We start from the raw sequence: 56,240 nt of genomic DNA, 5'->3' as shown, positions 1-56,240 counted from the left end.
ACGGACGGTAGAACCGCACGCCGCCGGAGAACACGGCGACGGTGTCCTTCCCGCAGTACCGGGAGGCGCAGACGTACGCGGCCTCATCGATCCACTTCATAACGATTCCGCCGTGGACCTTGCCGCCCCAGTTCACGTCCGTGGGCGCCGCCATGAACCGCAGCACCACGCGTTCGGCCGTGCCGGCATCGGTGTATTCCTGCTCGCTCATGGCTTGGACGATCTCTTCGCGGACCTTGATCCGGGCCAGCGCGTCGTCCCGCTGCTCGATTTCTGCCGGCGTCGCGGGTTCAAACTGCGGCACCGGTATGGGCTTGCCGTCTGCGCCCACGGCCACGAAGATCACGATGCACTGACTCCGCATGGTGGCGGGTCCGCCCTTGGGATCGCTCGAGGACACCACGGTGCGGATGTGCATAGAGGACCGCCCTGTGTAGACGATCGTGGCCTCGACCTCCACCATGTCACCGCTGTTGACCGGATCTGCGAAGTGGATGTTTCCCACGTAGGCCGTTACGCAATAGGACTTTGCCCAGCCGACGGCGGCCGCGTAGGCCGCCTTGTCCACCCACTCCAGCACGGTGCCGGCGTCGACCGAACCGCTGTGGCCGACGTCGGTGGGGGCCGCCAGGAAGCGCAGGGTCACGGAATTGGGCGCGTTCTCGCTCATGCTGTGAGTTTACTGAAGGGCCGGCCGGGAGCCGTGGGCCGGCGACACAATCGCTGTCCGGGACGCCATAAGCCGCGGCATGCGAACCGCCGGCATACGAAGCCGGTGACATGCGACGGCGGGCGGCCACCGTGAGGTGACCGCCCGCCGGGAGCGCTGAAAGGTGCCGGGAAAAACGCCTTAGGCGAGGACGCGGAGCCGGGATCCGCTACGGCCAAAGAGCGCCTTGTCCACAGAGACCGTGCCGGCGCCAACGAGGGCCACGGCCAGAGCGGCGGCCGCCAGGATCAGCACCAGCTCGTAGCCGCCGGTGGCGACGAAAACGCCGGCGGAGGCGTGGACCAGGAAGAGGGCGCCGAGCATGTCCAGTGCGAGGAGGGCGGCGAACACGCGGGTGAGCACGCCCAGGATCAGTGCGACGCCGCCGACGAGTTCGAGGGTCGCGACGACGGGGGCCACCGCCTGGGCCGCCGGGACGCCCATCTGGGTGAAGGCAGCCTGGGTGCCGGCGATGGTGAATTCGTTGAATTTCTGCCAGCCGTGGGCCGCGAACAGGAATCCCGTAATAACGCGCAGGACGGTTCGTGCGGAGGTGGTCAGTGCGGGCTGGTTCATGGGGGCCTTTTCTCGTGTGGGCCGCCGCGTCGGCCGGGGCGAAATGATGGGATCCGCAAAAAGCGGAGTCTCCAAACTGCGGAACGGGCCGAAGCAGCGAGGAAGTTGTACTTTCAACTTAAGGGTTCCCCAATTTAGTTGAAATGTCAACTAAATGACGCCGGGCGACGTCGCGTGCACCCCGCTAGGGTTAAGCCGTGCCTGCCTCCCCTTCCCTGCCCAAGACCCTGCCTCCGTCCACGGGGCACCGCCGGGAAATCCTCCGCCTGGCGGTGCCGGCCTTCGGCGCCCTCATTGCCGAACCGCTGTTCCTGCTCGCGGATTCGGCAATCGTGGGCCACCTCGGAGTGGCCGAACTGGCCGGCGTCGGGCTCGCATCGGCGGTCCTCCACACGGCCGTGGGACTCATGGTGTTCCTCGCGTACTCCACGACGCCGGCGGTCGCGCGGGCCATCGGCAACGGCCAGCTCGCAAAAGCCCTCGCTGCCGGACGGGACGGCATCTGGCTGGCGCTCCTGCTGGGCATCGTCCTGGCGACCGTCGGATTCCTGGCCGCCGGGCCCCTCCTGGACCTGATGGGTGCCCGCGGCGAGGTGCACGGGTATGCCATGGACTACCTGCGCGGGTCCATGCCGGGCCTGGTGGCGATGCTGCTCATCTTCGCGGGCACCGGCGTGCTGCGCGGGCTTCAGGACACCCGGACCCCCTTGGCCGTCGCCGCTGCCGGATTCACGCTGAACATCGTGCTGAACCTGTTCCTCGTCTACGGGCTGGGCTGGTCCGTGACAGGTTCCGCCGTGGGCACGAGCATCGCGCAATGGGCCATGGCGGCCGTGTACGTGCTGATCGTCCGGCGCAACGCCCGCAACCACGGGGTGTCCCTGCTGCCGGACTGGCGCGGGATCCGGGCCCTGACCAAGGTCGGCTCCTGGCTCATGCTGCGCACGCTCAGCCTGCGCATCGCGATTCTTGCCACGGTAGTGGTGGTGACGGCCCAGGGTCCCGTCAATCTTGCCGCGCACCAGCTGGCAATGACCATCTTCACGTTCTTCGCCTTCGCCCTGGACGCCCTGGCGATCGCGGCCCAGGCCCTGATCGGCAAGGAACTCGGGGCGGCCCGGCCCGGCGCCGTCCGGGCGCTGACGCGCACGATGACGCGGTGGGGACTCGGCTTTGGTGCCCTGACCGGGATCCTCCTCGCGGCGGCCGCGCCGTGGGCGGGCGCCCTCTTCACGTCCGACGCCGAGGTCCGGGCGGCGCTTACGCTCGCCCTGTGGGTCCTCGCCGCGGGCCAGCCGGTCGCCGGCTACGTCTTCGTCCTCGACGGCGTCCTCATCGGAGCGGGCGACGCCCGCTATCTCGCGATCGCCGGCGTCGTGAATCTCGCGGCCTATCTTCCCCTGCTGCTGGCGGTGTGGCACTCCGGCGCGGGCGGCGGCGCGGCGCTGCTGTGGCTCTGGGCTGCCTTCTCCCTGGGCTACATGGCGGCGCGGGCGCTGACACTGGGCCTTCGGGCGCGGACGGACCGCTGGATGGTCCTCGGCGCGCGGTGAGCCGGACCGGCCGGGAACCGCCGGCCGACGCCGCCCGCCGCCGGACCTCCGCCGGCTGGCGTCCTGGTCCCGGCGCGCGCAGTGCCGGCTTCGCACTAAACTGGACGGGTGACTCTTCCCGCAGCGCCTGACGCGACCCCTGCCATCCGCGCCGCGGCCGACCTCTGGAAGCCCGTGCTGGTCAGGGCTGCCGTTGCGCTCGTGTTTGGCGCGGTGACCGTGTTCTGGGCCGCGCCATCCGAGGCGGGTATGGGCTGGGCTGGCGGCCTGTACCTGCTGGCCACCGGTGTGGTGCTGATCTGGACGGTGACGAAGTCCGGGTACCGTCCGCGGGAACGTGCGGGCAGGATCCTCTCCGCCGGCGGGGCCGTCCTGGCCGGGGCCGGTGCAGCCGTGGCCATGATCCCCGGCTCCCTCGTCTTCGGAACGATCGCCGCAATCGGTCTCGGCGTTGCCGGTGTTGCGGAGCTGCTCGCGGGCGTTCCGGGCCGCGGACGTTCCGTCCTGGCCCGGGACTGGATCGCCTCCGGCGTGATCGGGCTGGGCACGGCGATCGCGCTGCCGTTCTTCATCGGCCTTGGTGCGCACGCGCTCCTCGGCGTGGCCGGCGGCGGGGCCATCATCAGTGGCGTCCTGTGGATGTTGTCCGGGCTGACCCTGCGGCATGATGCTCGGGGCGATTCCGCGGAGGCCGTAAACTAGTACCGACAGGTTCTACCCGGCGTAGAACAATTGCGGTAACAAGACAGCCACGCTTCCCGCGCAGGCTGCAGGAGGAAAACACCTTGGCACAGCAGAAATCCGGAGCGTCCCGCAACGTGCGGACCTCGGTCAAGGGAACGCTCATGTTCTCCGCGTTCTGGGCCGTCGTGGTGTTCTTCGGCGTCCTGATCTTCGCCTCGGGCGGCAGCGCCCGTTCGCCCCGCTTTGACCTGGCCTTCATCGGCGCCGGGATCGCCTTCATTGTGATCCTCGTGGTGGCCGCCATGCTCTCGATGAGCTACAAGGACAACGCCGAGCACCTGGGGAAGGGCTCCGGCGTCAACCTCAGCTCCAAGAGGTCCCCTTCCGGCCACGGCGGCCCGTCTGTGCAGCCCGGGCCCGAAACCGGTGGCCCCGTCGATTCGGCCGATTCCGGCGACAACGGACCGCGCGCCTGACGCCGCAGGCCTAAGCACCCAACACCGGGGCCCCGCAGGTCAGGACACCGCCTTGCGGGCCCGATATGCGGCCACATGCGCGCGGTTGGCGCAGTTTCCCGTATCGCAGTAGCGCTTCGAGCGGTTGCGGCTCAGATCGAGCACGACGGCGTCGCAGTCTTCCGCCGCGCACACCAGCAGGCGGTCCATTTCCTTGCTGCGGATCACGTCCACGATGGCCATGGCCGCTTCCGTGCTCATGCGGTCAGCCAGCGGGGCCTCGGGCGTGGTGGCGTGCAAGTGCCAGTCCCACGGATGGTGCTTGACCAACTGGGGGAGTGCCCGGGCCTCGCGGAGCAACCGGTTCACGGTCTCCGCGGCAGCGGCCTCCTCCGCCACCCAGAGCTCGGCGAGTTCGCCGCGGAGCCGCCGTATGCTTTCCAGCTCGGCCTGGTCCCATGTCCGGGAACCGGTGAAGCCCTCAGCCGCCAGGAAGCCGTCCAGGTCCTTGACCGTGGCCAGATGTTCCTGGCCGTTCGCGGCGGTGTTGATGAGGTTGACCACGGAACGCAGGGCAACTTCTGTGTCAGGGGCAAAGACCATCTTGACTCCTTACCTTGCGGGGGCGTAATGTCATGACCATAACCCCACTTTACTCCTGACAGGAGAATGCCGTGTCTGCCCCCCGCCGCACCGTCGCCGCCCCGGTCCAAGACCTTGCCGCCCTGCGGCCTGCCTCGGAACCGGCCGGCAGCGCAATGGGGGAGACAACGGGCACGGCGCGGGGCGCCACGGCCGGCACCAGGCGGTCCGGTGTCGCGTCCAGCTTCATGGCCTCGGGCCTGGGCATCGCGTTGTTCTCCTCGGCGGTCTTCGGCATCTCCGGATCGTTCGCGAAGGCCCTCCTCGAAACGGGCTGGACGCCCGGGGCCGCCGTTACGGGCCGTCTCACCGGCGCCGCGCTGATCCTCGCGGTTCCCGCCATCCCGGCGCTGCGCGGCCGCTGGCACCAATTCAAGGACAACTGGCTGACCATCCTGCTTTTCGGCGTCATTGGGGTCGCCGCGTGCCAGCTGTTCTATTTCAATGCGGTGTCCCGGCTGTCGGTGGGCGTCGCCCTCCTGCTGGAGTACCTCGCGCCCGTCATCATCGTGTTGTGGCTGTGGGCCGCGAGCCGGAAGCGTCCCCGCCCGCTGACCATCGCCGGCACCCTGCTGTCGCTGGGCGGACTGGTGCTGGTCCTGGACCTGACGGGTGCCGTGAAGATCGACCTGATCGGCGTGCTGTGGGGAATAGCGGCCGCGGTCTGCCTCGCGATCTACTTCTTCATCACGGCCAGGGAAAACGACACCCTCCCGCCGATTGTCCTGGCTTCCGGCGGCCTGATGGTCGGAGCCGTCGTGATGTGGCTCGCGGCCGCCACCGGTCTGGTGCCGATGGCCTTCGGCACGGCCGATACGCGGCTGGGACCTTGGATCACCCCTTGGTGGGTCGCCCTCGGCGGCCTCGTGGTCCTGGCCACGGTCCTGGCGTACGTGTCCGGAATTGTCGCCGCGCGGGCCCTCGGATCCAAGGTGGCGTCCTTCGTGTCGCTGACCGAAGTCCTCTTCGCCGTCATCTGGGCCTGGCTGTTGCTCGGCGAACTGCCCGGCACCATTCAGCTGCTCGGCGGTCTCCTGATCGTCGGCGGTGTGGTCCTGGTCCGGCTGGACGAACTGCGCGCCGCCCCGCTGCCGGCCCCGTTGGACCACGCGAACGACGTCGAACCCGTACCGTAGGCGCGTTCCGCCGGCGCCGGCCCCAATGCGGGTCCGGCGTCGTGTAGCGGTGCTCTCGTTCCCGTGCCTCGGGACACCTAGCATGGAGCTATGTGCCGAAATATCCGGACCCTCCATAATTTTGAACCCCATGCGACCACCGCCGAGGTGGAAGCCGCCGCGCTGCAGTACGTGCGCAAGATCAGTGGCAGCACCAGGCCGTCCAAGGCGAACGAAGAGGCCTTCAACCGGGCCGTGCACGAGATTGCCCACGCCACCCAGCACCTGCTCGACTCCCTCGTGACCCACGCGCCGGCAAAGGACCGCGGAGAGGAAGCTGCCAAGGCCAAAGCCAAAGCTGCCGCCCGCTTTGGCGCGGCCTGAGGGAGGGACCCGGGCGAAGGCCGGCCTACCTGCCGAAGCTGCGCAGCCGCAGCGAATTGGCCACCACCAGCACGGAACTCGCGGCCATGGCGCCCCCTGCGATCATCGGATTCAGGAGTCCCAGGGCCGCTATGGGAATGCCGATGGCGTTGTAGAAAAAGGCCCAGAAGAGGTTCGTTTTGATGGTCGCCAGGGTCCGGCGGGAGAGCTCGATGGCCTGGGCGACCTGCCCCAGATCGTTGCCCATGACCGTCAGGTCGGCGGCCTCGATTGCAACATCCGTGCCGGAGCCCATCGCGATGCCCAGATCCGACTGGGCCAGCGCGGCCGCGTCATTGACGCCGTCACCGGCCATGGCGACAATGGCGCCGTCGGACTGCAGCTTCCGCACCGCCTCGACCTTGCCCTCCGGCAGCACCCCTGCGAACACATCCTCCGGAGCTATGCCGACGGCGGCTGCCACCTGCGCGGCAACGGCGGCGTTGTCCCCGGTCAGGAGGATCGGCCGGAGACCCAGCCCGCGCAGCCGCGAGATCCCGGCTGCAGAGCCCGGCTTGAGCGTGTCCCGCAGGCTGATAATGCCGGCGGGCTCCCCGTCCACGGCGAGCCAGATCGCTGTGGCGCCGGAGGCTTCGGCGGTGCTGAGGGCCTCCAGCTGCGCGGCGGCGGGCGCGATGCCGTTCTGCTCCAGCCAGCCCGTACGGCCTGCCGTCAGGAGCCGGCCCTCCACGGTGCCCTGGACGCCGCCGCCGGGCGCGGAGCGGAAACCGGCGACGCCGGCCAGGCCGGCGCCGCCGTTCGCGACCTCGCGGTTCCCTGCAGCCGGCGCCCCGGCCGCGGCGTCCGGTGACGTACCCGGTGCCGTAACCAGTGCCGCGTCCCGTGCCGCGGCAGCGATGGCGCGGGCGATCGGGTGTTCCGACGCGGCCTCCAGGGCTCCGGCCAGACGCAGAACCTCCGCAGAGGTGAACGCTCCGAAGGCCTCCGTGCCGTCGACGGCGAGGTGGCCGGTGGTCACGGTGCCGGTCTTGTCCAGCAGGATGGTGTCAACGGTCCGGGTGTCCTCGAGGACCTGGGGGCCCCGGATCAGGATGCCCAGCTGGGCGCCCCGGCCGGTTCCGGTGAGCAGCCCCACCGGGGTGGCCAGGCCCAGGGCGCAGGGGCAGGCAATGACGAGTACGGCGACGGCGGCCGTAAACGCTGCCCGGAGCCCGGCGTCGCTGATCTCCGGGCCGGCCGCGAGCAGCCAGGCGCCAAAGGTCACCACGGCGATGGCGAGGACCACCGGCACGAAGACGGCGCTGATCCGGTCCGCGAGGCGCGCGATCTGCGCCTTGCCGGTCTGCGCCTCGGAGACCAACCGGCCCATCTGGGCCAAGGTGGTTTCGGCGCCGACGCGCGTGGCGCGGACAAGCAGCCGGCCGGAGGTGTTGATGGTGGCACCCGTGACCGGGCTGTCCGGGCCGACTTCCACCGGCACCGATTCACCCGTGACCAGCGACGCGTCGACCGCGGAGGACCCTTCGACGACGATGCCGTCAGTCGCAATCTTCTCGCCGGGGCGGACCACAATGAGGTCGCCTACCCCCAGCCGATCGGCGGGAATCTGCTGCTCCTGGCCGTCGCGGAGCACTGTGGCATCCTTGGCACCCAGATTCAGCAGTGCCTTGAGGGCGTCTCCGGCTTTTTGCTTGGCATTGGCCTCCAGATACCGGCCCAGCAGCAGGAACGTGGTGACTACCGAGGCAACCTCGAAGTAGAGTCCGCCGGAGTCCATCCCCGTTCCGTCCATCTCCGGGTGGGCGGTCATTAGCGGGTCCGCGAAGAGCTGCCAGGCCGAGAAGACGTAGGCCGCCGTCACGCCAATGGAGACGAGCGTGTCCATCGTGGAGGACAGGTGCCGGGCGTTGACGGCGGCTGCCCGGTGGAATGGCCACGCCGCCCAGGTAACCACGGGCAGGGCGAGGAGGGCTGCTGCCCAGCCCCAGTTGGCGAAGTGGAAGGCCGGGAACATCGAAATGAGAAACACCGGGATGGTGAGGACCGCTGCCCCGACGAGCCGGGGGCCGAGCTTGGGGCTTTCGGCGGGGCCACTCGCGTCAGTCGGGTGCTTGGGGGGCCGGATCGTGGCCTTGTAGCCTGCCGCGGCGACGGTGGCGGTGATTTGTTCGTCTGTGATGGCCGCCGGGACGGTGACGTGGGCGGTCTCTAGGGGCAGATTGACGGAGGCTTCGACGCCGTCGAGCTTTCCGAGCTTGCGTTCGATCCGGTTGACGCAGGAGGCGCACGTCATGCCCTCGATATCGAGGTCAATGACACGGCTTCCGGATTGGTGCAGCAGCTGCTCGTTACGCACGGCGCCCTTCTGTTCTCATCGCTCGGTCCGTTCTGTGCCGACCGCCGGCCCGCAAGGGCGCTCAGGCTTCGGTGGCGACCACGAGGTAGCCCGCTTCCGCGACCGCCTCGCCGATCTCGGCAAACGACAATGCTTCGCTGGAGGTGATCGTGACGGTGGAAATGCCGCCGGCCTTGAGGTCGACGTCGACCTTTTCGACGCCTGAGAGCGCCTCAAGTTCTTCGCTGACGGAGGACACACAGTGGCCGCAGGTCATTCCGGAAACGTTGACGGTAGTGGAAACGGTGCCCATGGCGTGCTCCTTGTCGCTGGGCAGGGAATGGTTCCCCGGCCCGGTGGTGGGGTGGGTGGTGCAGTTCTTAGCGCAGGAGGCGGCCGATGGCATCGGCGGCCTCTTTGACTTTGAAATCGATGGCTTCGGCCCGCAGTTCCGGATCCGGCTCCGAGGCAGCGCCGACGACGCAGTGGCCGATGTGCTCTTCCACGAGCCCCAGGCTCACCGCGTGCAGGGCTTTGGTGACGGCAGCAACCTGGGTGAGGATGTCGATGCAGTATTTGTCCTCATCAACCATGCGGGCGATGCCTCGCACCTGGCCTTCGATCCGCTTGAGCCGGCGCAGGTAGGCCTCCTTATTGGAGGTGTAGCCGCGCTCCTCGGGGGGCGCCAGGGGGGCCGTGACGGGAACTTCGGACTCGCTCATGCCCTCAACATATACCCCCTAGGGGTATGTTTTCAAGCGTCCGGGGCGGCCCGGCGGTGAATTCGGCGCATGGCGGAAATTAAAGAGCTCCGGAGTGCGTTATTGGGGGATACGCACTCCGGAGCAGCTATTGGGTAGGCGGTTCATCCGGCCTACGTATCGAGCTTACTCGGCGGTAGTGGGATAGCGCCAGCACCCCGAATAACTACTTTCGCTTTATTTTCCTGCCGCCGGAACGATCAGGATTGGATGCTCCTGATGGTGGCTCAGCCATGCCGCCACGGAGCCATTGAGCGCCGCCGAAATGCGGTGGCCGAGTCCGGGTTCCGGGGTCCCCACCACGATCATGAGCGCGTTCGTCTCGGTGGCCAGCCTGCCGATCGCCCGGGCCGGGTCGCCAGCCAGGGTGCGCAGGGACCAGTCGATGCCCAGGCCGCCGCAGCTTGCCTCAATGGTGGAGCGCAGCTCCTGAGTTGTCGCCCGGATCTCGTCGTTGTCCGTGTCCGGATGCAGCGACAGTCGGTGCGCGGACCGCTCAGGATCCCACTCCACGAGGTAGCTGGCCTCGTCCACATACGCGCAGACCAGAGGCGCGGCGAGGCGCTTGGCAAGCGCTCCCGCGGTCTGCAGCACCTCGGGATGCTGTCCCGGAAGCACGGCCACCACGACGGGCGAGGGCCCGGCGGCGGACTCGGCGGACTCGGCGGACATACTTCATTCTTGCCCGGCGGTGTCACCCTGAACAGGGACTTACTTCCCGGTCCCGCCGCCGGACCCGTTGCGGTGCCGGTCCCGGCGCATCCCTTGTACACCCCGGGGGCGGGGCCTACGGTTGAAGAACACAGGAGGAGGTGGCTGCCGTGGAGATCTACATGTGGTGGCTGGATCTGGATTTGGCGAGTAAGGAATGGCTCCGGGAAAACCTCCGGACCATCGAGCTGCCCGAGACCGTCAAGCGGGGGATCTTCGACGCCGGCGGCGCCGGATCATTGACGGACGCGGACTGGGACTTTATCGAGACGCAGTCGGAGTTCGTCGACTGACGGCGGGGCCAGGCACGCCGGCGCACCGTCCCGGGACCACGGCGGCATCGCAAGAAAACCGTTGCGGCCTTCCGGCGCGGGTGGTTGCATGGGGGGCATGGCTACTGCAGAGAGTTATGTCCTGGCGATCGGCACCAAGAAGGGTCTGTGGCTGGCGACCAGCCCGGACCGGAGGGAATGGTCCCTGTCCGGGCCGCATTTTCTGATGAGTGAAGTGCCCAGCATCGGCATCGACAGCCGCGGCGGGCGGACCCGGATCCTGGTGGGGGTCCGCTCCGAGCACTGGGGCCCCACCGTCTTTCACTCGGATGACCTGGGCGGGACATGGGAGGAGCCCGAAAACGGCGCCATCACGTTCCCCGACGGCACGGACGCCGCCTTGGAGCGAATCTGGCAAATCCACCCCGATGCCGAGTCCCGGCCCGGCGTCGTCTGGGCAGGGTGCGAGCCGATCTCCGTCTGGAAATCGACCGATGGCGGCGAGCACTTCGAGCTCAACCGCGGCCTCTGGGACCATCCGCACCGCAGCGAATGGGGTGCCGGCTATGGCGGCGCCGCGGCCCATTCGATCGTCGTTGACCCCACGGGCGAGAAAGTCCACGTCGCCATGAGCACAGGCGGGGTCTACCGCTCGCTCGACGGCGGAGCTTCCTGGGAACCCCGCAACAGGGGGATTTCCGCCTACTTCATGCCGGACCCCAACCCGGAATTCGGCCAGTGCGTCCACAAGATCGCGGCGGACGCCGCCGTCGACGGCCGCCTGTATGCGCAGAACCACCACGGCGTGTACCGCAGCGACGACGACGCCGAATCGTGGGAATCGATCGCCGAAGGGCTCCCGGCGGACTTCGGCTTTGTGATGCTGACGCACCCGCGCCGCGCCGGTACGGCCTGGGTGATCCCGCTGAAGGCCGACGGCGAGCGGATTCCGCCGGACGGCAAGCTGGCGGTGCACCGGACGGACGACGCCGGTGCCAGCTGGAAGCGGCTCGACTCCGGTCTGCCGGACCCCGAGTACAACGCCGTGCTGCGCGATGCTGCGTGCGTCGACGCGGCTGAGCCCGCCGGCGTCTACTTCGGAACGCGGGGCGGCAGCGTCTATGCCAGTGCCGACGAGGGGGAGCACTTCAGCGAAGTGGCCTCGCACCTGCCGGACGTGCTGTGCGTGCGGGCTGCTGCGGTTTCCGCTGCCCTGCTCCCGATGCAGCTGTGAGCCAGTGCAGCCGTGAAGGGCTGGAAACGCATGAACGGCGTCGTGACTGACGGCGTGCCCGTGCCGGCGGATTCCGCGATCAGTGTGGTGCTGCCGAGCGTCCTCCAACCGCTGGCCGGCGGGCAGTCCATCCTGACTGCGCCCGCGGAGGAAGCGGTGACGGTGGAGTGGGTGCTCGATACGGTGACCGGGGATTATCCGGCGCTGTCGCGGCGGTTGCGGGATGAAACCGGAACCGTTCGCCGTTACGTGAATATATACGTCAACGGGAATGAGATCCGGCTGCTGCAGGGCTTGGTGACGACGGTGGCACCGGGCCAGGAAGTCCTGATCATCCAGTCCGTGGCGGGAGGCTGACGCCTCAGGCGACCCGCCAGACGGTGCATTCGTCCGCGTTGATGGCCTTCCGCATGCCGGAATGGCGGTCCATGATCCAGACGACGCCGATTCCGGGCGCCGTCTCCTGGACGCGGCCGCGGCGGATCACGACATCGTCGTAGTTCGGGCCGACGCGCAAACGGGCCTCGATCTCGTCGCCGCGGTGCAGCTGGTCGAGGGCACGGATGCGGGTTACATGGGCTTTCGCTTCCTTCAACATGACGGGGCCTCCTGGACTGGAGTTGGTGCCTGCTCTTGCCGGCCCTTCCAGTGTCCTGCGCCAATGTTGCGTCCGCGTTTCAGTGCGGTAAGGGGACGGTTAGTTTTCGGCGGCAGCCCGATTTCCGGCCCCGGCTCGGGTCCGATTCTTGCTCCGATGGCCGCCTGCGCACGTTCTTTGACCGCCTGCACCCACGACGGCGGCCCGCCCCCGAAGGGACGGGCCGCCGTCGTAGGTGCGGAACTTCCGGTTGAGCGGGGTGCCCGGTCAGGAGCGCCGCGGCCGGACTACTTGACGCCGAGCTGCTTGGTGGGCACCTTGAAGGTTTCCTTGGCCGTCAGGGCCGCGATGGTGGCGATCAGGCAAATGACTGCGGTGAAAATGCTGATCTGGACCCAGCCGCCGGGCTGGATACCGCCCATGGCCGCCACGATCGCGGGGGCGAAACCCGCCATGAGGAAGCCCAGCTGGGTGCCGATTGCGAGGCCGGAGAAGCGGACGTTGGTGCTGAACATCTCGGCGTAGAAGGAGGGCCAGACCGCGTTGGCGGCGGCGTAGCCGAAGGAGAAGAACGCGATTGCCGTAAGGAACATGAGCGGGACGTTGCCGGACTCGAGGCTCAGCAGGAAGACCGGGGTCAGGGCTGCGCTGGACAGTGCGCCGTAGATGAAGACCGGCTTCCGGCCTATCTTGTCGGCGAGCATGCCGAAGAGCGGCTGGGTGCCCAGGGCCATGAAGTTGGCGCCGACGACGAGCCAGAGGGTGGTGGTGCCGTCCACGCCGGCAACGTTCTTGGCGTAGCTGATGGCCAGGGTCCCGAAGACCGTGGACACGGCGGCGATGAAGGCGCAGGCGATGACGCGGAGGACATCGCGCCAGTGGCCCTTGAGGAGGTCGGCCACCGGGAGCTTGGAGATCTGCGCGGTCTTCCGGGCTTCCTCGAATGCCGGCGGTTCGTGCAGGGTGCGGCGGATGAAGAACGCGACCAGCACAACCACGGCGCTGAGCCAGAACGGGATGCGCCAGCCGATGCTGTACTTGATGTCATCGGGCAGCGCCAGGACGGGGATGAAGACGAGGGCCGCGAGGATCTGGCCGCCCTGGGTGCCCGTGAGCGTCCAGGAGGTGAAGAACGAGCGACGGTTGTCCGGGGCGTGCTCCAGCGTCATCGAAGACGCACCGGCCTGCTCACCGGCCGCGGAGAAGCCCTGGCAGAGACGTGCCAGCACCAGCAGGACAGGGGCCCACCAGCCCACCGTCTTGAAGTCCGGAAGGCACCCGATGACGAAGGTGGAGGCCCCCATCAGCAGGAGCGTGAACATGAGGACCTTCCGGCGGCCGATCCTGTCGCCGAAGTGGCCCAGGACGACGGCGCCGATCGGGCGGGCAATGTAGGCGAAGCCGAAAGTGGCGAAAGACATGATCGCCGCGTTGGTGTCGGCATCGGGGAAGAAAACATGCGGGAAGATCAGTGCCGCTGCCGAACCGAAGATGAAGAAGTCGTAGTACTCGACGGCGCTGCCCAGGAAGCTGGCAAGGGCCGCCTTCTTCGGCGTCCCTCCCGTGGTGGTGCCCGTCGCGGACGGGAGAGTCTGGCTCATGGTGTTCCTTTTGTGTGACGACGTTGTCGCGGATGGATCAGGAATGTCTCGACTGCCGCTTGCTTAAGTTTGGTGCAGCCGGAGGTCCGTGGAAAGACCCGGACTAGTAGCCACATGGTGGAAGCTACTTGTGCGATGTAGCAATCATGACTGTGAGCGCAGTCACCTGTCAAGAAAAATAATCACCATCTAGAAATAGCTCTCACGATGTGGGAGCATTACTGTATGAGTGTGAATCAAGCCACAGAAGCGTCCGCCGACCTCGCCGCCCCGGAGGAAGCCCTGGGGAAGCCCGCCAAGGCCGCAAAGGAGGACTCGCGGACAGATATGGTGGGGAAGGCGCTGGGCCTGCTGGTCCTCCTGGGCGACGAGCCGCGCGGCGCCAGCGCCGCGGAGATCTCCCGCCGGGCCGATCTGCCGTTCAGCACCACGTACCGCCTGCTCGGCTCGCTGACGCGGGACGGCTTCGTGGACTACGAGCCCGACGGGCGCCGTTACCACCTGGGCCTGCGCGTCTTCCAGCTCGGCCAGCGGGTTTCCAATCATCACGGCTTCGCAGGCACGGCGCTTCCCATCCTGCGCCGCGTGACCGAGGAAACGGGCGAGGCCACCATTCTTTCTGTGCGTGACGGCATCCACCACCTGACGGTGAACAAGGTGGACGGCCCGCGGACCTTCCGCGTCACAAGCGATCCCGGTCATCTTGGGGCGCTGCACACCACCTCGGTGGGCAAGGCGCTGGTGGCGTTCGCCGATGACGCCACCCGCGCGCAGCTTCTCGATGAACTGCCCCTCGATCCGCTGACGGAGCATTCCATTACAGATCGCGACGCGTTCCGGGCGGAGATCGAACTCGTCCGCCGCCGTGGCTACGCCACGATGGACGAGGAAAACGAGGCCGGCATGCGCGCCGTCGCGGTTCCGGTGTTCAACGCCCAAGGTCACGCGTTTGCCTCCCTCGCCACGGCCGTGCCGGTGTTCCGGCTCAGCATGGAGGACCTGGTGGCCTGCGTGCCCCTGCTCCAGTCGGCCGCAGCTGAGCTCTCGGCCCGGCTGCCCCAGCGGTGACGTGCTCCGCCCGCCGCCCGGGGGTGCCTCGGGATGGCAGGCGCCGTCGTAACAATATGTTCGTCATTCGAACAAGTGTGCAACATGTGAACAAAGTCTGTAGTGTAATCCCCATCACCCGGCCCGCCGCGGGCGCCTCAAGCGCCACGGCTCGCCGAGTGCAGTTGTCAAAGGAGCTAACCGGATGAGCAATCGAGCAGAATCCTTCCTCGTGGGACTCGTGGGAGACGGTGTCATGCCGTCCCTCACGCCCTACATGCATGAACGCGAAGGTGACGTCCAGGGCCTCCGGTACCTCTACCGCCCCATCGACCTGATCGAACTTGGCCTGCCCGGTCAGGCCGTGGGGGAGCTGCTGTCCGGTGCTCGGAGCCTCGGGTTCAACGGACTGAACATCACCCACCCCTGCAAGCAGCTCGTGCTCGACTACCTTGACGAGGTCTCCGCCGACGCCCGGCGACTCGGCGCCGTCAATACCGTGGTCATCCGGGACGGCCGCTTCATCGGGCATAACACCGACTTTTCCGGCTTCGCGTCGGCCCTGGCCTCCGGCCTCCCCGGGGCCGCCCTGGACCGCGTGGTCCAGCTGGGAGCCGGCGGTGCCGGATCCGCCGTCGCCTACGCCCTGCTCACGGCGGGTGTCCGGGAACTGGACCTCGTGGACACGGATGCGGCGCGCTGCGCCGACCGGGCTGCCGAACTCGCCGGATTCTTCCCGGACCGGACGGTCACGGCCCGCACGACGGCGGAGCTGCCGCAGCTCATGCCCCGGGCCGACGGCCTGGTGCACTGCACCCCGGTGGGCATGGCCGCCCATCCGGGCGTTCCGCTGGACATGTCCCTCGTGGAGTCCCGGCACTGGGTGGCCGACATCGTGTACCGGCCGATCGAAACCGAGCTCGTACGCGCGGCCCGGGCCAAGGGCTGCGAGGTCCTTGACGGCGGCCGGATGGCCGTGGGGCAGGCCGCGGACGCGTTCCGGATTTTCACCGGGCGTGAGCCCGACGCGGACCGCATGCGCTCCCACTTCCTGGAACTCGTGGCCGCGGAAGAGGTGGCAGCCTGATGCGCACCGGAATCGCGACCGTCTGCCTCTCCGGCACCCTGCGGGAAAAAATGCAGGCCTGTGCGGTTGCCGGCTTTGACGGCATTGAAATCTTCGAACAGGACCTCGTCACGTCATCGCTGAGCCCGGAGGATGTCCGGAAGCTGGCCGCCGACCTCGGACTCACGCTGGACCTCTACCAGCCGTTCCGCGACTTCGACAGCGTTCCCGAGGACTTGCTCGCCGCCAATCTGCGCCGCGCGGACGCCAAGTTCCGGCTCATGTCCCGGCTGGGCACGGACACCATGCTGCTGTGCTCCAACGTGGGCACGGCCACGATCGACGACGACGAACTCCGGGCCGCCCAGCTCTCCCGCCTCGCGGACCTCGCGGGCGAACACGGTGTCAAGGTCGCCTACGAGGCCCTGGCCTGGGGCAAATACGTCAGCGACTACGAGCACGCCCACCGGCTGGTTGACATGGTGGACCACCCCCATCTGGGCACCTGCCTGGACTCCTTCCACATCCTCTCCCGCGGCTGGGACACCGCGCCGATTGAGGCTTTCAACCCGGCGAAAATCTTCTTCGTCCAAGTGGCCGATGCCCCCAAGCTGACGATGGACGTGCTGTCCTGGAGCCGGCACTACCGGGTGTTCCCAGGCGAGGGCCAGTTCGACCTTCCCAAGTTCATGGGCCACGTGGTCCGCGCCGGCTATACCGGACCGGTATCGCTGGAAGTGTTCAACGACGTGTTCCGCCAGTCCGACGTCGAACGCACGGCTGTCGATGCCATGCGGTCGCTGATCTGGCTCGAAGAGCAGAGCGCCCGATGGCTCGAGGCCAACCCGGCCGCGGCTGAAAGCGGTGCGGCCGGCACTGCGGCCCGGCGCCGTTACCCGATGGAGCTTGCCACGCTTCCCCGGGTGGCCGAGCCCGCCGGCTTCAACTTCGCCGAAGTCCGGGCCGGGGACACCGCCGGCCTGGAAACGCTGCTCAGCCAGCTGGGATTTGCGTTCAACGGGCGCCATCGCACCAAGAACGTGCAATTGTGGACCATGGGCCGCGCCCGCTTGATCATCAACGAAGAACCCGCCGCCGGTCAGCAGGCGGCCGCCGCCGCTGCCATTTCCACTGCTATTTCGGCCGTGGGGTTCGACGTCGACTCTCCCGTCATCGCCGCCGCCCGCGCCCAGCAGCTCAAGGCCCCCGCGGTGCCGCGCAAGAGCCAGGCCAACGAGGAAGTCTTCCAGGGTTTCGCAGCGCCGGACTCCACCGAGATCTTCCTCTGCCAGGGTAGCCCGGACGGCACGGCAGCCTGGGTCGGCGAATTCGGGGAGCCTCACGAACCCGGCGACGGACTGCATCACGTTGTTCCAGCCGGCGGCACCGCTCCCGTCGCGGGCCCCGCAGCCGGTGCCGTGATTGACCACGTGAACCTCGCCCAGCCGTGGCAGCACTTCGACGAGGCCGTGCTGTTCTACACGAGCGCCCTCGCGCTGGAACCGCAGCCGTACGCCGAGGTGGCGAGCCCCACCGGGCTGGTCCGGTCCCAAGTGATGCTCACCGAGGACCGGGGCGTCCGCCTGGTGCTGAACCTGGCACCGCTGCTGCAGCAGGAGGGCTCCGCCGGAACAAAAGAACCCGGCGAGTCCGGGACCGGCCACCGCCGCACCTACCAGGAGCACGTGGCCTTCGCCGTAACTGACCTCGTGGCCACCGCCCGCGCCGCCCGGGACCGCGGCCTGGACTTCCTGCAGATTCCGGCGAACTACTACGAGGACCTCGACGCCCGGTTCGCCCTGGACCCGGACTTCCTGGCCACGCTCCGCGAGCTCAACCTGCTCTATGACCGTGATGCCGACGGCGAATTCCTGCATTTCTACACGGCCACCGTAGGCAGCGTGTTTTTCGAAATGGTGGAACGCCGCGGCGCCTACGACGGCTACGGCGCTCCGAACGCACCCGTACGGCACGCCGTCCAGTACGACCACCTGCACCAGCTGACCCGCAGTTCCTGATCCCCACCCGAACAACAATCACACCCAGGAAAGGAGGCTGCTGTGCCTGACGAATTGAACCTCGAGATCTTCAACGCCGACCCGATCACCGAAGACGTGTCCGACGAAGCCATGAAGGCCGCACCAAAGACGTACGCGCCGCTCGATGCCGCCGCAGAGTCGCAGGCGGACCTTAGCGCCGAGATGAAGGCGATCGGCGAGGCCTACGCCCGGGCCCTCAAGAACGGCGCCCCGGCCGAAACCCAGCCGCGGCTCGACTACGCGCCCTACCGCAGCAGCGTCCTGCGCCACCCCACCAAGGACCTGCACCACGCGGACCCGGAAACCATCGAGCTCTACTCTCCGGCGTTCGGGCACATGGACGTGCACGCGCTGGAGGCGGACCTGACGATCCAGCACAACGGTGAACCGCTGGGCGAACGCATCGTGGTCGCCGGCCGCGTGCTCGACGGCGACGGCCGTCCGGTCGCCGGCCAGCTCGTGGAGATCTGGCAGGCGAACTCCGCCGGCCGCTACATCCACAAACGGGACCAGCACCCGGCACCGCTGGACCCCAACTTCACCGGCGTCGGACGCTGCATCACGGGCGCCGACGGCTCCTACAGCTTCACCACCATCAAGCCCGGCGCCTACCCCTGGAAGAACCACCTCAATGCCTGGCGACCGGCCCACATCCACTTCTCCCTGTTCGGGCAGGAGTTCACCCAGCGGATCGTCACCCAGATGTACTTCCCCGGTGACCAGCTCTTCCCGCTGGACCCGATCTACCAGTCGATCGTGGACCAGGACGCCCGCGACCGGCTCGTGGCCAGCTACAACCACGAGCAGACCAGGCCTGAATGGGCGCTGGCGTACAACTGGGACATTGTCCTGACCGGGCCCAAGCGCACCTGGACCGAAAACGAAGCCCTGGGAGCAGAAGGAGATGACCATGAGTAAACTCACGCCGACACCGGGCCAGACCGTGGGCCCGTTCTTCGGCTACGCGCTGCCCTACGCCAAGGACCGCGAGCTGCTCGCCCCGGGGTCCCCGGGCTCCATCCGGCTCCAAGGCACCGTGTATGACGGCGCCGGCCACCCGATTCCGGACGCCATCGTGGAAATCTGGCAGGCCGACGCGGACGGCAAGGTTCCGCACCACACAGGCTCCCTGGTCCGTGACGGCTATACCTTCACCGGGTTCGGCCGCAGCGCGGTGGGCAACACCGGCGCCTTCACGTTCACGACCGTGAATCCGGGACCCACCGAAGAGGGCGCGGCGCCGTTCATCGCTGTTGCGGTCTTCGCCCGCGGCCTCATGAACCGCCTGTTCACCCGGATCTACCTGCCGGAGAACGAGGAGGCCCTGGCCCAGGATCCGCTGCTGTCCTCCCTGAAGCCGGACCGCCGCGAGACCCTGATCGCGCGCCGGGATCCCGACGGCGGCCTGACCTGGGACATCCGCCTCCAAGGCGACGGCGAGACCGTGTTCCTGGATTTCAGCGACGTCGAGGGTGCCTCGAAGTGACCTCCTTCGAGACCGGCGGCGCGGGCCTGCACGGCGACTTTGGCCTGCTGAACCCCGTGTCGGCGTCACCCCTCGTGGCGGCGCTGACCGGGGACCGTGCAGTGCTCGCCGCCATCCTGGAGGTCGAGGCGGCCTGGGCGGCGGTCCTGGATGAGGCGGGCCTCGCCCCGGCCGGGTCCGCAGCGGTGGTGGCCACCGCCGCGCAGGTGCAGCGCTACGACGTCGCAGACATCGCCGTGCGCGCTCAGGGCGGGGGAAACCCGGTCATCCCGCTGCTCGCTGACCTCCGTGAACAGGTCAGGGCCCTGGACGGCGCTGGCCTTGGCGCGGTACGGGCCGTCCACACGTCGCTGACCAGCCAGGACGTCCTCGACTCGGCCCTGATGGTGCTCGCCGCCGGGGCCGTGCGCGAGCTGCTCACCGAGCTCACGGCGGCGACGTCGGCCCTCGCCGGCCTGGCCGAAGCCCATGCCCGGACGCTCTGTGTGGGCCGCAGCCTGACTCAGCACTCGCTGCCCTTCAGCTTCGGGCTCCGGGCAGCGCAGTGGTTTGCCGGGCTGGCTGCCGCCGGCCGCCGGCTCGAAGCCCTCGAACTGCCGGTCCAGACCGGCGGTGCCGCCGGGACCCTGGCCGCCGGCACTGTACTGACGTCCGGCGCTGCACTGACGTCCGGCACCGGGCAGGCGGCCGGATCCCTGTCACCCTTCGATCTCTCCGACCGGCTGGCCGCCCGCCTGGGTCTCGCCACCGTTCCGGCGCCCTGGCACACCAACCGCGTTGCCGTGACCTCGCTCGGCGACGCCCTGGCCACCGTGACGGACGCCGCCGGAAAGATCGCCGCCGACGTCCTGTTCCTGAGCCGGCCGGAAGTGGCCGAGCTCGCCGAACCGCGCGCCGCGGGCCGTGGCGTGTCCTCGGCCATGCCGCAGAAGCAGAACCCCGTGCTGTCCGTGCTGATCCGCAGCGCCGCCCTGCAGGCGCCGGCCCTGGCCGCCCAACTGCACCTTGCCGCCGCCAATTTCAACGACGAACGACCCGACGGAGCCTGGCACAGCGAATGGGCGGCCCTGCGCCAGCTGCTGCGCCTGGCCCTCGGCGCCGCGGGACAGCTCCGCGAACTGGCCGAAGGGCTGCAGGTGTTCCCCGGTCCCATGCGACGCAACCTCGACCTCGCCGGCCCGCTGCTTCTCTCCGAAGCCGTCAACTCCGCCGTCGCGCCGCTTCTGGACGCCCGCAGCGCCGGGGCGGGACCCGGCCGTGCCGGCAAGCAACTTCTGCAGGAGGTCGTCGACCAGACCCTCCAGGCCCCGGCCTCGGAGCAGCCGGCCATCTACCGGAAACTGCTCCGCGCTGCCGTCCCTGAGGAACTGCTCGCGGACAGCCGGCTTGAGGAGCTCCTGGACCCGGCCAACTACCTCGGCCAGGCCGTTGAGATCACCCGCCGCATCCTCGCTGCGTACCCGGAATACGCCGCCGGCCCGGCCGCACCCGAATATGACCGTGCCACCGCCCACCAACTCCAGAACGGAGCCTCCCGTGGCTAGACCTACCGTCAAAGCAGTCCTGCTCTCGCCCCAGCGCGCGCTCGGCGACAAGCCCCTTCTGATCGTGGGGCCCTCGCTCGGGACGTCCTCGCTGCTGTGGAGCCAGGCCGGCACCCTGCTGGGGTCCGACGTCGACGTCGTCGCCTGGGACCTGCCCGGCCACGGCGTCTCGCCCGCGGCGCAAGAGACGTTCACTGTCGCTGAACTGGCCGACGCCGTGATCGGCCTGGTCGATTCGATCGCCCCCGGCGCACGCTTCCACTACGCCGGGGTGTCGCTCGGCGGGGCCACCGGCCTGCAACTGGGCATTAAGCACGGTGACCGGCTCAAGAGCCTCTCCGTGCAGTGCTCCGGCGCGAAGCTCGGCACTCCCGAGGGCTGGCTGGAACGGGCCGGGACTGTGCGCACCCAGGGAACCCCGGTGATGATCCAGGGCTCCGCTCAGCGCTGGTTCGCCCCGGGGTTCATGGACCGTCAGCCGGAGCTCAGCGGCCGGCTCCTGCACACCCTCCGTGACGCCGACCGCTTCAGCTACGCCTTCTGCTGCGAGGCCCTGGCGGGCTTTGACGTCCGGGACCAGCTCGGCACCATCCGCGTCCCCACCCAGGTGATCGCCGGCGCCCTGGACTCCGTGGCTCCGCCCTCGATGGCCGAGGAAGTGGCCGCGGGCATCACCGCCGGCGGCGGCACCGCCACGGCCGTCAGTCTGGAGGGCGTGGCACACCTGGCCCCGTTCGAGGCGCCTGCCCACGTTGCCGATCTACTCAAGAGCCTCATCACCTGGACCGAGACCCAAGGAGCCGGCGAATGACCGGCCCCGAGCTCGACGGACCCCAGCGAAACGGCGTAGTCCAGCCCGGCGCGACAAGCCAGGAGATCTACGACGGCGGCATGAAAGTCCGCCGTGAAGTCCTCGGCGCCGCGCACGTGGACCGTGCCAACGCCAACAAGGATTCCTTCACCGAGGACTTCCAGGACATGATCACCAGGATCGCCTGGGGCGGCATCTGGACCCGGCCCGGGATCAGCCGGCAGATGCGTTCCGCCGTCACCATTACCGCCATGGTGGCGCACGGGCACTGGGAAGAACTGGCCATGCATATCCGCGCCGCCATCACCAACGGCCTGAGCCGGGATGAGATCAAGGAAATCCTGCTCCAGACCGCCATCTACTGCGGAGTCCCCTCCGCCAACACCGCCTTCAAGACCGCCCAGCAGGTGTTCCATTCCATGGACAACGAAGCAATGGAAACTGCAGAAATGGACAACGAATCATGAATCAGGCTTTTGTTTACGATGCTGTGCGGACGCCGTTCGGGAAGTTCGGCGGCGGGCTCGCGGGCGTGCGTCCGGATGATCTTGCCGCGCACGTGATCCGGGAGGCGGTGAAGCGTGCCCCGAAGCTCGACGTCGAGCGGATTGACGAGGTGGTGTTCGGCAACGCGAACGGCGCGGGCGAGGAAAACCGCAACGTGGCCCGGATGGGCACCCTGCTGGCCGGCCTGCCGGTCTCAATCCCGGGCACCTCGGTCAACCGTTTGTGCGGATCCTCGCTGGACGCGGCGATCATCGCCTCCCGGCAGATCAACACCGGTGACGCCGAGCTCATGCTGGTCGGCGGCGTCGAGTCGATGTCCCGCGCTCCTTGGGTGCTGCCCAAGACCGAGAAGCCGTACCCGGCCGGGGACCTGAACCTGGCCTCAACGACGCTGGGCTGGCGCCTGGTGAACCAGGCCATGCCGGCGGACTGGACCATCTCCCTGGGCGAGGCCACCGAACGGCTGGCCGAGAAGTACGGGATCACCCGCGCGGCGCAGGACGAGTTCTCCGCGGCCTCCCACAACCTTGCCGCCGCGGCGTGGGACGAGGGCTTCTATGACCGCCTGGTCACCCCGGTTCCGGGCACGGACCTGGTCCGGGACGAGGGGATCCGTCCGGGGTCCTCGGCGGAGAAGCTCGCCGGGCTCAAGACCGTGTTCCGGACCGTGAACGGCACCGTGACCGCCGGGAACGCCTCGCCGCTCTCCGATGGCGCGTCGGCGGCGTGGCTGGGATCCGAGCGGGCCGCAGGGCTGCTGGGGATGGACCCGCTGGCCCGCATCGCGGGGCGCGGCGCGCACGCCAACGATCCCCAGTTCTTCGGCTACGCCCCGGTTGAGGCCGCGAACAAGGCCCTCGCGAAGGCCGGGATCGGCTGGGACGAGGTCGGCGCCGTCGAACTGAACGAGGCGTTCGCCGCGCAGTCCCTGGCGTGCATCAACGCCTGGGGCATCGACCCGTCCATGGTGAACCGGCACGGCGGCGCGATCGCGATGGGCCACCCGCTGGGCGCCTCGGGCGGCCGGATCCTGGGCACCCTGGCCCGCACCCTGCAGGCCACCGGGGAACGCTGGGGCGTCGCCGCGATCTGCATCGGCGTCGGCCAGGGCCTGGCCGTCGTCCTCGAAAACGTCACCACCGCCGCATCGGCATAACCCGCCGGCCCAAGGAGAACACAGCCATGCTGAATTTCATTGACACTGTCGGCGAGGCCGTCGCCGGAATCAAGGACGGCGCCACCGTCATGATCGGCGGCTTCGGCAACGCCGGCCAGCCGTTCGAACTCATCGACGCGCTGCTGGAGTGCGGCGCCACCGACCTCACCGTGGTGAACAACAACGCCGGCCAGGGCGACCAGGGCCTGGCCCTGCTGATCAAGGAGGGCCGGGTGAAGAAAATGATCTGCTCCTTCCCCCGCCAGTCTGACTCCTGGCACTTCGACGCCAAATACAAGGCCGGGCAGATCGAGCTCGAACTTGTCCCGCAGGGGAACCTCGCCGAGCGGATCCGCGCCGCCGGCGCCGGGATCGGCGGCTTCTTCACGCCCACCGGCTACGGCACCATGCTCGCCGAGGGCAAGGAAACCCGCTTCCTGGACGGCAAGTGGCAGGTATTCGAGACCCCGATCCACGCCGACGTCGCCCTCATCAAGGCGCTCACGGCCGACGGCAAGGGCAACCTCGTCTACCGCAAGACGGCCCGGAACTTCGGCCCCATTATGGCCGCCGCGGCCAAACACAGCATTGTCCAGGTCTCCGAGATCGTGCCCACGGGCGGCCTGGACCCGGAGGTCGTCGTGACCCCCGGAATCTACGTCAACAGCATTGTGAAGGTGGCCTGAGATGAGCATCCCGACAAATGACCAGGCAAGTGTCCGGACCATCCAGACGTCCGAGACGCCTCTGGGCCGTGACGACCTCGCCCGCCTCGTGGCAAAGGACATCACGCCCGGATCCTTCGTGAACCTCGGCATCGGACAGCCCACCCTGGTCTCCAATTATCTGCAGCCGGAGCAGAACGTCACGCTCCACACCGAGAACGGCATGCTCGGCATGGGCCCGGAAGCCACCGGGGACCAGATCGACGGCGACCTCATCAACGCCGGCAAGATCCCCGTGACCGAACTGCCCGGGGCATCCTACTTCCACCACGCGGACTCCTTCGCGATCATGCGCGGCGGGCACCTGGATATCTGCGTGCTCGGCGCCTTCCAGGTCTCCGCCACGGGCGACCTCGCCAACTGGCACACCGGCGCCCCGGACGCGATCCCCGCCGTCGGCGGTGCCATGGATCTCGCCACCGGTGCCAAAGACGTCTTCGTCATGATGACGCTCCTGACCCGCGACGGCGCGTCCAAGCTGGTGGAGACGTGCACCTACCCGCTCACCGGGATCGGCTGCGTGACCCGCGTCTACACCGACAAAGCCGTCTTCCTGACCGGACCCGATGGCGTCCAGGTCCGGGAAACCTTCGGTTGCACCCTCGAGGAACTCCAGGACATGGTTCCCGTCCCGCTCCGGGCCGCGTCCGCGGACGGAAGCTGACGGCCCTGCACGGGGATACCCTGCGCCCGGATAAAGTGATGCGGGACCGGGAGGCGAGAAATGATTGAGGCAGCCAAGAGCGGCGGCGCGCCCGCGGCCAGCGACCAGTACGTGCAGTCGCTGGCGCGCGGGCTCGCCGTGATCCGCGCCTTCGATACCGAACACCCCAAGATGACTCTGACCGAGGTCGCGGCCCGGACCGAACTGACCCGGGCCACGGCCCGGCGGTTCCTGCACACCCTCGTGGAACTGGGCTACGTCCGCACCGACGGCAAGATCTTCGCCCTGACCGCCAAGGTGCTGCAACTCGGCTACGCCTACTTGTCCGGGTTGTCCCTTCCCCAGCTCGCCCAACCGCACCTGGAGGAACTCTCGCTCGAACTGGGGGAGTCGACGTCGGCCGCGGTGCTCGAAGGCACCGACATCGCCTACGTCGCCCGGGTATCCACCCGGCGGATCATGACCGTCGGGATCACGGTGGGCACCCGCTTCCCCGCCTACGCGACCTCGATGGGCCGGGTGCTGCTCGCGGCCCTGCCGCCGGCCCAGCTGGACGAGTACCTCGCGGCCGCCGAGATCCGGCCCCTCACGCCGGGGGCCATCGGGACGCGGGCTGACCTCCTGGCGGAACTGGACACGGTCCGCGCCCAGGGCTGGTGCCTGCTGAACCAGGAACTGGAGCCGGGACTGATGTCCGTCGCGGCGCCCGTCCACGACGGACCCAAGGTGGTGGCAGCCGTCAACGTCTCGCTACAGGCCCAGACGGTGTCCGCTCAGCCCGACCCCGGGGCCTATCTGGCTGCGGTACGTGAAGCGACTCTGGCCACGGCAGAACTCATCTCAGAGGACCTGACCTCGGGCCGATGAAGCCCCCTTTGAGGACCGGCCAGCCGGTCAGGCAGGCGGACCTGAGATGGGCCCCGTTGAAACCCGGATCGTGACGCCCGCGGGATCGTCACTGATTTTCAGGTGCAGATCCCGGCCCACCAGCAAGGTATGGATGTCGTCGCTGCCTTCCGGCGCGATCTGCTCGGCCAGCCGCGTGACGGCCAGTGCCATCGCCCGGCCCCAGTCGTGGGGATCCATGCTGGATGATTCAGCGGTCGCTGAATACTTCTCTGGTTCAGTCATCTGCCCCCGCTTTCGGTGTCCGGAGCGTCGGCTCCGGCACATCAGGAGGCCCAGTCTAGTGACACCGCCCAGCCGGCGTCCACGAATCCCGCCAGCCCTGCACAGATTGCGCGGGCACTCCGGCTAGGATTTCACTTCGGGACCTCTCCCGCCATTCGCCCCGAAGGACGCCATGACTGAGAACAACACCGCGACGTCGGAGACCCCGGAGACCCCGGACAGCACAGGGTCCAGGCGCGCCGCCGTGGTCATCAACCCCATGAAATCCCCCGGAGAGAGCTTCCGCGCCTCCTTCTTCCGCCTGTGCGAGACCCAGGGCTGGGCCGAGCCGCTCTGGCTGGAGACCACCAAGGAAGACACCGGCCTCGGCCAGGCCCGCGAGGCCTTGGAGGCGGGAGTCGACGTCGTGATCGCCGCGGGCGGCGACGGAACAGTCCGCTGCGTGGCGGAGGTCCTTGCGGGCACCGGGACTCCGATGGGCCTGGTACCGATGGGCACCGGCAATCTGCTGGCCCGCAACCTCGGGGTCGACATCACCGACCCCGTGGCCGCCAGCTACGACGTCCTGAGCGGCACGGACGCCAAAGTGGATGTGGTGAAGGCCAGGCTGGACCACGCCGAGGAGGAGCACACCTTCCTTGTCATGGCAGGACTTGGGTACGACGCCGCGATCATGGCCAACACCGTGGATCAGCTCAAGGACCGCGTGGGCTGGCTCGCCTATGTCGAAGCGGGCATCCGGCACCTGCCGGGCAAGCCCATCAGGGCGAAGATCAGCATTGACGGCCAGCACCCGGTGCGGCGCCGGATCCGCAGCGTCATGGTCGGAAACTGCGGCAAGATCATGGGCGGCGTGGAGATCTTCCCCGACGCCAAGGTCGACGACGGCATCCTCGACGTCGTGATCCTGGCCCCCGTCGGCCGGTTCGGCTGGCTGGGAGTGCTGGCCGGCGTCTTCGGCCGGAACAACCCCAAGAACTCCTCGGTCGAGTACTTCGCCGGAAAGTCAGCCGAGATCGAGCTCGCCCACGAGCAGGAATTCCAGCTCGACGGCGACCCCCTCGGCAAGGCCAAACACCTCAGCGTCACGGTGGAACACGAGGCACTCACGGTCCGGATGACGGCCGTCTAGCTGGGGGCCAAGCGAGTACTACCCGGACGCTGAGCCGAACGGTCGTTCGCAAAGGCAAGTAATCAGCACTCGTGACGGGCGGCACGGGCACCGGCTTGTATAGGCAGTGGCATCACAGAGATGCTGCCGTCTAGCAGTAGGGGTTGGCCGTGGCGATTCCATCCGAAGAATCCGAGCTCATGGCCTCGCCGGCACCTCTCCGGGTCGCCGTCATAGGCGCAGGCTACTGGGGACCCAACCTGGCCCGCAATTTCAAGGCGGCACCCGACTGGGAACTGGCGGCCATCGTGGACATGGACCGCGCCCGGGCCGCTAAACTCGCCGCAGCACACGGCGACGTCGCCGTCTGCGGATCCGTCCGGGAGCTCCTGGACACGGTCGACGTCGACGCCGTCGCCATCGCGACACCGGCCCACACCCACCACGGCATCGCCCTCACGGCACTGCGTGCCGGAAAGCACGTCCTGGTTGAAAAGCCGCTCGCGGACGCCCGGGCCAAGGGCCTGGAAATGGTCGCCGAAGCCGAGACCCGCGGCCTGGTCCTGATGGCGGACCACACGTACTGCTACACCCCGGCCGTCCTGAAGATCCGGGAACTGATCGCCGACGGCTCCCTGGGCGAAATCCTGTTCATCGACTCCGTCCGGATCAACCTTGGGCTCGTCCAGCCGGACGTGGACGTCTTCTGGGACCTGGCCCCGCACGACTTGTCCATCCTCGACTTCATCCTTCCCGGCGGCCTGAGGCCGGCCGAAGTGTCCGCTCACGGCGCGGATCCGCTCGGCACCGGCAATGCCTGCGTGGGCCACCTGACCTTCGCACTGTCCGGCGGCGGGATGGCCCATGTGCACGTGAACTGGCTCAGCCCCACCAAGATCAGGCAGCTGGTGGTCGGCGGTTCCCGGCGCACGCTGGTCTGGGACGACCTGAACCCGCAGCAGCGGCTCAGCGTATACGACCGGGGGGTCAGCCTGGACGCCCAGTCGCGGTCCGCGGCGGAGCGGAAGGCATCGGCCATTTCTTACCGGCTGGGTGACACCTGGTCCCCGGCCCTGCCCGAACACGAGGCACTCGGCCAGATGGTGGCCGAATTCGCCAGCAGCATTTGGCAGCAGCGGCCCGCACGGACCAGCGGGGCCGCCGGGCTCCGCGTACTTTCGGTGCTGGAGGCAGTCAGCAGCAGCCTCGGCGCTGCCGGGCGGCCCGCCGCCGTAACAGGGAACGAATTTCAGCTGGAAGGAACACGATGAGCACACTGCAAGGGGCCACGGTCCTGGTGACCGGCGGGGCCGGAACCATCGGGTCCACAATTGTTGACCATTTGCTCGCCGCCGGAGCCGGGCGGATCGACGTCCTCGACAACCTCGTCCGCGGACGCCGCGCCAATCTCGATGACGCCATGGAAAGCGGGCGGGTGCACCTGGTCGAAGGCGACCTCCGCGACCGGGACCTCGTCCACGACCTCACCCGCGGCACCGACATCGTGTTACATCAGGCCGCCATCCGGATCACCCAGTGCGCCGAAGAACCCCGGCTCGCCCTGGAAGTCCTCGTGGACGGAAGCTTCAATGTGCTCGAGGCCGCGGCCGAACACCGGGTGGACAAGCTCATTGCCGCCTCCAGCGCCTCCGTCTACGGCATGGCAGAGGAGTTTCCGACCACCGAGCGCCACCACCACCACAACAACGACACCTTTTACGGAGCGGCCAAGTCCTTCAACGAAGGCATGGCCCGCAGCTTCCGGGCCATGACCGGGCTGGACTACGTCCTGCTGCGCTACTTCAACGTCTACGGGCCCCGGATGGACGTCCACGGCCTGTACACCGAGGTGCTGGTGCGCTGGATGGAGCGGATCGCGGACGGCCAGCCGCCGCTGATTTTCGGTGACGGGTTGCAGACCATGGACTTTGTCCACACACGGGACATCGCGCGGGCCAACATTCTGGCCGCGGGAAGCGGAATCCGCGAGGGCGTGTACAACGTCGCCAGCGGTTCCGAGACGAGCCTGCTGGAACTCGCCGAGGCGCTCCTGAGGGCGATGGATTCGGGCCTGCAGGTCGAACACGGCCCGGACCGCGCCGTCAACGGCGTCGTCCGCCGGCTGGCGGACACGACGGCGGCAGAACGTGATCTCGGCTTCACCGCCGAAACCGGGCTGGAGGAGGGGCTGCGCGAACTCGTCGACTGGTGGCGTCCGCTGCGCGGCGAGATCGCCGCCGCCCGGGTGGGAGGCGTGCGGTGACCATCGAGCAGGACCAGCTCCAAGACCAGGTGCTGAGCCGGATCAATGTCATGAAGCCGTGGCTAGGAACCGAGGAAGCCGAGGCCGTTGCCGAGGTGATCGCCTCCGGCTGGGTGGCGCAGGGCCCCCGGGTGACCAGGTTCGAGGACGCTTTTGCCGCAGCGCAACAGGCGCCGCACGCCGTCGCCGTCTCCAACTGCACCACCGCACTGCATCTGGCGTTGAAAGTTGCCGGCATCGGGCCCGACGACGACGTCGTGGTTCCCTCTCTTTCCTTCATTGCCACCGCCAATGCCGCCACGTACGTCGGGGCCCGGCCGGTGTTTGCCGACGTCGAAGCGGACACCGGGAACGTGTCCGCACGCAGCCTCGCGGCGGCCCTGACTCCGGCCACCCGGGCCGTGATCGTCGTGGACCAGGGCGGCATGCCTGTGGACCTTGACCCGATCCGCGAGCTCTGCGACCCACTGGGTATCACGGTGATCGAGGATTCCGCCTGCGGGGCAGGGTCCACCTATCGGGGGCGTCCGGTCGGGGCGGGGGCCGAGCTCGCCGCCTGGTCCTTCCATCCCCGCAAAATCCTCACAACAGGCGAGGGCGGCATGTTGACCACCAAGAACCCGGAGTGGGCCGCCCGCGCGCGCCAGCTGCGGGAACATTCCATGAGCGTGTCGGCAAACGACCGGCATGCAGCGCTGCTCGCCCCGGCCGAAGAGTATCTGGAGATCGGCTTCAACTACCGAATGACGGATCTGCAGGCGGCCGTCGGGCTCGTGCAGCTGGGCCGGCTTCAGGAAGCCGTCGCCCGGCGCCGCGGAATTGTCGCCGGCTACCGGGCCGCCCTGGCCGATCTCGACGGCCTGCGGTTCAGCCAGGATCCCGCCTATGGCACCAGCAATTTCCAGTCGTTCTGGTTCGAGGTCCTGCCGGACTTCGGGCTGGGAAGGGAGGAGTTGCTCGCTCATCTCGCCCGCGACGGCATCTCGGCGCGGCGCGGCATCATGGCGGCGCACCGGCAGCCGGCCTACGCCGGACGGGACACCGGCACGGCCGATTTGTCCGTGACGGAACGGCTCACGGACAACACCGTCATTCTTCCCGTCTATCACCAGTTGACGCCGGACGAGCAGTTCCGGGTAATCCACTCCCTTCGGATAGCCGGCGGGCGGAACCATGGATGAGCTGCTCCTCATCGCCGCGAGCGGCCTGGCGCGTGAAGTGCTCGCCGCCGTCCGCGAGGGCGGACGATTCAATGTCATCGGGATCCTAGACGACGACGCCGGCAGGGCCGGAACCGTCGTGGACGGTGCCTGCATCCTTGGCCCGGCCAGTGACGCCCTCCGCTATCCGGAAGCCGGCATCGTGGTCTGCGTCGGCGCCGGCAGAGGACGCGCCCGGATTGTGGAGCGGCTGGCCGCCCTCGGCGTCCCGGACCGCAGATACGCCACGGTCCTCGATCCTTCTGTCCGGATCCCGGCTGGATGCACGATCGGCCGCGGCAGCGTCTTGCTGGGCCACGTCACCCTGACCGCCGGGGTCACACTTGGTGAGCACGTGGTCGCGATGCCCGGCGTGACGTTCACTCACGACGACGTCGTGGAGGACTTCGCCACATTCGCCGCCGGGGTTTCGCTCGGCGGCGGTGTCAGGGTCGGGCGTGGCGCCTACCTGGGCATGAACGCCAGCGTGCGGGAAGGCTCCTCGGTGGGTGCGGGCGCCACCATCGGCATGGGCGCGGCCGTCCTGGCCGACGTGCCCGAGGACGAGACCTGGGTGGGTGTGCCGGCACGGCCGGTGAGGCACCGCGTGGGAAATGGGTCCTTGGCCCACGGAGCCTTAGCCGTTCGCAACACAGAGCGGTTGGTGCCATGAAGAGGATCAAGCCGGTGGGTCTGGTGCGACGCCCGCTCGTATCGGTGGTCATACCCTGCTACAACTACGCCAGATACCTGCCAGATGCGGTGTCCTCCGTCCTCGATCAAACGGAAGTGGATCTGGAGCTCATCATCGTGGACGACGCGTCCGCGGACGACAGCCCACAGATTGCCGCCCGCTTCGCGGCGGCCGATGAGCGGATCAGGCTCGTTCGCCACACCCGGAACATGGGGCACATCGCCACCTACAACGACGGACTATCCCGCGTGTCTGGAGAATACGTGGTCTTATTATCCGCCGACGACATGCTCGCCCCGGGTTCCTTGGCCCGTTCGACAGCGCTGATGGAGGCCCGCCCGGAAGTGGTGCTGGCCTACGGGTATGCGATGGAGTTCAAGGACAGCGTCCCGCCCGCTCCTGGCAAACGTGCGTCTTGGTCGGTTTGGTCTGGGGAGGACTGGATGCGGGCCGTCTGTCGCTCCGGATCGAACGTTGTCGTCAACCCTGAAGCGATCCTGCGACGCTCAGCCATGGACCAGCTCGTCGGATACCGGGCCGATATGCCGCACGCGGCAGACATGGATCTCTGGCTCCGCGCGGCGTCGATGGGCCACGTCGGCCGCGTCAACGGCCCCGTCCAAGCTTTCTATCGAGTTCACGGATCGAACATGCATCTGACTGATTACCGCGGTCTCCTCACGGATTTGAGGGCTCGCCGCGAAGTATTTGATGGATTGGGGGAAGGCCCGGGCGGGATCGGCCGGCCGCGGGTTCTCGCCGACAAGGCGCGTCGCGCCCTCGCCTCGGAAGCCCTCCGCGAGGCCAACCAACTGCTCGACGTAAGCGGTGATGCTCAGGCTGCCTCAGAGCTGGCTGAATTTGCGGCTGATACCGACCAGGGCAGCACCCGATCGGCCTTGTGGCTTTCGTACCAACTTCGCCGACGCCGACGGCTGTCCGAACTCCAGCGACGGCTGTCCAAAGAGGCGTACCGGTGGCGCTGGTCGTTGCGCTGGCGCCGTTGGAGGCGATTCGGGGTATGACCAGCAACGATGGATTGAGGCGCCTGATCGGCCACGGTTTGGCTTGGAGTAGTGTCAGCAGCCTGGTTCTCCGCCTGGGGAGCTTTGCAGTCGGAATAGTCCTGGCAAGGCTCCTCGCCCCGGAAGAATTCGGAGTGTTTGCAGTCGCACTGACTGTGCAGGCCGTTGTCATGACCCTGGCGGACCTGGGAATGAGCACGGACCTCATCCGTTCCGATGACCCGGGCCGGAAGGCACCTACTGTCGCCTCACTTGGCTTGGCCTCGGGAGCACTGCTCGCGATCACGATGGCGCTCTCTAGCCAGGGCATCGCCGAGTTGCTAGGCAGTCCAGCCGCCGGTCCGGTCATATCGGTCATGGCTTTCTCGCTCCTGCTGGCTGGCGCGGGAGTGGTGCCGTACGCCTCGCTGCAGCGACAGTTCGCCCAGAAGAAGCTGTTCGGCATCGCCGCCGCTGACTTTGGCATCAGCACCCTCCTGACAGTCCTTCTGGTTCTGGCCGGCTGGGGGGTCATGGGGCTCGCTGTTGCGCGGCTGGTCTCGCAAAGTGCAACCTTGGTCCTGCAATTCGCGCTCTCCGGCGAGAGAGTCCGCTTCGGATTCGATAAGTCGGTGGCACCCGCAGTGTTGTCCTACGGATTGCCCGTCGCGGGCGCCAACATGCTTTCCTGGGCATTGCTGAACGTGGACAACGTGGTCATTTCACGGCTGGCAGGTCCAGTCGCGCTGGGGTTCTACTTCCTGGCCTTCAACGTCTCCAACTGGCCCATGAGCGCGTTGGGGCAAGTAGTACGCTCCATCTCCATTCCGACGTTCGCACGGCTCGCGGCGGGCCGGTCGGACAGAAGCCTGGCGGCGGTCCTGGGACCGGTGTGGGCGGTGTGCTTACTGGCCGGACTTCTCCTTGCCGTCTTGTCCCGTCCCGTCATCGAGCTCGTCTACGGTGCCAGGTGGCTGCCGTCGGCGGCCGTGCTGGCGTGGCTGGGGATCTTTGGATCGCTGCGAACGCTCTTCGATCTTGCCGCATCGTATCTCCTGGCCCGGGGAGCATCCACTCCCACCCTGTTGGTTCAGCTCGTCTGGATTGTCGGCTTGGTCCCGGCAGTACTTCTGGGCGTCGCCACGGGCGACATCGCGGGAGCGGCCGCCGCCCACCTCATTGTGGCCGCATTCTTGGTCTGCCCGGCTTACGCTGTGGCGCTGCACCGTTGCGGCGCGGACATCCGAGCCGTTCTTGCACGGCTTTGGCCGCCGATTCTTGCCGCTTCGGCAGCTGGCGCGGCAGCCGCGGCCGTCGTGGCCGTGGCGCCGGGGCCGCTGGCGGGACTGCTTGCCGGCGGCGTGATCGGCAGCATTATCTACGCACTGCTGCTGGCGCGATGGTTCGTGCGTCAGATACACGGTCTCAGGCAATGGATGCCTGCACACGAAGCCGCCCGAGAGCTCGACGCGGTTACCACCCGAACAACGATTCCAGGGGGAACGTCATGATTCAGAGCGTACCGTTGGTCGATCTGACCAAGCAGCAGGACCAGATCGCCGATGCGATCCGTGAGGGTTTCAACCGCGTCATCGCGGAAAGCAGCTTCATTCTCGGACCCCAGGTCGGGGAATTCGAAGAAGCCTGGGCCCGCTACTGTGGCGCCGCTTTCGCCGTCGGCGTGGGCAACGGGACAGATGCCATAGAGCTCGCCCTGCGGGCTGCCGGCATTGGACGCGGGGATGAGGTGATCCTCCCGGCCAACACCTTCGTGGCAACGGCCGGTGCGGTGCACCGTGCCGGCGCCGACATTGTCCTGGCTGACTGCAACGAAGACTTCCTGCTTGATCCACAGCAGGTGGCAAATAGAGTCACGCCACGGACTAAAGCGGTAATTGGCGTCCACCTGTATGGCCAGGCGGCTCCCATCGAACTAATCCGGGCTGCGGCGGGTCCCGGCATGGTCGTGGTGGAAGACATGGCTCAAGCTCAAGGCGCGGAGCGCTGGGGGCAGCGGGCCGGCACCCTGGGTGACATAGCCGCCACGAGCTTCTACCCGGGCAAAAATTTGGGGGCCTACGGAGACGCGGGCGCGGTCATGACCAGCTCGTCGGAGTTTGCCGAACGGGCACGTCGGCTGCGTAATCATGGTGGAACAGTCCGCTATGACCACCCTGAGGTGGGGTTCAACTCCCGGATGGACAGCCTGCAGGCAGTGGTCCTCTCAGCCAAGTTGTGTCTCCTCGACGAATGGAACAGACAGCGACGTGCGGCTGCCGCCGTGTATCGGGAGCTGCTGTCTGAGGTTGATGGAGTGATCCTTCCACAGACCGCTTCCGGCAACGAGCATGTCCACCACGTGTATGTGATTCGCATTGCGGAGCGCGACAGGGTGGTCCGGGAGCTGAACTCGGCTGGAATCGGTGCGGCGATACATTATCCGGTTCCGATCCACTTACTGCCGGCCTATGCCGAACTTGGACACAGGCCGGGTGCCTTCCCTGCAGCCGAACGCTTTGCAGCTGAAATCCTGTCCCTACCGATCTACCCGGGCATTTCCGTGTTGGATCAGGAATTGGTCGTGGGCAAGCTACGAGCGGCGCTGGGGCGATGAGCGCCACGGTAGCAGTGGACGGGCTGGCGAAGCGGATCCGGACCCGGCCGGGTGGAGTCCCGGGGGACGTTGCAACGGTAACGGTGGTTATCCCCTGCTACAACTATGCCCGGTATCTCCCGCAGGCGGTGCGGAGCGCCGTGAGCCAAACAGGGGCAAAAGTCGACGTAATCATCGTCGACGATGCGTCCACCGATGACAGCTTGACGATAGCTCAGCAGTTGTCGGCCACGCACCCAAACGTGTCGGTGCTGGCTCATGACACTAATCGGGGCATGGTCGAGACGTTCAACGACGGGGCGAAGGCAGCCAGGGGCGAGTTCTTGGTGCGGCTCGACGCCGATGACATGCTTACGCCCGGATCGCTCGCTAGGGCCACCATGGTGGCGCGTCAGTTTCCCTCAGTTGGTCTTATCTATGGACACCCAATTCACTTTGACACGAGCGACGTACCGCCGTCACGGGAGACAGCCACCGCCTGGACCGTATGGCCCGGCCGGGAGTGGCTGAGGGACAGGTGCCGCTCCGCCGTGAATGTGATCACGTCCCCGGAGGTCGTCATGCGGCGCTCGGTCGTTGAAGAAGTCGGGTATCAGGCTCCTCTCCGCCACACGCCCGACATGGAGCACTGGTTCCGCATTGCAGCATTCGCCGATGTCGCTTACATCCATGGGGCCGATCAAGCCTGGCACCGCGACCATGCAGACAGCATGTCGGCCAAAGAGGTCGATCGGCTGCTTGATCTCCAGGAGCGCCGAGAGGCTTTCGACGTACTTTTTGACGGGCCCGCCGGAAAGACGGCAGACGCTGTTGGCTTTCGACGGGACGCCACCCAGGCGCTAGTTCATGAGGCTTTGGCGACTGCTGCCCATGAACTGGACAGAGGCGCCGGAGCATCGAAGTTATACGAGGGCTGCCTGGATCTCGCGCGGGACCTGGATCCATCCGTTGCTCAGAGAAGGGTCTGGGGCCGTCTCCACAGACGGGCAGCAGCTGAGACAGCAGCGCCCTGGACGCGTGCCGGCGCGTTGGCGACGCGCATTGTGGGGCGTGCCAGGTCCGAACTGAGACTGTGGAACTGGCACCGGAACGGGGTGTTCTGAGATGGAGACGCGAGTTTCCGCCGCCGCAAACCTGCTCCGGCGCGTCGGTACCCTGGGACCGAGGGAAGCCAGCCAGCGCATGGCCCGCCGCGTTGCCGGAAGTCTCGCAGTCAGATTTGATACCGCAGACCTGGACTTCCCGCTCCTTCCTCAGGACATCGCGGATTCGACGACGCTGCAGTTGACCCCTCCATCTGCTGGCAGTTCCGGTCCAGAGCTCAGGATCGCGTGGCTCTGCACGCCGCCAGGTCCCGGGTCTGGCGGCCACACCACGTTCTTCCGGATGGTGCGTGGGATGGAGGAGCGCGGTCACCGCTGCACCATCATGCTCTACGACCGTCACCGCGGGGATTTGGACCGACACCGGGCCGTGATTAGAAGCGGTTGGCCGGAGCTTGCCGCAAGCATCGAGCCAGTGCCAGCGAGTTTGGCCGGCTTCGACGCCTGTGTTGCAAGTTCCTGGGACACAGCCCATGTACTCGCTCGCCGCGGGGGCTCCAGCATGCACCGGTTCTACTTCGTCCAGGACTTCGAACCATTCTTCTACCCCCGCGGCAGCCTCTATAGCTTGGCAGAGGACAGCTACCGCTTCGGCTTCACTCTCTTGGCCCTGGGCCCGATGGTTGCCAGCACGCTCTTGCGAGAAGTCGGGGTCAAGGCGACGATCATCCCGTTCGGCAGCGATGTCGCGGCGTATCGCCGTCACCAGTCAGACAACCGTTCCGGCGTCGTATTTTTTGCTCGGCCCGGCGTTGACCGCCGCGGCTATGAACTGGGACGACTCGCACTAAGGCAGTTTCATCGGCTTCATCCAGATCAGGAGATCCATATCTACGGATCGATGGTTCGAGGTTGGGGCATTCCGCTTACTCAACATGGCATGCTCAGCCGCGCTGAATTGAATGGTCTGTACAACCGGACTACCGCAGGCCTGGCACTGTCATTTACCAATATCACGCTGGTGGCCTCCGAAATGCTGGCTGCCGGAAATATAGCAGTTCTCAACGATCACGAATTCTCCCGTCAGGTGCTCACGAATCCAGAGGCTGTGTGGGCCGCCCCTACGCCCTCGTCGTTGGCAGCGGCGCTCAGCGAAGTGGTCACCGATTCCGGCCGGAACATCCGCTCCGAGCGTGCCGCCACCCACCCCGGGCACAGTTGGGCCGCTGCGCAGGCAGAACTGTCTCAGATCATGACGGAGGTGGCCGAATGCAAGATCTGACGGCGCCCGGCCGGACGTTAGAACCGGTCCCTGCAGAGGCGTCCAACCGGGTGGAATGGCTTGACGGTGTGAGGGCATTGGCTGCCCTCTTCGTTGTGCTTCACCATGTCTGGCTGATGACGTACGGCGGCTATCCGGGTAACAACGGTCCGTGGCCGACCGACTGGATGGTCTACGGCCATCTTGCCGTCGCAGTGTTCATCGTGGTGTCCGGCTACTCCCTCACCCTCTCGCCGGCCCGGCATGGCATGCGGCTCAAAGAGGGAGGATGGACTTTTCTCCGGCGCCGCTTCTGGCGGATCGTCCCGCCGTATTGGGCGGCATTGGCGGTTTCCGCGTTCCTGATCATGGCCGGCCTGATCGGATCCCCGTCTGGTGACCCGGTGACCGGACGCGACATCCTGGTCCACTTCCTGCTTCTTCAGGACACGATCGGAAACACGCCTCCTAACGGCGTCTTCTGGTCGATCGCCGTCGAATGGCATATCTATTTCCTGTTTCCGCTGCTGCTGCTGTGTTTCCGCCGCTTCGGTACAGCGGTGACACTACCCGCGGTCGCGGTGCTGGTGGCGGTCCAGCACGTGGCCGGCCAGTTCATTCCGGCCGTAGGTGCCTTCGACCGGTTCAGCCCCGCATTCTTCGTGCTGTTTGCGGCGGGAGCCGCGGCGGCGGGGTTGTCCAGGCGCGGAGTCCTGGCGGCCCACAGCATGGTGGCCGCTGCGGTGTTGGGAATTGGTTTTGTGACGGCTGCAGTACTGGCAGGACCGGAGTGGGTGGTCTCGGAGTATTTTTGGGTGGACCTCGCCGTCGGCGCCGCTGCAGCGGCCCTGTTCAATGCCTTGGCCCAGGGACGCCTGCGGTGGATCGCCCGTGGCCTGGCGGCCCGGCCGCTGGCGTTCCTTGGGAAGTTTGCCTTCAGTCTGTACTTGGTGCATGCCCTGGCCCTTGAGATGCTCCGGGTCCATGTGGTGCACGCGGCTGGCCTCACCGGCGGTGCCGCCTTTTGGACGCTCCTGGGCCTCGGCCTTCCGGCCGCCGTTCTGGCCGCCTATGGCTTCTTCGCCCTGTGCGAGCGTCCATTCCTCACGATCCGCAGTTTCAGCCAGTTGGGCGGTGCCCTGCGGTCGCCCTTTCGCAGCATGGCGGGCGGTCGCCGGAGAACCCTGGCGACAAACACGAGCGCAAAGGATCCAGCACCATGAAGACCATCGCCACGGTACGCCTGTACGAGAAATCTTGTGAGATCACGGTCGATATGGATCGACCCGTGCTCTCGGACGCTCTGCGGCTGGAGACCCAGCGATGAGCACCGCGCAGAACCTCGGCCCGAACGGGCGGCACGGGATCGTGGTGCTGTTGGTGATCTACCTGGCGGCGCTGGCCTGCATCGGGTTCTGGCCCACTCCGATAGACCGACCAATCTCAGGTTTTCTTGACGATCTTCTCTCGGTCTTTCAACAGCACGCCCTGACGGCTGGAATCGACTACAAGTTCGTGGAGACCTCCGCAAACGTGTGCCTTTTTGTCCCCTTCGGTGTCTTCACTGCCCTCCTACTGCCGGTCCGTCGCTGGTGGCTGGCGGCAGTGATTGGCCTTTCGACGTCGGCGGCGATAGAAGTCGTGCAGTTCGTCGCCCTGAGCCAGCGGCAGGCCAGCCTGCGGGATGTCATGGCCAACACGCTGGGGGCAGTTCTGGGGGCGACCGCCGTTCGGCTAGTCCGCATCCGCCGACGGGTGCCGGCCGAGCTGGTCCGCGGGTCGGGAAACACGAACGCAGGGACGGGCATGCCGGGTATCGCAGATTCGGCCGATGTGGCAGAAACCGCCAACATCGGAGAGGGCACCCGCATCTGGCATCTTGCGCAGATCCGTGAGGAAGCGGCACTGGGCAAGAACTGCAACGTCGGCCGCGGGGCCTACGTCGGTCCGGGAGTCCGAGTGGGCGACAACTGCAAGCTCCAAAATTATGCCCTCGTCTACGAGCCCGCCTGTTTGGCCGACGGCGTCTTTGTCGGTCCGGCGGCCGTGCTCACCAACGATCTGCATCCCAGGGCCATCACCCCCGATGGGCTGCTGAAAGGTGCCGACGACTGGGAGGCCGTCGGGGTGACGGTGGGCACGGGTGCTTCGATCGGGGCGCGTGCCGTGTGTGTGGCTCCCGTCTGCATTGGCGAGTGGGCCACTGTGGCCGCGGGCGCCGTCGTTACCAAGGACGTGCCGGCCTACGCCGTGGTGGCTGGCGTGCCGGCTCGGCAGCTGGGCTGGGTAGGGGAGGCCGGAGTACCGCTGAAGCAGGACGGCGGCGGAAGTTGGCTTTGCCCGGTCACCGGGCGCCGCTATATCGAAGCAAGGGGGCAGCTTTTGCCCCAGGAAACGCTCGAGGGGGAGCCGTGGAGCGCTTAGACACGAGCAAGGTAATTCTGGGCGGTACGCCGGTGGACCTGATGGATTCGGAGACTGCCTTGTCGGCGATTCTTGCACGCGCCGTGCACGGCGGGGATCGACCGCTAGCCGTCGCGTCCGTCAACCTGGACCACGTGAACCACTTCGGAACGGGCGGCCGCTGGGCGGGCACCCTCCACGCCGATCCGGCCAGCGCTGTGGACTGGCTATACCTGCTGGACGGGGCACCCCTGGTGGCCCAGTCCCGACGACTCACGGGCCGCCGCTGGCCGCGGCTGGCAGGCAGTGATCTGGCGTCGCCCCTCCTGCTGCGGGCGGAGGAGCTGGGCCTGCGGGTCGGGTTCCTGGGCGGTTCGGAGGGCAACCAACGGCTGCTGGCAGAAAAGATCGCCCGGGATCAACCCGGGCTCCAGGTCGCAGGCATGTGGTCACCGGACCGGAACGCCTTGGCCTCCGGACCGGACTCGGAAGCCATCGCGCGGCAGATTGCCGAGTCCGGGGTACAGATGCTCTACGTGGGACTCGGTAAACCCCGGCAGGAGCTGTGGATAGATCGCTACGGAGCACTCACCGGCGCTGAAGTGCTTCTGGCCTTCGGTGCTGCCGTTGACTTCCTGGCGGGTCGGGTGCGCCGCGCCCCCAGGTGGGCCAGCGAGCACGGACTGGAGTGGGGTTACCGGCTCGCGCTGGAGCCGCGGCGACTTGCCAGCCGGTATCTGCTCGGCGGGCCGCCCTCCTACCTGAAGCTGCGGACTGATTCGTCCGCCGTACCCCCGGAGGTGCCCGACGCCCCGCCCTCGGGCAAGCCCGCACCGCTAACACCGGGCCGGTTCACCGGACCCGAAGGCGCAGCGGACGCTGCCGTCGTCGTCGTCACTTATAACAGTGCCGGCGACATCGATGCCCTTCTGGACAGCCTGCGGGCCGAAACGTCCGACGTGACCCTGCGTGTGCTGGTGGCTGATAATTCCTCTCGCGACGGCACGCTCGGACTAGTCCGGCAGCGGCACCCGGACGTGATCGCCTTCGGCACCGGCGGCAACCTGGGGTATTCCGCCGGCATCAATGCCGCGCTGCAGCGGGTGGGTGACGCCCCCATCGTGGTGGTGCTCAATCCGGACCTCCGGGTCCAGCGCGGCAGCCTGGCGGTGATGATGGACCGGCTACAAGCCTCCAGGGCCGGGGCCGTCGTGCCCCGGCTGGTCGATGAGGAGGGCGGCACCCGGCCCACCCTCCATCGCGAACCCAGCATCACCCGGGCCATTGGCGACGCGTTTCTGGGCCGGCGCGTGCCGGACAGGCCCGGCTGGCTTGCCACGACGGATTTCAACGCCGAGAGCTACGCCCATGCCCATCCGGTGCAATGGGCCACCGGGGCCGCGCTCATGGTCCATCGGGCCCTGGCAGAGGCATTGCCATGGGACGAATCGTACTTTTTGTACTCGGAGGAGACGGACTTCTTCCGCCGCATGAGGATGATCGGCGAACCGGTCTGGTACGAACCGGCGGCCACCATGACCCACAAGGGCGGGGGGTCCGGCGCCTCGGCCGAGCTCAACGCCCTGATGGCCGTCAACCGTGTCCGCTATGTCCGCAAGTACCACTCGTCAGCCTATGCGGCCGTGTTTTACGCCGTTCTGGTCCTGTCCGAACTCCTGCGCTGCTGGAAAGCGGACCGCGCCGGGGTGTTGCGGACTGTACTGTCCGAGGATCGCTGGGCGGCGTTGCCCGGCCCGGTCACGGATGTGGATGAGATGGGCTTTCCGGACGGCGCGGTGATCATTCCGGCACATAACGAGGCGGCAGTGATTGCCCGAACCTTGGCCCCGCTGGCGCCACTGGCTGCCGCCGGGAAAGTCGACGTGATTGTGGTGTGCAACGGCTGCACGGATGACACAGCGGCGATTGCCAGGTCCTTCGACGGTGTGGTTGTGCTGGAAACGGGACTGCCCTCCAAATCAGTTGCCCTCAACATGGGTGACGCCGCCACCACCCGCTGGCCCAGGTTGTACTTGGACGCCGATGTCGAAATTAGTCTGGGCGCCGTTCGGGACGTTCTGAACGCACTGGCGGAGGGTGAGGTCCTGGCGGCTCGCCCGGCAGTGCGGCTGGATCTTCGGGACGTACATCCTTTGGTCCACGCCTATTACCGAACGCGCCTGCGACTGCCGTCGACGCACAAAGTGCTCTGGGCCGGAGGCATCTACGGGCTGTCCCGCGAGGGGCACCAGCGCTTCGCCGCATTCCCCGACCTGATAGCCGACGACCTTTTTGTGGACCGGCTCTTTGAACCCGCTGAAAAAGCAGTCCTCGACGTCGATCCCGTGGTGGTCCGGCCGCCCCGCACGCCCAAGGCCCAACTGGCGGTCCTGCACCGGGTCTACCGCGGCAACGCCCAGCAGAACGGCCATGCCGGCGGCCGCAGCACCGCGAGGGGCACCGCCGCCGAGGTCTTAAGCTCCATCCGCGGTCCGCTCTCCGCTATGAACGCCGCCGTCTACTTGGGGTTCGCTGTGGCCGGCCGCCGTGGCTCGAAGCGCGCCGTACGCTGGGAGCGGGACGAGACCACCCGCGTGCTCGCCACGGGAGGGCCCCGGTGCTGAGCACGTACGCAAGCCCGACTGCAGTCAGGGGACTGGAGCACGCCGGCCCGCCGATGCTCCTCAAAGTCACGGCGTTTACCGTCGTAGCCGTCCCGCCATACCTGGTCCTGGAGCCGGTGGGTGCCAGTGGAAGTCTCCCGGAGCTCCTTGCCTTGACCCTCTTTGGCCTGTGGGCGGTTTCCGGTGCCCTGGCACTGCATGATCCTGTGGGCTTCCGCCACCCGGGCCGGGCTGCGGTCTTGCTGTTCCTCATCGCATCCTGCGTCAGTTATGCGCACTTGTTTGCCGGCCTGAGCGGGGCCAGTACCGTGACAGGCCGAGCGGCAGCTGATCGCTGGATGCTAATGGTCTTAGCTGCGGCCGGAATCGCCTTCGTCACAACGGAAACCGTGCGGACCCTCGACGATGCGATGGTACTGGTCCGCTGGATCCTGGCGGGCGGCGCGGTCTGCTGCGTCGTCGCCCTTATTCAATTCGCAACCCATACCAATCCGGTCGAGTGGTTCAAAGTGATCATGGTGGGGTTCGTGGACAACAACTCAGGGACGGCTTTCCAATCCCGGGCCGCGCTCATGCGCGTTTCCGGGACCACGATGCATCCGATTGAGCTGGGGGTGGTCAGCGCGATGCTGCTCCCCTTGGGCGTCTGGCGGGCGCTGTACGACCGGCGGGGACCCAGATGGCTGAATTGGTCGATCGTGGCATTGCTGGCTACGGCGAATGCCTTGACAGTCTCGCGGTCCGGTTTGATCGGTCTCGCCATCGCCCTGGTGATTTCCGTGCCCTTCCTGCCGAGGGTTGCCAGGCAGTGGGCCACTGTGGTGGTACCGGTGGGTGTCGCCGGCCTGTTCATTGCGGTGCCCGGACTCATTTCCACGATGTTCAACACCTCGACTGCCGGGAGTTCGGATTCCTCCGTGATGTACCGGACTGGCGACTACCCGCTGGCCCTCCGGATGGTGTCTGACCGGCCCTGGTTCGGCTCCGGTCCCGGCACCTGGATACCTGTACAGCCCAAAGACAACTTCGACAACGAATACCTCCTGGTCGCTGTCACCATGGGCGTCATCGGTCTCGTCGCTCTTCTGGCGTATCTGGTGGTACCGGCGTTGGCTGCGCTGACGGCAGCGAGGAATGCGCAGGCGCGGGAGCTTAAACTGCTTGCCGCTGCTGCCGCCGCCGCCGGACTCATCGCCACTGTTGCGTCGGGCACTTTCGACTCCATGTCGTTCGGCGTTTTCGCTTTGCTTTGCCCGTTTTTCATTGGTCTGTCAGGAACCGCTTGGCTGATGGTTAAGAATCAACTGGAACAGGCCCGGGAGGTTCCGTCCGGAGCCCTCCCGGCACCGGTTCCCCGGGGGTAGGAAGAGAATATGGACCCGATTTCGGTACTCAAGACCCTGTGGCGGCACAAATGGGTGGCGCTTCCCATGGTTCTGCTGACGTGCGCAGCCTGCGCGTACGTAATGTTCTTCGCGCAGCGCACGTATCAGGCGACCATGACCTATGCCCTGATCACACCCAAGACTCCCACCAGCCAGGAACTGCAAGCCAGTCCGCAGTTGGCTGCGCTGAACTCGGACAACCCCTACCTCAGGAGCCCCGACCGTACCTTGTTGGCCCAGGTGATTATCACCAAACTTGGATCCCAGGACGTCGCCGAAGAGCTGCAGAAGCAGGGCCTCGGAGTGGAGTACACGGTGGCCCAGTCCAGCAGCTCATCCTCCGGCATGCTGCTCCAGCTCGCAGCCTCCGGCACATCGCCGGCGCAGGCAGTCGATACGGCGCTAGCCTTGGGCAAACGACTCACCACCACCCTGCGCGACGTGCAGACGATCAATGGCGCGGATGAGCTGTACCTGTTCTCTGCGCTTCCGGTGGACGGGCCCGGCCAAGCCAAGGAGATGTTCTCGAGCCGGCTGCGCACCCTGATCATCGTCGCGGTCGGTGGCGCGCTGCTGGTCTTTGGGGCGGTTTCCGTCGCCCGCTCGGTGGAGCTGGGCACGGCGCGACGGCGGGCGGAGCCGAAGCCAGCCCAAGATGCGGTCAGGGTCCGGCGCCAGCGCGCCAAGGCACCCGTCGCGCGCCCGGACGTAGCGCTTGATGAGCCTCATCCGCGGGACAATGTGGTGTCAGGCATCGAGCCGCGGGATCCGGCCTCCCTGTTGACCGTGCCCGGCCCGGCAGGCCGGTCCCGGAGTCATTGATTCCTGGAGTCAATGACAGGCCCGGGCGACCGCCTCCTATTGTGCATTCTTGACGTCCGGCCGGAGCCGGCTCATAGTCCTGCCGGCCGGTGCGCCAGGATCTCGGCGAGTTCGGCAAGCCGGTGCGCGCGGGCGGATTCGGCCGGCGTGAACGGCTCGCCGGGGCGGAAGAACGTAATGGGCCCGTGCCACGCCGTCGGAATTTTCAGGACCGTACCGTTCGCGGGGGTCGCCTCGGCGCTGCCGGAGGCCTGTCCCGTGATGATCCGGGCCCGCAATAGTTCCGCGACCGCCAGCGGGAGCTCCTCCGGGCTGGCCGCGATCCGGGCGGCCAGGCTCAGCGCCCCGGTTTGGCCGTCGGCCATGGCAAGGGCCGTGGTCGGCCAGACATGCGGGTCCGCACCGCCGCCCGCCCGCAGCGCCCGGAGCAGATCGGGCTCGCGGACTTCACCCGGTGCGGAGAGCACGAACTCGTCCAGCACGCCGCCGGCCACGGGGTGAACGTGGATACTGAGAATGTTGGTGTCCAGCCCGGCCATGGCCTGAGTGAGCTTCTGCAGCGACCCGGGCTTGTCCTTCAAGATGGTCCGCGCCCGCCACAGGGCAGGCGCCGCGACGAGCCGTTTGCGGTGGCGCAGTGCCGGGGCGTGCAGCCAGCCCCGGAGCATCCGGGCCGCCGAGGGTTCCGCCACCCAGATCACCAGGATGGTCGCGGTCATCGTCAGAACCAGGACCTTGGCAACATAGGGCAGGTGCGTGCCCACCACCGCCGCATGCACCAGCAACTCGATCGGAAGCATCACGGCGATATTCGCCAAGGTCAGCCGGGTCTTGGTCGGTTCCGGCATCTGGCCGCACACTTCGCAGCTCAACTCGGAAGAGGCAGGGTGCCGGGTCGTGCCGGGGGCCTTGCCTGAGGTCTTACCTGGGGTTTTGCCAATGGCATCGCGCGTCATGCTCCCATGATTCCGGCCCGCTGTTTCTGCCGGATTGCCGCCGGGTGACGGTTTCGGACCGCCGCTGCCGACCTACCCGCGGCAGGCCTGCGGCAGGACGTGTCTAGCGGCTGGCCACGTGGCGGGGACTGTCCTCGTCCACGGTCCCCGCCAGGTTGCCATCCCCGTTGCGATCCATGTTGCCCTCCACGTTACGGTCGCTGCCGCCGTCGGGTTCCGGGCCTGCCAGGCGGGCCAGCAGATCGCGGATTTCGGCCAGCAGCGCGGTGTCGGCCGGGATCGGCTCTTCCTCGGGCTCCGCTGCGCTCAACCGGTACTTGACCATCCTGTTGATCCGGTTCATGGGGGCCACGAAGATGAAGTAAACCACCGCGGCGGTGATGAGGAAGGTCAGGAAGGCGGTGACCACAGCGCCGATGTTGACGAAAGTCTTGTCGTTGCCGGGCCAGATGTGGAAGCCCAGGCCCTGGGTCTCGACCCCGCCGGCCGCCGCGATGATCGGGTTCACGATGTTGGCGGTGAAGGCGCCGACCAGGGCTGTGAAGGCGGTGCCGACGACGACGGCGATGGACAGCTCGATCACGTTGCCGCGCAGGATGAAATCCTTGAATCCTTTGAGCATGGGGAACCTCCGGTGTGCGTTGCTGGATGTCTCTGCCGTGAGTCGCTTGTCTGATTCACAGGTGCTTGATTCAGTTGCTTGATTCAACCGATAGACGCTACCACTTCGCCGGTGCCCGTCAGATTCCGATCAACGGGTCACTATGCGGCAGCGGCGACGTTCCGGCGTAAAATCCACGGTGGATGCCAGTGCCGCCGTCGTTATATACAGACCGCAACGAAAGGCGCCCCAAGCTATGGAGGCCGGCACCGTGAAGCTGTTCGCCGAGATGTTCACCATCGCTCCTGCCAACAAGGACCACCAGGTTGCCCTCCGCTGCGCCGTGGGCGTCTTTGTCCCGCTGATAACCCTGGTGCTGCTGGGCCGGCTGGATCTGGCGATCTTCGCCTCCTTCGGTGCCTTCACCGGGATCTACGGCAGGAATGAACCGCACGCCCGGCGGCTGACGCTCCAAGTGCGGGCCGGAGGACTCATGCTCCTGGTGATGCTGCTGGCCGCCCTCACCGCCCGTGTGGACGGGCTCCTCGGGCTTTCGGGAGGAGGCGCCACCTGGCTCCTGGTTGCGGCCACCACCGTCGTGGCGGGCGGTTGCTCCCTGGTTGTCGCCATGTGGCGCCTGCGTCCCTCGGGTTCACTGTTCCACATCTTCGCGTTCGCGGCCATCGCGTCGATCCCCAACCAGCCCCCGCTGTGGCAGTGCATGCTGGTGGCCGTGCTCACGGTCGCGTTCTCGCTGCTGATCGGCCAGTCCTCACGCGTGGCCCGGAGCCGCCGGACCCCATGGGTCAAGGCCAAGCCCGTGAGCCTGACGCCGGCTGAGAAGCGCGCCGCGTGGCAGGAAAGTGCGGGCTATCTCGTGGCGGCGGGCCTGGCCGGAACGCTGGGGACCCTCGCCGGCGAATGGCTCGGGATCGGCCACAATTACTGGGCGATGGTGGCCGCCGTCGTGCCACTCGTGGGGCACACCACCAGGCACCGGGTGAGCCGCGGCCTCCAGCGTATCGCCGGCACGGTCGTGGGACTGGTACTGCTCGCCGGGATCCTGCTGCTGCAGCCGACGCCGTGGCAGACGGTGCTGGTCATTGCCGCGTGCCAGTTCGGCGCTGAGATGTTCATCGCGCGTCAGTACATGCTGGCGCAGGTCTTTGTCACGCCGCTGGCCCTGATTTCGACGCTTCTCGTGGCACCTGTACCGCCCGGCATCCTGCTCCGCGACAGAATCGTGGAGACCGTGATCGGTGCCGCCGTCGGCATCGCCGTCGTGCTGGCGCCTGGGGCGTGGCGCCGCCTGAGGGGCCGTCGCGGGATGGCTGCGCCAGGGCGCCTCACCTAGGATTGCCCGACGCCGGCACCAGTGCGGGACGTTGCGGCGATGGTCTGCGGCACGAAAGCCAGGGCGAGAACCGCCAGGACCGCGGCGGCGGCGAAAACGTAGAAGCCCCACGGGTAGGCGATGCCGGCGGCGACCAGCGCGCCGGTGACGGCCGGACCCAAAATGGCACCCAACCGCCCCACGCCCGCGGCGAAGCCCAAGGCGGTGCCACGCAGTCGAGCAGGGAAGAGTTGGCTGACCCAGGCGTAGACCAGGACCTGGGAGCTGAAGACGAACACGCCGGTGACAAAGACAGCGGCGTAGAGCACCACTTCGTTCTGGATCTGGATGCTGAGACCGGCGAGGAACACGGCGGAAAGGCCAAACCAGAGCAGAACGATCCTCTTGGTGCCGTGCCGGTCGGCCAGGACTCCGGCAATCAGGAGGCCCACCACGGCTCCGACATTGAGGACCAGGAGCAACGCGAGGCCGGCGTTCAGGCTATAGCCGGCGGAGGCCATGAGCTGCGGGAGCCAGGTGTTCAGACCGTAGACCAGCAGCAGGCCCATGAACGAGGCCACGGCCACGCCGGCGGCGATTAGCGGGTAGGGTTTGCGGGCCAGGTCCCGGAAACGGGCACGCTCGTCCTCCGGCGCTGTTTGCGGCGCAGCCTTCGCGCGGACCGGGGCGTTGACCGGGGTAGTGGTGGCCGGTGACGTGGCGGCTACGGGGACGTGGTGCACCGGCGGGAGGGTTTCCGGAAGCTTGAACCACAGGAAAGGGACCAAGGCAAGGCCGGCCAGGCCGCCCACAACGAACATTGTCCGCCAGCTTGGAATCACCATGATGGCCAGGAACGCGGTGGCAATGGCGCCGGCGTGGTATCCGGTCATGGTCCGGGTGGTGGACTTTCCAGCCGTTCCGGCGGGCGCGTAGTCGTTCATGTAGGCAAGCGCTGCTGGCAGGCAGGCGCCAAGGCCGAGGCCGGCAAGCAGCCGGAACGTGCTGAACCATGCCACGTTCGGTGCGAAGACGACGGCGATCGTAAAGATGGAGAACCACGTCACGCAGGCCACCAGCAGGTTCCGCCGGCCGAAGCGGTCCGATAGCGGGGAAATGAAGAGCGCGCCGAGCCCCACACCCACCAGGGAGATGGTCGCAGCGAACGTCGCCCCGATTGCGTCGAAGCCAAGTTCATGCGACTTGATGAGTGTCGGGATGACCGTGCCGAGGACCACCAGGTCAAAGCCGTCCAGCACCATGGCCAGCCAGCAGAGCCACACGGGCCACCTTGATTTGTTGCCCAATGACGACATTGACATTGCTACCTCAGCGCTATTCTTGACGTGGTTCCGTGCGTCCGGCCAGCGTTGGCCGGACTTTCCTATCGTGAGAGTTCTATCACTCGTCGGTGTTGTATGGGACACTTCATACCATTGAACGGAAGGAGTATCGTGGCCAATTCGACCTCCGGCGACTCGGTTGTGGACCGGATCCTGCGGCTCATTGCCGCCTTCCCGGAGGGTGTCACGGCACTGCAGCTTTCCGACCTTGCCGCCAGGGCAGAGCTTCCCCTGACCACCGCGCACAGGCTGGTCCGGCAACTCGCCGGACATGGACTCCTTGATGTCGGCCCTGGCGGCTCGGTCAGCCTCGGGCTGCGGCTCTGGGAGCTCGTCAACCGCAATTCCCCCACGCTTGAGCTCCGCCAGGCTGCGCTGCCCTTCATGGAGGACATCCAGCAGGTGCTGAACCAAAACGTGAACCTCGCCGTGCTGGATGGCTGGGAAGCGCTCTTCGTGGAACGGCTGTCCCGCCGGGGTTCTGTTGCCAACCGTGCCCAGGTGGCCGGCCGGATGCCCGTGCACGTGTCCTCCGCCGGGCTGGTGCTCATGGCCAACCAGACCCACGCCGTCCAGATGGACTACCTGGACGGGTTTAGCGATCCGACCGGCAAGCTGGTCAGGGAGGATCTGCGCGCCCTTCTGGGGGAAGCTGCCCATCAGGGATACGCGCAGCTGGCCGGCGTCGTGGACCCGGACACCTGGGGGATCGCCGTCCCCGTGCTGGACCGCAGGAAGCGTGCTGTGGCGGCCCTCGGCGTCGTCGTCCCCCTCCGCGAAGTGCGCCTGCAGGCGCTTGTTCCCGCTCTCCAGACCGCGGCCCGCGGGATCGGGAGGAGGCTTGGAGAGCCACGCGAGACCATTGAATTCCATTCAACGGAATCAATGTAACGCGTATCACGCATCGGGGGGCACACTGGTAGCCAGACGACCAAACCGGCCCAGTTCCCGACTCCCGGGACCCCGCAACGAAGCGAGAAGCACATGGCACAGCGAAAAGTCATCACCACCCAGGTAGCGATCATGGGGGCCGGCCCGGCCGGGCTCATGCTCTCCCACCTCCTGGCCAAGGCCGGCATCGAATCCACCGTCCTCGAGATCCGCAGCCACCAGGAGATCTCCGAGACGGTCCGTGCCGGGATCCTGGAGCACGGCTCGGTGAACATGCTCGTTGACAGCGGCGTCTCGGACCGCGTGCTGCGCGACGGCGACCGCCATGACGGAATTGAACTTCGTTTCAACGGCGAAAGCCACCGCATCGATTTCCAGGACCTCGTCGGGGAGTCGGTCTGGCTCTACCCGCAGACGGATGTGTTCCTGGACCTCGCCGCACGCCGGAAGGCCGACGGCGGGGACGTCCGGTACAGCGTCACGGACACCACTATCCACGACATCGAGGCCAAGCCCAAGGTCTGGTTCACGGATGCGGACGGTGTGGAATACGAACTCCAGGCCGATTTCATCGCCGGCGCGGACGGTTCGCGCAGCCATTGCCGCTTCCAGATCCCCGAGGCACAGCGCAAGTGGTACTTCCACGAATACCCCTTCGCCTGGTTCGGCATCCTGGCAGAGGCGCCGCGCAGCTCGGACGAGCTGATCTATGCCAACTCCGAGAACGGCTTCGCTCTGATCAGTCAGCGCACCGAGACGGTCCAGAGGATGTACTTCCAGTGCGACCCCAACGAGGACGTCAACAACTGGAACGAGGACCGCATCTGGGACGCCTTCCGCAGCCGCGTTAACGGCAACGGCTTCGAAGTCAAGGAAGGGCCCGTGATCGACAAAACGGTCCTGAAATTCCGCAGCTTTGTCCATGCCCCCATGCGCCACGGCAACCTGTTCCTTGCCGGCGACGCCGCGCACACCGTCCCACCCACCGGGGCCAAAGGCTTGAACCTGGCGCTGAACGACGTCAGGGTCCTCTTCGAGGGATTCGACAGCTTCTATTCCACCGGCTCCACCGTGCTCCTGGATGCCTACAGTGACCGTGCCCTGGACCGGGTGTGGAAGGCCCAGCAGTTCTCCTACTGGATGACCTCCATGCTTCACACCCCGGCCGACGCCGACGACTTCGCCCGCGCCCGCCAGCTTGGCGAGCTCCACTCGGTGGTGTCGTCCCGCCACGGCCGCGCCTACCTCGCGGAGGCCTACACCGGCTGGCCCGGCGCCCGCTAGGACGTCCGCCAGAGCCCCGGAGCGGGCTCATATTTCCGTCGACAGGCCCCGGCGCCAGGACTAGCCTTTAACCGTCCCAGCATGACCCCACAACGATGACGGAGAGGTGTCCGATCATGGGAACCGCAGAGAATGTTGAACTGGTCCGGCGCGGGTACGAGGCCTTCAACTCAGCAGATATGGCGACCCTCAGCGACATGTTCGCGGAGGACGCGGTCTGGCACGTTGCCGGAAGCGGCGTGCTATCGGGGACGAAACAGGGGCGAGACGCCATCCTGGCCTACTTCGGTGAACTCGGAGCACGCACCCAAGGTCACTTCCAAGCCAACGTCCAGGACATCGTCGGCGGCGAGAAACACACTGTCGCAATCCAGCAAACTCACGGGGAAGCCAACGGCAAAACCCTGGACATGCCCACCGTGATCACGTTTGTGGTTCGCGACGGACAGATCGCGGAGGGGCGGGAATTCTTCGAGGACACGGCCAAAGCCGACGATTTCTGGACCTGATTTAGTCCTGTTCGAGAGTTCCGGTCAGGTGATGCGTGGGAATCCGGTCCCGGTCATAGGTGATCTCCGTGTATCCGTGCGGCTCCGGCCTCCCGGACGGGCTCAGGTTCACGAAGACGATTTCCTCGATTGTGAGGATGCTCTGCCGGGTGATCATGTTCCTGACTTCGGCACGCATGGTCAGCGATGTCCGGCCGAAGCGGGTCGCGGTCAGGCCCATTTCGATCAGGTCGCCCTGGACGGCCGAGCTGACGAAGTTGATTTCTGAGATGTACTTCGTGACGGCCCGGCCGTTGCCCAACTGCAGGATGGCGTAGATGGCGGCCTCTTCGTCGATCCACTTCAGCAGGCTGCCGCCAAACAGGGTGCCGTTGGCGTTGAGGTCCTCGGGACGGACCCATTTGCGGGTGCGGAAAGTGATGTCGGCCGATTCCATAGTGCGAGATTAGCCCACTCCATTCCGGGCGGCGTTGTATGACGCCTCACGCCATGGCGGTGTGCGCGGCGCTGTGCGAATCGATCGGCTTCGCGTAACAGTAGGAGTGTTGGACCCCGATGTACGGTCCAAAGTTCGGCACGGGCACAAAGCCCGAGTTCTCGTAGAACTGCCGCCCGTCGGTCTGTACCGAGCCGGCCTCCGCGGTCAGTGTGGTGATGCCCAGCGCGTGGGCGTGGGCTTCGAGGGCCGCGAGGATGGAGCTCGCCACCCCGGAGCCGCGGGTGTAGGGCAGGACATAGAGGCGCTTGATTTCGGCAGTGCGCGCGTCCAGCATGCGCAGGCCGCCGCAGCCGACCGGCTGGCCCGAGGCTTTGTCGTGCGCCACCAGGAATACCGCGGTGTCCACTTCCGACGGCGGCGGCCCGGGTTCGTGGTCGGGCCGGCCGAAGCGGGCGTCGAGTTCTGCCTGCTGGGCGGCCCTCAGGTCCGCACCAACGGGGTTCGCCCAAGTGACCTGACGGATGTTGAGCCGCGGGTTGGTCTGCATCACTGCCTCGATTCGCCGAAGGGTTATGCAGTCCAAGGCTAGGCACCAGCGGTTTCCGCCGTGTTTCCTTCCGGTAAGCGTCGGGAGAACTGTGGATTGTGGTGCAGATAGCGCTTCGGGCTCTACGTCCTGGTGGATCCGGGAACAGCACAGCCTAGCGTCGCACCAGTGTCCGCAGGAGCTTCAGCGCCACGGAGATTGAGGCGATATCCACCTGCCCCGGTTTGGTCACTTCCGCGAGAGTGTCCTTGATCCGCGCCAGCTGCTCCTGATGCCCACGTTCCCAGGCCACGATGCGCTCCACAGCATCGGACGTGCCGGCCTCTGCGGCACTGAGGTCTTGGGTGGTCTCCATCACCGAGACGGTCATGTCCGCTACGGCGGAATACACATCATCGCGCAGGGCGGCCCGGGCAAGGGCCTCCCAGCGGCTCTGCCGCGGCAGGTCGGTGATGCTGAGCAGCAGGTTGGCGGCCCCGATCCGCTGGAACACCGCATAGTACAGGTCTGCGATGGTGGTGATCGGTTCGCGCACCTGTTCGGAGATCAGGGAGATGTCCAGCAGCCCGAAACTCTCCAAGAGGTCCGAGGCACGCAGGCCCAGCTCGCGCGGCATCCCCACGGCGTCCCAGTGCGTGAGCCTTCCTTGCGCACGGTCGAGGTCGGAGCCGCGGAGATAGTCCAGGGTTCGGGTCCGCAGCAGTTCCAGGGTTGGCATGATCCTGTCCAAGGCCGCGCCCACGGGCTGGTCCCGATGGTCGTGCGTCACGTACCACCGAGTGGCCCGGTCGAGGACCCGGCGCATATGCAGGGTCGCCTCGGCGACGTGTTCGTTGGGATATCCGGCGGGGAGTGCGGCCAGACGGTTGACGATCCACGGCAGGTCATAGGCCTCGCGCGCCACCACAAAAGCCCTGGCGACAGCGGCGGCCGGGGCAGTCGTTTCCTCGATGGCGCGGAACGCGAACGTGATTCCGCCGAGGTTGATCATGTCGTTGGCCACGACGGTGCACACGATCTGGCGGCGCAGCGGGTGGCCCGGCAGCTCTGCTTCGAAGCGTCCGGAGAGCTGGCGCGGAAAATAGCCGCGGAGGACGCGCAGGAACCACGGGTCGTCGGCAAGATCGCTGGCGTTGAGCTCTGCCGCCAGTTCGATCTTGGCGTAGGCGGCCAGCACCGACAGCTCCGGCGGGGTCAGGCCCTCACCGGACCGCAGCCGGTCCTGAAGTTGTTCGTTGCTGGGCAGGCCCTCCAGCCTGCGGTCGAGGTCGGTGGCGTTCTCGAGCCAGTCCATGGTCCGTTCGAATCCCGGGCTCCACTCCCGCACCAGGTGCCGGTCGTTGAGGAGCAGGACATTCTGGTTCGTGTTGTTGGCCAGGACAAGACGGGCCACTTCGTCCGTCAGGGAATGCAGGAAGCCGGCGCGTTCCGCCGTCGGCATCTTTCCCGCAGCGATCATCCGGTCCACGAAGATCTTGATGTTCACCTCATGATCCGAGCAGTCAACGCCGGCTGAGTTGTCGATTGCATCGGTATTGAGCAGGACGCCGGATAGGGCGGCCTCAATCCGTCCGAGCTGCGTGATTCCCAGATTCCCGCCCTCGGCGATGACCTTCGCCCGCACCTCATTGCCGTTGACCCTGATGGGGTCGTTCGCCTTGTCGCCAACCCCGGCGTTGTCCTCCGAGGAGGCCTTGATGTACGTTCCGATGCCGCCGTTGTACAGCAGGTCCACGGGCGCACGGAGGATGGCCTGAAGCACCGCGTGGGGCGGCAGCGACTTGATGCCCGGCTCCAGGCCGAGCGACCTCCTGACCTGTTCCGTGATGCTGATGGCCTTGGCCCGGCGGGAGTGGACGCCACCGCCCTCGCTGATCAGCGAGGGATCGTAGTCCGCCCAGGCTGAGCGGGGCAGGGCAAAGAGCCGCCGCCGTTCCTCCCACGAGGCCTCCGCCTCCGGCGCCGGGTCAAGGAAGATGTGCCTGTGATCGAAGGCCGCCACCAGCCGCATGTGACGGGAGAGCAGCATCCCGTTCCCAAAGACGTCGCCGCTCATGTCGCCGATGCCGGCGACAGTGAACTCCTCTTCCTGGCAGTCCACCCCGAGTTCGCGGAAATGGTGTTTCACTGATTCCCACGCCCCGCGGGCCGTGATGCCCATCTGTTTATGGTCATACCCCACGGATCCGCCGGATGCGAAGGCATCGCCCAGCCAGAAACCGTACTCCTCGGCCACCGCGTTCGCGGCGTCGGAAAATGACGCGGTTCCCTTGTCCGCCGCCACGACGAGGTAATAATCGTCGACGTCGTGCCGCACCACCCGCGCGGGAGGCGCCACTGCCTCGCCATGCGCGGTGGTGACCAGGTTATCGGTGAGGTCCAGGAGCCCGCGGACGAAGATCCGGTAGCACTCCAGTCCCTCCGTCAGCCAGGCCTCGCGGTCCGCGGCAGGGTCCGGCAACTGTTTGGGATAAAAACCGCCCTTGGCGCCCGTGGGCACGATCACGGAATTCTTCACGTTCTGCGCCTTGACCAGGCCAAGGACCTCGGTGCGGAAATCCTCGCTGCGGTCGGACCAGCGCAGGCCGCCCCGCGCCAGGGCCCCGAAGCGCAGGTGGACCCCTTCCACTCGGGGCGAGCACACCCAGATTTCGTATTTGGGCCGGGGAAACGGCGCACTAGCGACGGCGGCCGGATTGAGCTTGAAACTCAAATGGGGCTTCCCCTGGAAGTAGTTGGTGCGGAGCGTGGATTCCACCAGGTTCATGAAGGTGCGCAGCAGCCGGTCGGCGTCGAGGACTGGAATGTCGTCGATCGCAGCCAACAGATCCTTCCGGGCCGCGGCGCTCTCCCCGACCCGGTCCGGGGCCTCCAGATCGGGGTCGAACTTGGCCCGGAACAGTGCCAGGAGACCGTGCGTCGCCCGGACATTGGCCAGCAGGGTGTCGGCCATGAATCCGTAGGAGTTCGTGGTGCCCAATTGCTGCAGGTACTTGGCATAGCTGCGCAGGATTTCGACCTGGCGCCAGTGGATGCCCTCCCGGAGGACGAGGCCGTCAAAACGGTCCGATTCCGAGTCTCCGCGCATGGCAGCTCCGAAGGCATCCCCCAGCAGCCCGCTGGTCCGGGCAGGATCCACACCGGCCGGATACCGGACGCCAAGATCATAGAGGAACAAAGGCCGGTCGTTCCCGCGCACCACATCGAAGGGACGCTGGTTCAGCACCTCCAGTCCGAGGTTGTGGAAGAAAGGCAGGATCCGCGTCAGGCTATGGGCTGCGGTCAGGTAGAGGCGGATCCGCGCGTCTTCGGCCAGCGTCGGGGACGCGCTGGCGCGGACATAGACGGCCAGCTGCGGATCGTTCAGCGGCCGTCCGCCCGTGCCGTCGAGATCGAACTGCTCGAACCGCCTGATGTCTTCAACGGCGTCCTCGACGTCGAAATCAGCCCGGTAGCTGGCGGGGAAGGCCGCGGACCATAGTGCCGACAACCGGCGGCTCTCCGCGGTGGACAATCTGTCCCGGAGCGCTTCGTCCAGGCCCTCGGCCCAGGTCCGCGTTGTGCTGACAATGCTCCGCTCCAGTGCAGCGGGATCGACGTCGGGCATCGCGCCGGGAGGCAGCAGGATCCGGAAGAAGACACGGGCCATGGGGGATTCACTCAGCCGGACTTCAAATTCGAGCGAGGAGGACTGGAAGGCCTGTTTGAGCTCGTGTTCGATGCGGAGGCGGACGGCGGTGCTGTACCTGTGGCGGGGGAGGAAGACCAGGGCAGTCATGAAGCGGCCGTAGCTGTCAGCGTGCAGGAACACCCGTGTCTGGTGGTGGGCTTGCAGGCGCAGGATCTCACGGGCCAGCCCGGAAAGTTCCGCCAGGTCCCGGTGGAACAGCTCGTCCAGCGGGAAGCACTCGAGGACGGTGAGAAGCTGCTTGCCCTGGTGGGATGATTCGGTGAAGCCGAAGTTTTCCTGGATGGCGCGAACCTTGTCCCGGATGACCGGGATGCGCCGCACGGACCGGCCCGTGGCGCCCGGAGCGAAAAGGCCCACAAACCGCACTTCTCCCGTGGCCGTCCCCGCGCTGCCGAAAGTCCGGACGAGGATTTCATC

At 67.0% G+C, this 56,240-nt stretch carries 55 protein-coding genes and 1 pseudogene (2 of these 56 only partly in view); 40 read left to right on the top strand and 16 right to left on the bottom strand.

All coding sequences use genetic code 11. The features are described 5' to 3' along the window. A protein-coding gene (locus C9424_RS10395; RefSeq protein ID WP_116766768.1) for an acyl-CoA thioesterase crosses the window boundary here: on the bottom strand, positions 1-670 show its 5' portion. The gene continues 305 nt to the left of window position 1, outside the view; 670 of the gene's 975 nt are visible here — the first part of the coding sequence; it begins with the start codon at positions 668-670; the stop codon falls past the left edge of the window. Positions 671-850: 180 nt separating this feature from the next. Continuing rightward, entirely contained in the window at positions 851-1,285 is a 435-nt protein-coding gene (locus tag C9424_RS10390) for a DoxX family protein (protein WP_116766767.1), read from the bottom strand. Between the two features lie 197 nt (positions 1,286-1,482). Between C9424_RS10390 and C9424_RS10385 the strand changes: the two genes are divergently transcribed. The 3 genes from C9424_RS10385 (at position 1,483) to C9424_RS10375 (ending at position 3,998) form a co-directional block, all read left to right on the top strand. Continuing rightward, entirely contained in the window at positions 1,483-2,838 is a 1,356-nt protein-coding gene (locus C9424_RS10385; protein ID WP_237563396.1) for an MATE family efflux transporter, read from the top strand. A gap of 108 nt (positions 2,839-2,946) precedes the next feature. After that, positions 2,947-3,540 (top strand): hypothetical protein, encoded by a 594-nt coding sequence (locus C9424_RS10380; protein ID WP_175460364.1) that lies wholly within the window; start codon positions 2,947-2,949, stop codon positions 3,538-3,540. Between the two features lie 83 nt (positions 3,541-3,623). Beyond that, positions 3,624-3,998, top strand: a complete 375-nt coding sequence (locus C9424_RS10375) for a hypothetical protein (RefSeq protein ID WP_116766766.1) — start codon at positions 3,624-3,626, stop codon at positions 3,996-3,998. 39 nt (positions 3,999-4,037) lie between these two features. Here the strand turns inward: C9424_RS10375 and C9424_RS10370 are convergent, their stop codons facing one another. Next, a complete protein-coding gene (locus C9424_RS10370) occupies positions 4,038-4,580 on the bottom strand; it encodes a CGNR zinc finger domain-containing protein (protein WP_116766765.1) in 543 nt (180 codons plus the stop codon). 227 nt (positions 4,581-4,807) lie between these two features. Here C9424_RS10370 and C9424_RS10365 point away from each other — a divergent pair, with 227 nt between their 5' ends. Both C9424_RS10365 and C9424_RS10360 read left to right on the top strand, forming a co-directional pair. Continuing rightward, a complete protein-coding gene (locus tag C9424_RS10365) occupies positions 4,808-5,755 on the top strand; it encodes an EamA family transporter (RefSeq protein ID WP_202615831.1) in 948 nt (315 codons plus the stop codon). A 90-nt stretch (positions 5,756-5,845) separates the two neighbouring features. Next, a complete protein-coding gene (locus C9424_RS10360) occupies positions 5,846-6,118 on the top strand; it encodes a DUF2277 domain-containing protein (protein WP_116766764.1) in 273 nt (90 codons plus the stop codon). Positions 6,119-6,143: 25 nt separating this feature from the next. Here the strand turns inward: C9424_RS10360 and C9424_RS10355 are convergent, their stop codons facing one another. From C9424_RS10355 to C9424_RS10340, 4 genes are all read right to left on the bottom strand, one after another. Further along, a complete protein-coding gene (locus tag C9424_RS10355; protein ID WP_116766763.1) occupies positions 6,144-8,474 on the bottom strand; it encodes a heavy metal translocating P-type ATPase in 2,331 nt (776 codons plus the stop codon). Between the two features lie 61 nt (positions 8,475-8,535). Continuing rightward, entirely contained in the window at positions 8,536-8,766 is a 231-nt protein-coding gene (locus tag C9424_RS10350; protein WP_116766762.1) for a heavy-metal-associated domain-containing protein, read from the bottom strand. A gap of 67 nt (positions 8,767-8,833) precedes the next feature. Continuing rightward, positions 8,834-9,175 (bottom strand): metal-sensitive transcriptional regulator, encoded by a 342-nt coding sequence (locus tag C9424_RS10345; protein ID WP_116766761.1) that lies wholly within the window; start codon positions 9,173-9,175, stop codon positions 8,834-8,836. Positions 9,176-9,391: 216 nt separating this feature from the next. Next, the gene (locus tag C9424_RS10340; RefSeq protein ID WP_116766760.1) at positions 9,392-9,886 is read right to left on the bottom strand and encodes a universal stress protein; all 495 of its coding nucleotides are present in this window, start codon (positions 9,884-9,886) and stop codon (positions 9,392-9,394) included. 149 nt (positions 9,887-10,035) lie between these two features. Here C9424_RS10340 and C9424_RS10335 point away from each other — a divergent pair, with 149 nt between their 5' ends. From C9424_RS10335 to C9424_RS10325, 3 genes are all read left to right on the top strand, one after another. Further along, a complete protein-coding gene (locus C9424_RS10335; protein WP_091248826.1) occupies positions 10,036-10,218 on the top strand; it encodes a hypothetical protein in 183 nt (60 codons plus the stop codon). Positions 10,219-10,306: 88 nt separating this feature from the next. Continuing rightward, the gene (locus C9424_RS10330; RefSeq protein WP_116766759.1) at positions 10,307-11,431 is read left to right on the top strand and encodes a WD40/YVTN/BNR-like repeat-containing protein; all 1,125 of its coding nucleotides are present in this window, start codon (positions 10,307-10,309) and stop codon (positions 11,429-11,431) included. A 30-nt stretch (positions 11,432-11,461) separates the two neighbouring features. Then, on the top strand, positions 11,462-11,788 hold the full coding sequence (locus tag C9424_RS10325) for a MoaD/ThiS family protein (RefSeq protein ID WP_116766758.1): 327 nt from the start codon (positions 11,462-11,464) through the stop codon (positions 11,786-11,788). A gap of 4 nt (positions 11,789-11,792) precedes the next feature. Here the strand turns inward: C9424_RS10325 and C9424_RS10320 are convergent, their stop codons facing one another. Continuing rightward, positions 11,793-12,029: a hypothetical protein gene (locus tag C9424_RS10320; protein WP_116766757.1), complete on the bottom strand. Its 237-nt coding sequence runs from the start codon at positions 12,027-12,029 to the stop codon at positions 11,793-11,795. A 287-nt stretch (positions 12,030-12,316) separates the two neighbouring features. Next, positions 12,317-13,630: an MFS transporter gene (locus C9424_RS10315; RefSeq protein WP_116766756.1), complete on the bottom strand. Its 1,314-nt coding sequence runs from the start codon at positions 13,628-13,630 to the stop codon at positions 12,317-12,319. 225 nt (positions 13,631-13,855) lie between these two features. On the opposite strand from C9424_RS10315, the gene C9424_RS10310 reads away from it, so the two are divergent. The 12 genes from C9424_RS10310 to C9424_RS10255 all read left to right on the top strand — a co-directional run bounded on the left by C9424_RS10310 (position 13,856) and on the right by C9424_RS10255 (position 25,542). Continuing rightward, a complete protein-coding gene (locus C9424_RS10310; protein WP_202615829.1) occupies positions 13,856-14,698 on the top strand; it encodes an IclR family transcriptional regulator in 843 nt (280 codons plus the stop codon). Positions 14,699-14,882: 184 nt separating this feature from the next. After that, positions 14,883-15,764 (top strand): shikimate dehydrogenase, encoded by an 882-nt coding sequence (locus C9424_RS10305; RefSeq protein ID WP_116766755.1) that lies wholly within the window; start codon positions 14,883-14,885, stop codon positions 15,762-15,764. Continuing rightward, positions 15,764-17,761, top strand: a complete 1,998-nt coding sequence (locus C9424_RS10300; RefSeq protein ID WP_116766754.1) for a sugar phosphate isomerase/epimerase and 4-hydroxyphenylpyruvate domain-containing protein — start codon at positions 15,764-15,766, stop codon at positions 17,759-17,761. The genes C9424_RS10305 and C9424_RS10300 overlap by 1 nt, the downstream gene beginning before the upstream one ends. 42 nt (positions 17,762-17,803) lie before the next feature. After that, the gene (gene pcaH / locus C9424_RS10295) at positions 17,804-18,700 is read left to right on the top strand and encodes a protocatechuate 3,4-dioxygenase subunit beta (RefSeq protein WP_116766753.1); all 897 of its coding nucleotides are present in this window, start codon (positions 17,804-17,806) and stop codon (positions 18,698-18,700) included. Continuing rightward, positions 18,693-19,268, top strand: a complete 576-nt coding sequence (gene pcaG, locus C9424_RS10290) for a protocatechuate 3,4-dioxygenase subunit alpha (RefSeq protein ID WP_116766752.1) — start codon at positions 18,693-18,695, stop codon at positions 19,266-19,268. The genes pcaH and pcaG overlap by 8 nt, the downstream gene beginning before the upstream one ends. Then, positions 19,265-20,812 carry a lyase family protein gene (locus C9424_RS10285; protein WP_116766751.1) on the top strand — a complete coding sequence of 516 codons (1,548 nt, stop codon included), beginning with the start codon at positions 19,265-19,267 and terminating at the stop codon, positions 20,810-20,812. The genes pcaG and C9424_RS10285 overlap by 4 nt, the downstream gene beginning before the upstream one ends. Then, positions 20,805-21,623 (top strand): alpha/beta fold hydrolase, encoded by an 819-nt coding sequence (locus C9424_RS10280; RefSeq protein ID WP_116766750.1) that lies wholly within the window; start codon positions 20,805-20,807, stop codon positions 21,621-21,623. Before C9424_RS10285 ends, C9424_RS10280 begins: the two co-directional genes overlap by 8 nt. Next, a complete protein-coding gene (pcaC, locus tag C9424_RS10275; protein WP_116766749.1) occupies positions 21,620-22,090 on the top strand; it encodes a 4-carboxymuconolactone decarboxylase in 471 nt (156 codons plus the stop codon). Before C9424_RS10280 ends, pcaC begins: the two co-directional genes overlap by 4 nt. Continuing rightward, positions 22,087-23,286: a thiolase family protein gene (locus C9424_RS10270; RefSeq protein ID WP_116766748.1), complete on the top strand. Its 1,200-nt coding sequence runs from the start codon at positions 22,087-22,089 to the stop codon at positions 23,284-23,286. The genes pcaC and C9424_RS10270 overlap by 4 nt, the downstream gene beginning before the upstream one ends. 26 nt (positions 23,287-23,312) lie before the next feature. Beyond that, positions 23,313-23,972 carry a 3-oxoacid CoA-transferase subunit A gene (locus C9424_RS10265; RefSeq protein WP_116766747.1) on the top strand — a complete coding sequence of 220 codons (660 nt, stop codon included), beginning with the start codon at positions 23,313-23,315 and terminating at the stop codon, positions 23,970-23,972. A 1-nt stretch (position 23,973) separates the two neighbouring features. Next, complete coding sequence (locus C9424_RS10260; protein WP_116766746.1) at positions 23,974-24,675, top strand: 3-oxoacid CoA-transferase subunit B; 702 nt, start codon at positions 23,974-23,976, stop codon at positions 24,673-24,675. Between the two features lie 60 nt (positions 24,676-24,735). Beyond that, entirely contained in the window at positions 24,736-25,542 is an 807-nt protein-coding gene (locus tag C9424_RS10255; RefSeq protein ID WP_116766745.1) for an IclR family transcriptional regulator domain-containing protein, read from the top strand. A 27-nt stretch (positions 25,543-25,569) separates the two neighbouring features. On the opposite strand, the gene C9424_RS10250 is transcribed toward C9424_RS10255, so the two are convergent. Further along, positions 25,570-25,761 (bottom strand): hypothetical protein, encoded by a 192-nt coding sequence (locus C9424_RS10250; protein ID WP_133247509.1) that lies wholly within the window; start codon positions 25,759-25,761, stop codon positions 25,570-25,572. Between the two features lie 217 nt (positions 25,762-25,978). Between C9424_RS10250 and C9424_RS10245 the strand changes: the two genes are divergently transcribed. The 16 genes and pseudogenes from C9424_RS10245 to C9424_RS10175 all read left to right on the top strand — a co-directional run bounded on the left by C9424_RS10245 (position 25,979) and on the right by C9424_RS10175 (position 44,229). Continuing rightward, the gene (locus C9424_RS10245; protein WP_116766743.1) at positions 25,979-26,938 is read left to right on the top strand and encodes a diacylglycerol/lipid kinase family protein; all 960 of its coding nucleotides are present in this window, start codon (positions 25,979-25,981) and stop codon (positions 26,936-26,938) included. A 179-nt stretch (positions 26,939-27,117) separates the two neighbouring features. Further along, a complete protein-coding gene (locus C9424_RS10240) occupies positions 27,118-28,188 on the top strand; it encodes a Gfo/Idh/MocA family protein (protein WP_116766742.1) in 1,071 nt (356 codons plus the stop codon). Continuing rightward, entirely contained in the window at positions 28,185-29,180 is a 996-nt protein-coding gene (locus C9424_RS10235) for an NAD-dependent epimerase/dehydratase family protein (RefSeq protein WP_116766741.1), read from the top strand. The genes C9424_RS10240 and C9424_RS10235 overlap by 4 nt, the downstream gene beginning before the upstream one ends. Positions 29,181-29,230: 50 nt before the next feature. After that, positions 29,231-30,361, top strand: a complete 1,131-nt coding sequence (locus C9424_RS10230; RefSeq protein WP_116766794.1) for a DegT/DnrJ/EryC1/StrS family aminotransferase — start codon at positions 29,231-29,233, stop codon at positions 30,359-30,361. After that, positions 30,354-31,052, top strand: a complete 699-nt coding sequence (locus C9424_RS10225) for a NeuD/PglB/VioB family sugar acetyltransferase (RefSeq protein WP_116766740.1) — start codon at positions 30,354-30,356, stop codon at positions 31,050-31,052. Before C9424_RS10230 ends, C9424_RS10225 begins: the two co-directional genes overlap by 8 nt. Further along, positions 31,049-32,098 (top strand): glycosyltransferase family 2 protein, encoded by a 1,050-nt coding sequence (locus C9424_RS10220; RefSeq protein ID WP_116766739.1) that lies wholly within the window; start codon positions 31,049-31,051, stop codon positions 32,096-32,098. The genes C9424_RS10225 and C9424_RS10220 overlap by 4 nt, the downstream gene beginning before the upstream one ends. Further along, positions 32,095-33,588 carry an oligosaccharide flippase family protein gene (locus C9424_RS10215; RefSeq protein ID WP_116766793.1) on the top strand — a complete coding sequence of 498 codons (1,494 nt, stop codon included), beginning with the start codon at positions 32,095-32,097 and terminating at the stop codon, positions 33,586-33,588. Before C9424_RS10220 ends, C9424_RS10215 begins: the two co-directional genes overlap by 4 nt. Continuing rightward, the gene (locus tag C9424_RS10210) at positions 33,585-34,691 is read left to right on the top strand and encodes a DegT/DnrJ/EryC1/StrS family aminotransferase (RefSeq protein ID WP_116766738.1); all 1,107 of its coding nucleotides are present in this window, start codon (positions 33,585-33,587) and stop codon (positions 34,689-34,691) included. The genes C9424_RS10215 and C9424_RS10210 overlap by 4 nt, the downstream gene beginning before the upstream one ends. Next, positions 34,688-35,794: a glycosyltransferase family 2 protein gene (locus tag C9424_RS10205; RefSeq protein WP_116766737.1), complete on the top strand. Its 1,107-nt coding sequence runs from the start codon at positions 34,688-34,690 to the stop codon at positions 35,792-35,794. The genes C9424_RS10210 and C9424_RS10205 overlap by 4 nt, the downstream gene beginning before the upstream one ends. Before the next feature lie 502 nt (positions 35,795-36,296). Continuing rightward, a complete protein-coding gene (locus tag C9424_RS21425) occupies positions 36,297-37,016 on the top strand; it encodes a rhamnosyltransferase WsaF family glycosyltransferase (RefSeq protein ID WP_161958217.1) in 720 nt (239 codons plus the stop codon). Next, a complete protein-coding gene (locus C9424_RS10195) occupies positions 37,004-38,218 on the top strand; it encodes an acyltransferase family protein (RefSeq protein ID WP_116766735.1) in 1,215 nt (404 codons plus the stop codon). The genes C9424_RS21425 and C9424_RS10195 overlap by 13 nt, the downstream gene beginning before the upstream one ends. 100 nt (positions 38,219-38,318) lie before the next feature. After that, positions 38,319-38,723, top strand: a pseudogene (locus C9424_RS21900) (VanZ family protein); the annotation flags it as partial. Between the two features lie 78 nt (positions 38,724-38,801). Beyond that, a complete protein-coding gene (locus tag C9424_RS21895) occupies positions 38,802-39,419 on the top strand; it encodes an acyltransferase (RefSeq protein WP_237563398.1) in 618 nt (205 codons plus the stop codon). Next, positions 39,407-42,022 (top strand): WecB/TagA/CpsF family glycosyltransferase, encoded by a 2,616-nt coding sequence (locus C9424_RS10185; protein WP_116766733.1) that lies wholly within the window; start codon positions 39,407-39,409, stop codon positions 42,020-42,022. The genes C9424_RS21895 and C9424_RS10185 overlap by 13 nt, the downstream gene beginning before the upstream one ends. Before the next feature lie 239 nt (positions 42,023-42,261). Continuing rightward, entirely contained in the window at positions 42,262-43,386 is a 1,125-nt protein-coding gene (locus C9424_RS10180; RefSeq protein ID WP_161958216.1) for an O-antigen ligase family protein, read from the top strand. A 9-nt stretch (positions 43,387-43,395) separates the two neighbouring features. Beyond that, positions 43,396-44,229 (top strand): Wzz/FepE/Etk N-terminal domain-containing protein, encoded by an 834-nt coding sequence (locus C9424_RS10175; protein ID WP_116766731.1) that lies wholly within the window; start codon positions 43,396-43,398, stop codon positions 44,227-44,229. A 71-nt stretch (positions 44,230-44,300) separates the two neighbouring features. On the opposite strand, the gene C9424_RS10170 is transcribed toward C9424_RS10175, so the two are convergent. Together C9424_RS10170 and mscL are read right to left on the bottom strand one after the other, a co-directional pair. Then, positions 44,301-45,077, bottom strand: coding sequence for an amino acid-binding protein (locus tag C9424_RS10170; RefSeq protein WP_116766792.1), 777 nt, complete (start codon positions 45,075-45,077; stop codon positions 44,301-44,303). A gap of 211 nt (positions 45,078-45,288) precedes the next feature. Next, positions 45,289-45,807, bottom strand: coding sequence for a large conductance mechanosensitive channel protein MscL (mscL, locus tag C9424_RS10165; protein WP_237563395.1), 519 nt, complete (start codon positions 45,805-45,807; stop codon positions 45,289-45,291). 250 nt (positions 45,808-46,057) lie between these two features. On the opposite strand from mscL, the gene C9424_RS10160 reads away from it, so the two are divergent. Continuing rightward, entirely contained in the window at positions 46,058-47,140 is a 1,083-nt protein-coding gene (locus C9424_RS10160; RefSeq protein WP_116766791.1) for an FUSC family protein, read from the top strand. Here C9424_RS10160 and C9424_RS10155 read toward each other — a convergent pair. Then, on the bottom strand, positions 47,137-48,441 hold the full coding sequence (locus C9424_RS10155; protein WP_116766730.1) for an MFS transporter: 1,305 nt from the start codon (positions 48,439-48,441) through the stop codon (positions 47,137-47,139). The two genes, C9424_RS10160 and C9424_RS10155, sit on opposite strands and share 4 nt — an antisense overlap. Positions 48,442-48,573: 132 nt before the next feature. Here C9424_RS10155 and C9424_RS10150 point away from each other — a divergent pair, with 132 nt between their 5' ends. From C9424_RS10150 to C9424_RS10140, 3 genes are all read left to right on the top strand, one after another. Then, the gene (locus C9424_RS10150) at positions 48,574-49,353 is read left to right on the top strand and encodes an IclR family transcriptional regulator (protein ID WP_116766729.1); all 780 of its coding nucleotides are present in this window, start codon (positions 48,574-48,576) and stop codon (positions 49,351-49,353) included. A gap of 93 nt (positions 49,354-49,446) precedes the next feature. Next, positions 49,447-50,637 (top strand): 4-hydroxybenzoate 3-monooxygenase, encoded by a 1,191-nt coding sequence (locus tag C9424_RS10145; RefSeq protein WP_116766728.1) that lies wholly within the window; start codon positions 49,447-49,449, stop codon positions 50,635-50,637. 116 nt (positions 50,638-50,753) lie between these two features. Continuing rightward, on the top strand, positions 50,754-51,146 hold the full coding sequence (locus tag C9424_RS10140; RefSeq protein WP_116766727.1) for a nuclear transport factor 2 family protein: 393 nt from the start codon (positions 50,754-50,756) through the stop codon (positions 51,144-51,146). A gap of 1 nt (position 51,147) precedes the next feature. Here the strand turns inward: C9424_RS10140 and C9424_RS10135 are convergent, their stop codons facing one another. The 3 genes from C9424_RS10135 to C9424_RS10125 all read right to left on the bottom strand — a co-directional run. After that, on the bottom strand, positions 51,148-51,582 hold the full coding sequence (locus C9424_RS10135) for an acyl-CoA thioesterase (RefSeq protein WP_116766726.1): 435 nt from the start codon (positions 51,580-51,582) through the stop codon (positions 51,148-51,150). Positions 51,583-51,628: 46 nt separating this feature from the next. After that, complete coding sequence (locus tag C9424_RS10130; protein WP_091248278.1) at positions 51,629-52,132, bottom strand: GNAT family N-acetyltransferase; 504 nt, start codon at positions 52,130-52,132, stop codon at positions 51,629-51,631. A gap of 154 nt (positions 52,133-52,286) precedes the next feature. After that, a protein-coding gene (locus C9424_RS10125; protein ID WP_116766725.1) for an NAD-glutamate dehydrogenase crosses the window boundary here: on the bottom strand, positions 52,287-56,240 show its 3' portion. Its footprint extends 897 nt past the window's final position; only the last 3,954 of its 4,851 coding nucleotides appear in the window; its start codon lies off the right edge, out of view; it ends in the stop codon at positions 52,287-52,289.

The sequence above is a fragment of the Arthrobacter sp. H-02-3 genome (assembly GCF_003097355.1).
GTDB classification, from domain to species: Bacteria; Actinomycetota; Actinomycetes; order Actinomycetales; family Micrococcaceae; genus Arthrobacter; species Arthrobacter humicola.
The sequence above is the reverse complement of the archived record's forward strand: the minus strand, read 5'-3'. Positions and strand labels throughout refer to the sequence as shown.

Coding starts and splice junctions, on each gene's coding strand:
- C9424_RS10390 (WP_116766767.1), bottom strand. CDS start 1,285: ATGAACCAGCCCGCACTGACCACCTCCGCACGAACCGTCCTGCGCGTT.
- C9424_RS10370 (WP_116766765.1), bottom strand. CDS start 4,580: ATGGTCTTTGCCCCTGACACAGAAGTTGCCCTGCGTTCCGTGGTCAAC.
- C9424_RS10365 (WP_202615831.1), top strand. CDS start 4,808: ATGGCCTCGGGCCTGGGCATCGCGTTGTTCTCCTCGGCGGTCTTCGGC.
- C9424_RS10360 (WP_116766764.1), top strand. CDS start 5,846: ATGTGCCGAAATATCCGGACCCTCCATAATTTTGAACCCCATGCGACC.
- C9424_RS10350 (WP_116766762.1), bottom strand. CDS start 8,766: ATGGGCACCGTTTCCACTACCGTCAACGTTTCCGGAATGACCTGCGGC.
- C9424_RS10345 (WP_116766761.1), bottom strand. CDS start 9,175: ATGAGCGAGTCCGAAGTTCCCGTCACGGCCCCCCTGGCGCCCCCCGAG.
- C9424_RS10340 (WP_116766760.1), bottom strand. CDS start 9,886: ATGTCCGCCGAGTCCGCCGAGTCCGCCGCCGGGCCCTCGCCCGTCGTG.
- C9424_RS10330 (WP_116766759.1), top strand. CDS start 10,307: ATGGGGGGCATGGCTACTGCAGAGAGTTATGTCCTGGCGATCGGCACC.
- C9424_RS10325 (WP_116766758.1), top strand. CDS start 11,462: ATGAACGGCGTCGTGACTGACGGCGTGCCCGTGCCGGCGGATTCCGCG.
- C9424_RS10320 (WP_116766757.1), bottom strand. CDS start 12,029: ATGTTGAAGGAAGCGAAAGCCCATGTAACCCGCATCCGTGCCCTCGAC.
- C9424_RS10315 (WP_116766756.1), bottom strand. CDS start 13,630: ATGAGCCAGACTCTCCCGTCCGCGACGGGCACCACCACGGGAGGGACG.
- C9424_RS10310 (WP_202615829.1), top strand. CDS start 13,856: ATGAGTGTGAATCAAGCCACAGAAGCGTCCGCCGACCTCGCCGCCCCG.
- C9424_RS10305 (WP_116766755.1), top strand. CDS start 14,883: ATGAGCAATCGAGCAGAATCCTTCCTCGTGGGACTCGTGGGAGACGGT.
- C9424_RS10300 (WP_116766754.1), top strand. CDS start 15,764: ATGCGCACCGGAATCGCGACCGTCTGCCTCTCCGGCACCCTGCGGGAA.
- pcaG (WP_116766752.1), top strand. CDS start 18,693: ATGAGTAAACTCACGCCGACACCGGGCCAGACCGTGGGCCCGTTCTTC.
- pcaC (WP_116766749.1), top strand. CDS start 21,620: ATGACCGGCCCCGAGCTCGACGGACCCCAGCGAAACGGCGTAGTCCAG.
- C9424_RS10270 (WP_116766748.1), top strand. CDS start 22,087: ATGAATCAGGCTTTTGTTTACGATGCTGTGCGGACGCCGTTCGGGAAG.
- C9424_RS10265 (WP_116766747.1), top strand. CDS start 23,313: ATGCTGAATTTCATTGACACTGTCGGCGAGGCCGTCGCCGGAATCAAG.
- C9424_RS10260 (WP_116766746.1), top strand. CDS start 23,974: ATGAGCATCCCGACAAATGACCAGGCAAGTGTCCGGACCATCCAGACG.
- C9424_RS10255 (WP_116766745.1), top strand. CDS start 24,736: ATGATTGAGGCAGCCAAGAGCGGCGGCGCGCCCGCGGCCAGCGACCAG.
- C9424_RS10250 (WP_133247509.1), bottom strand. CDS start 25,761: ATGGATCCCCACGACTGGGGCCGGGCGATGGCACTGGCCGTCACGCGG.
- C9424_RS10245 (WP_116766743.1), top strand. CDS start 25,979: ATGACTGAGAACAACACCGCGACGTCGGAGACCCCGGAGACCCCGGAC.
- C9424_RS10240 (WP_116766742.1), top strand. CDS start 27,118: ATGGCCTCGCCGGCACCTCTCCGGGTCGCCGTCATAGGCGCAGGCTAC.
- C9424_RS10235 (WP_116766741.1), top strand. CDS start 28,185: ATGAGCACACTGCAAGGGGCCACGGTCCTGGTGACCGGCGGGGCCGGA.
- C9424_RS10230 (WP_116766794.1), top strand. CDS start 29,231: ATGAAGCCGTGGCTAGGAACCGAGGAAGCCGAGGCCGTTGCCGAGGTG.
- C9424_RS10225 (WP_116766740.1), top strand. CDS start 30,354: ATGGATGAGCTGCTCCTCATCGCCGCGAGCGGCCTGGCGCGTGAAGTG.
- C9424_RS10220 (WP_116766739.1), top strand. CDS start 31,049: ATGAAGAGGATCAAGCCGGTGGGTCTGGTGCGACGCCCGCTCGTATCG.
- C9424_RS10215 (WP_116766793.1), top strand. CDS start 32,095: ATGACCAGCAACGATGGATTGAGGCGCCTGATCGGCCACGGTTTGGCT.
- C9424_RS10210 (WP_116766738.1), top strand. CDS start 33,585: ATGATTCAGAGCGTACCGTTGGTCGATCTGACCAAGCAGCAGGACCAG.
- C9424_RS10205 (WP_116766737.1), top strand. CDS start 34,688: ATGAGCGCCACGGTAGCAGTGGACGGGCTGGCGAAGCGGATCCGGACC.
- C9424_RS21425 (WP_161958217.1), top strand. CDS start 36,297: ATGCACCGGTTCTACTTCGTCCAGGACTTCGAACCATTCTTCTACCCC.
- C9424_RS10195 (WP_116766735.1), top strand. CDS start 37,004: ATGCAAGATCTGACGGCGCCCGGCCGGACGTTAGAACCGGTCCCTGCA.
- C9424_RS21895 (WP_237563398.1), top strand. CDS start 38,802: ATGCCGGGTATCGCAGATTCGGCCGATGTGGCAGAAACCGCCAACATC.
- C9424_RS10175 (WP_116766731.1), top strand. CDS start 43,396: ATGGACCCGATTTCGGTACTCAAGACCCTGTGGCGGCACAAATGGGTG.
- C9424_RS10170 (WP_116766792.1), bottom strand. CDS start 45,077: ATGCCGGAACCGACCAAGACCCGGCTGACCTTGGCGAATATCGCCGTG.
- mscL (WP_237563395.1), bottom strand. CDS start 45,807: ATGCTCAAAGGATTCAAGGATTTCATCCTGCGCGGCAACGTGATCGAG.
- C9424_RS10155 (WP_116766730.1), bottom strand. CDS start 48,441: ATGTCAATGTCGTCATTGGGCAACAAATCAAGGTGGCCCGTGTGGCTC.
- C9424_RS10145 (WP_116766728.1), top strand. CDS start 49,447: ATGGCACAGCGAAAAGTCATCACCACCCAGGTAGCGATCATGGGGGCC.
- C9424_RS10140 (WP_116766727.1), top strand. CDS start 50,754: ATGGGAACCGCAGAGAATGTTGAACTGGTCCGGCGCGGGTACGAGGCC.
- C9424_RS10135 (WP_116766726.1), bottom strand. CDS start 51,582: ATGGAATCGGCCGACATCACTTTCCGCACCCGCAAATGGGTCCGTCCC.
- C9424_RS10130 (WP_091248278.1), bottom strand. CDS start 52,132: ATGCAGACCAACCCGCGGCTCAACATCCGTCAGGTCACTTGGGCGAAC.